Raw genomic sequence first — 46,761 nt, 5'->3', positions numbered from 1 at the left:
TGACCGACTCAGGCTCTAGTTACACGCTTGGCAACAAGACATTAACAGAGTGCGAATTAGTCCTTGACTATGTTTGAATACATTTTAAGGAACAGCAAATTGTGCAATCTTTGGAAGGTGGTATTTTAACTCAGCTGCACGTTCGTGAAGGTGAAATTGTCAAGCAAGGTCAAGTTTTAGCACAACTCGACCCAACGCGTTTTGCCTCGAATGTTGGTGAGTCCACATCATTATTGCTCGCAGCACAGGCCACAGCTGCACGCCTGCGCGCAGAAGTGAATGGCACCGCCTTGTCTTTCCCTGCCGAAGTATTAAAAGAGCCGCAACTGGTCAATGAAGAAACAGCATTGTATCGCTCACGCCGCGCCAATTTAGAAGAATCTTTGTCTGGACTAAAACAAGCTCTGACACTGGTAGAGCAAGAACTGGCCATGACCGAACCGTTGGTTGCCAAAGGTGCAGCCAGCGAGGTAGAAGTACTGCGTTTAAAACGTGAAGCCAATAATTTACGCAATCAAATGAGTGATGTGCGCAATCAGTATTATGTGAAATCACGTGAAGAACTGGCCAAAGCCAATACCGACATTGAAACTCAGGCACAAGTGGTAAAAGGCAAATCAGATAGCTTGAGCCGCACGCTGTTTAAATCACCTGTACATGGCATTGTCAAAGAAATTGATGTGATGACTTTGGGCGGTGTCGTTCCGCAAAACGGCAAGCTGATGACCATTGTACCGCTAGATGAACAACTGCTGGTCGAAGCACGAATTTTGCCGCGTGATATTGCATTTATTCGCCCTGATCAAGACGCTTTGGTGAAAATTAGCGCCTATGATTATTCAATTTATGGTGGCTTAAAAGGCAAAGTAACCGTGATTTCGCCCGATACCTTACGAGATGAAGTCAAACAAGATCAATTTTATTATCGGGTCTATATTCGTACTGATTCCGACCAACTGAGCAATAAAGCAGGTCAAAATTTTAGCATCACCCCGGGTATGGTTGCGACCGTGGATATTAAAACTGGAGAAAAAACGGTATTGGATTATCTCATCAAGCCATTTAACAAAGCCAAAGAAGCCTTACGTGAGCGTTAAAACAATCTGGCTTCATCAAAATTTGGTTTTACCCTAACAGCAACAGCGCTTTAGACGGGATTGGTCACATCCTGTCTAAAGCGAGTACCTATTTTTGGAATAACCTCCAGTAACGCCCCTCATCCTAAAGGCTTGATTTACTGGATGCGCTCAGTTGCTGGTTTTTCTAATTCCAGCCGCACTCCAATTGCCTAAATAATCTACACCAAACAGTAAAATAACAATTTACGCCCCTTTGCAAGCCTTGCAGCACTGTGTATAACCATAAGTCATGCAATGAAAATGATAAGCATAGGCAAAACAGGGCAAAAAGCGTTAGACTATGCGTCTATGTCAGTAAAATGTCGTTCCAGACAAATCAGAAGGTGAAGGTAGATGCCGCTCAATACTGTTGAAGAGCTCGTAGCAGATATCCGTGCAGGAAAAATGGTCATCCTGATGGATGATGAAGACCGTGAAAATGAAGGCGATTTAGTCATTGCCGCAACTCACGTTCGCCCTGAAGATATCAACTTCATGATTACTCATGCACGTGGTCTTGTGTGTCTGACCTTAAGTCGTGACCGTTGCCAGCAATTGAACCTACCTTTAATGGTCGATGCCAACGGTGCGCAACATGGCACAAACTTTACCTTATCCATTGAAGCTGCTGAAGGCATTACGACCGGTATTTCTGCCGCAGAACGTGCGCATACCATTCAAACTGCAGTCGCTGCACATGCCAAGCCTGCCGATATTGTTCAGCCCGGGCATATTTTCCCACTCATGGCACAGCCAGGTGGCGTTTTGCACCGTGCCGGTCATACCGAAGCAGGTTGTGACCTTTCTCGTTTGGCAGGTTTAGAACCAGCATCGGTAATTTGTGAAATTATCAATGAAGACGGCACCATGGCGCGTCGTCCAGATTTAGAAGTTTTTGCTGAAAAACATGGCCTCAAAATTGGCACCATTGCAGATTTAATCCACTACCGTATGACCAATGAGCAAACTGTAGAGCGTCTAGATCAGCAAAGCATTGACACCGAATATGGCACGTTTGACTTGTATCGCTACCGTGAATTGGGTAACCCAGATATTCACTTAGCATTAGTCAAAGGCGAGCCTAAAGAAGGCGTGACCACAGTCCGTGTGCATGGTTTTAATCCAACACGTGACTTGCTCAAACTAAACAAAGCAGACGGTTCCGCAACTTGGAATTTAGACCGTTCGCTTAAAGAAATTGCAGACAGCGAACGTGGTGTTTTGGTGTGGATTGGTCAGGGGCAGTTACAGGACTTGGGCCCAGCCCTAGATAGCCTAAAAACCCCGAAACAGGGCAAAGCCAATGCTGCATTGTCTCAGCAATATCAAACCATTGGCGTGGGTGCACAAATTTTACGTGATTTAGGCGTTGAAAAAATGAAGCTGCTCAGCTCACCATTACGTTTCAATGCTTTATCAGGCTTTAACTTAGAAGTGGTGGAATATATCACCGCAGATCCAACATCAGAGAAATAATCGAGGTTGCTATGGCAATTCGCCGTATTGAAGGTTTATTACATCTCGCTAGCGAAGGCCGTTATGCGATTTTAGTCGGTCGTTTTAATAGTTTTGTGGTTGAGCATTTGCTTGATGGCGCAATTGACACATTGAAACGTCATGGCGTATCAGAGGATAATATCACTGTTGTTCATGCACCAGGCGCATGGGAACTTCCTGTAGTCGCTAAAAAATTGGCTGCATCGAATGGTTATGATGCCATTATTGCGCTAGGCGCAGTCATCCGTGGCAGCACGCCACACTTTGACTTTGTGGCAGGCGAATGTGCCAAAGGTTTAGGCGTGGTCGGTCTAGACACAGGCTTACCAGTGATTAACGGTGTATTGACTACGGACAGTATTGAACAAGCGATTGAACGCTCTGGAACAAAAGCAGGTAATAAAGGAAGTGAAGCTGCCTTAACTGCAATTGAAATGGTTAACTTGTTAAAGGCTATTTAACGCTATGTCGCAAACACTTCAAGCAACTTATGCAGCAAAACGTAAAGCACGTCGTTTTGCTGTGCAAGGTATTTATGAATGGCAGATGAGCCACAATCCAGTACATGAGATTGAAGCACGTACCCGTGTGGAAAATGCCATGCACAAAGTGGATCTCGGCTATTATCATGAATTGTTGACTCAAGTGGTTGCCAATCATGAAGCATTGGATGCATTACTGGTGCCTGTTCTTGATCGTGATATTCAAGCCCTAGATGGTGTTGAACTCGCTACCTTACGTTTAGGTGCGTATGAGTTAGAACAACATCTAGAAATTCCATACCGTGTCGTACTGGATGAAGCGATTGAACTGGCCAAACACTTTGGCGGTGCAGACAGCCATAAATACATCAATGGTGTATTAGACCGTCTTGCCAACAGCTTGCGTGCAGAAGAAAAGCAACAAAGCAACTAATTCAAATTATTGAGTCGATTGTTGTATGGCTGAGTTTTCTATTATTGATACCTATTTCAACAGACCGCATCCCGATGCTGTCGATTTAGGTGTCGGTGATGACTCAGCCTTGCTTACACCTCCCCCCCAACAACAGTTGGTGATTTGTGCCGACACGCTCATCGCAGGACGACACTTCCCCCTCGACACCTCCCCGCATGCCATTGGCTGGAAAGCCGTTGCAGTAAATTTATCGGATATTGCAGCGATGGGTGCAACTCCGCACAGTATTTTATTGGCCTTGAGCCTACCCCAAATTGATCACGACTGGCTAAAAGGCTTTAGTCAGGGTTTACATGATTGTTGCGATCAATTTGGCGTGCGCTTAATTGGTGGCGACACGACTCAGAGTCCACATCTCACCATTTCCGTTACTGCCTTAGGCTGGATTGAACACGGACAAGCCATTACCCGTTCAGGCGCGCAAGTCGACGATTATATTTGCGTCAGCGGACAAGTCGGTGATGCCGCTTTTGGTTTAGATCATCTCGATCACCCCTTAAAACAACGCCTCGACTACCCAACACCACGTTGTCAACTTGGACAACAACTCAAAGGCTTGGCTTCAAGCATGATTGATGTTTCAGATGGCTTAGCTCAAGATTTGGGACATATTCTCAAAGCCTCTCAGGTCGGTGCTTGTATTGAACTCAGCCAACTGCCTATAGATGCTGCATTAACCGAATTACCACAACAAAAGCAGTGGCAATATGCCTTGGCAGGTGGCGATGACTATGAGTTATGCTTTACAATAAGCCCACAAAATTATCAGCAGCTTTTGCAAAAACCGCTGAATACCTCTATTCATATTATTGGCAAAATTAACAACCAAAACCGCTTAAGCTTTGAACAGAATGGCGTAGATCGTTCACTTCATTTTCATGGATACCAACACTTTGCACAAACCCGCGATTAATTTCAAAGCCATGTCTTGGACTGACCGACTGATTGTCTGCTGTGGTGTTGGCTTCGGTTCAGGTCTACTGCCCAAAGCACCTGGTACCTTTGGTTCGGCCTTTGCCCTACTCTTCATTCCCATTTGGTTCGCACTTGGTTTCATTCCAAGCCTTTTTGCCATTGCTATGATGTCCCTGGTTGGCATATATATCTGTGGGCGCACTGCACAAGTTATGGGCGTACATGATGATGGTCGTATTGTTTGGGATGAGTTTGCAGGACAATCGATTACTTTTTTACCCCTGATTTTTATCAATCAAATCAGCTGGGTCTGGGTAATAGTAGGTTTTGCCTTATTCCGACTATTTGATGTGTGGAAACCTTGGCCAATTCGTGTCATTGATCGTCAGGTCGAAGGTGGTTTTGGCATCATGCTGGACGATATTATTGCGGGTCTTTGGGCCGCATTATGTATTTATATTTATTTATCTTTTACTTTGGTTTAGCCATCACTAGGATTCAACATGTCTACCACCGTGATTATTCTTGCTGCAGGTAAAGGCACGCGCATGCGTTCAAATTTACCAAAAGTATTACAACCTCTTGCAGGACGACCTCTTTTGGGTCACGTGATTGATACCGCAAAAAAATTACAAGCCGATCATATTATTACCATTTACGGTCATGGCGGTGCTTTGGTTCAAAATGCTTTTACGCATGAACAGATACAGTGGGTCGAACAGGCTGAACAGCTGGGCACAGGTCACGCAGTCAAAGTAACTTTGCCTGTTTTACCACGTGAAGGTGTATCACTGATTTTATCGGGAGATGTACCTTGCATTACAGAGCAAACCCTACAAAAGCTGCTCGATGTTTCACGTGAAACCCAAATTGGATTGGTGACACTCACCCTTGCCGATGCCACGGGTTATGGTCGTATTGTGCGTAAAAACGGTAAAATTCAAGCGATTATTGAACATAAAGATGCATCTGAAGCACAGCGCCAAATTCAAGAAATTAACACGGGTATTTACTGCGTCAGTAATGCCAAATTACATGAATGGCTGCCAAAACTAAGCAATAACAATGCGCAGGGTGAATATTACCTGACCGATATTGTGGCGATGGCAATTGCCGATGGTTTAGAAGTTGCATCGGTAAAACCCGAACTGGCTTTTGAAGTAGAAGGCGTGAATGACCGTGTACAATTGGCTGCCTTAGAACGTGAATTCCAGAACTTCCAAGCCAAGCAACTTATGCAACAAGGTGTGCATTTAATTGACCCAACCCGTTTTGATTTACGTGGCAATCTCCATGCAGGTAAAGACGTTCGCATTGACATTAACGTGATTATTGAAGGTAATTGCGAACTAGGTGATGGCGTAGAGATTGGTGCAGGTTGTATCCTCAAAAACACCAAAATTGCTGCGGGCACTAAAGTTCAGCCGTATAGCGTATTTGACCAAGCGGTTGTAGGTGAAGATGCGCAAATTGGCCCGTTCTCACGTTTACGCCCGGGTACAATATTGGCCAATGAAGTGCATATTGGCAACTTTGTTGAAGTGAAAAACAGTCAAATTGGTTTAGGCTCCAAAGCCAACCACTTTACCTACTTAGGGGATGCCGAGGTAGGTGCAGGCAGCAATATTGGTGCAGGTACGATTACTTGCAATTATGATGGTGCCAATAAATTTAAAACGACTATCGGCGATCAAGTCTTTATTGGTTCAAATAGTTCATTGGTTGCACCTGTCACCATTGCCAATGGTGCAACGGTAGGCGCAGGTTCGACCATTACCCGTGATGTTGCAGAACAGTGTTTAGCTGTGGAACGTTCTAAACAGTTCACTAAAGAAAATTATCAACGTCCACAAAAATTGAAAAAATAAGAGGAAGTTCCTATGTGCGGTATTGTCGGTGGCGTTGCAGAACGTAGTATTACCAATATCCTCATTGAAGGTTTAAAGCGTTTAGAATATCGCGGTTATGATTCCGCAGGTTTGGCATTGATTAGTCAAGGTCAGGTCTTGCGTGAGCGTCGTGTCGGTAAAGTAGCAAATCTTGAGCAAGCAGTACTAGATTCTCAAATAACAGGTTCACTCGGTATTGCGCACACGCGTTGGGCAACACATGGTAAACCGACTGAAAACAATGCACATCCGCATATTTCTGGCAATGTTGCTGTCGTACACAACGGTATTATCGAAAATTATCAAGAACTGAAAGACGAGCTGGAAACTTTAGGCTACGTTTTCAACTCTCAAACCGATACCGAAGTGGTTGCACATTTGGTCAATCATGCCTTAAAAACTGCAGCAGATTTACTGACTGCGGTTCAACAAGTGGTACCACAACTTAAGGGTGCCTATGCATTAGGTATTATCCATACCGATTACCCTGATGAATTGATCACCGTGCGTGAAGGTTCTCCTTTGGTGATTGGTGTGGGTATTGGCGAAAACTTTATCAGTTCAGACCAATTGGCATTATTGCCGATCACCAACCGTTTCATGTACTTGGAAGAAGGTGATATTGCACGCTTAACCCGTGACAGAATTGAAGTATTTGTGAATGGTGCAGCGGTTGAACGTCCTGTAAAAGAGCTGGATGCCACTGTAAGTAATGCATCCAAGGGTGAATATAAACACTATATGCTCAAAGAAATTTATGAGCAGCCTGAAGCCATTCAACAAACCATTTCACAAGCCTTAAATGGCAATGCTTTACGTGAAGATTTCCTGAAAGATGCAGAAGGTGATTTTGCCAAGATTCAACAGGTACAGATTATTGCCTGTGGTACCAGCTACCATGCGGGGATGATTGCAAAATATTGGTTTGAACAGCTGATTAACTTGCCATGTCATGTAGAAATTGCCAGCGAGTACCGTTACCGTACGCCAGTCATTGTGAATAACACCTTGTATGTGTGCATTTCACAATCAGGTGAAACTGCAGACACTTTAGCTGCTTTGCGCGATACCCAGAAACGTGCTGCGGCAAAAGACTTAGACATCACCACCATGACTATTTGTAACGTGGCGACTTCATCTATGGTACGCGAAACCAACCATAGCTTGTTGACACTTGCAGGACCTGAGATTGGCGTGGCATCGACCAAAGCCTTTACGACACAGTTGGCAGCGCTGATGTTATTAGTCTTAAAAGTAGGTCTGGTGAAAAACGCAATGAGTGCAACAGCAGCTGCGGAAATTATTGCAGACCTGTGGCACACACCTAAAGTGATTTTAGACACTTTGCAAAATGATCCTGCAATTTTACGTTTGTCTGAGTTGTTTGTAGAGAAAAATCACTGCCTGTTCTTAGGTCGTGGCACACAATTTCCAATTGCTTTGGAAGGTGCACTGAAATTAAAAGAAATTTCATATATTCACGCAGAAGGTTATGCCGCAGGTGAGTTAAAGCACGGCCCATTGGCTTTGGTGGACAATGATATGCCTGTGGTGATTTTGGCACCACAAGATGACATGCTGGACAAACTGAAGTCGAATATGGAAGAAGTACAGGCACGTGGTGGTGAATTATTTGTCTTTGCAGATGAGCACAGCGGGATTCCTGCAGACAAAGAGCGTCAGCATGTAGTGTATGTTCCACAAGTAAGCTCATTACTTGCGCCAATTGTGTATAGTATTCCTGTGCAGTTGCTGTCTTACCACGTTGCAGTGTTACGTGGTACAGATGTCGACCAGCCTAGAAACCTAGCAAAAAGTGTAACTGTAGAATAATATTCATATTATTTAATGATTTAAATTTAATTTATTAATTTTAAATTAATCGCAATCCGCAGCCTGCTTGTTAAAAAAACAGCCTGCGGATTTTTTATGTCTCCATCTTTTCTAAACAGGTGCATTTAGCGCAAGACTCAGAACCTATCTGATTCAGACCGTTTGCTCGATCCCCAAAATACAAGTTTAAAGTCTATAGCAGGATGAATTTTTAAAAATGTTGCTTATTTATGCAAACAATACAGACGAATGCAAAAAATGATTGACCCTATTTTTGCATCATGTATTATACACCGCATGCGGGAATAGCTCAGTTGGTAGAGCACAACCTTGCCAAGGTTGGGGTCGCGAGTTCGAGTCTCGTTTCCCGCTCCAGATTTTAAAAGCCTCAATCGAAAGATTGAGGCTTTTTTTAATGATCTCAATTTATTAAAAATACTCCCTCACCTCTCCCCATACACCGTAGTAATCAAATGTTCAACCACTTGCGGCTCAGCCAAGGTGGAAGTGTCTCCCAAACTATCCAATTCATTTGCAGCGATTTTTCGTAAAATACGGCGCATAATTTTACCTGAACGGGTTTTAGGCAAAGCAGGTGCCCAATGCAAAGCATCTGGTGTTGCCACTGGCCCTAAAATTTTACGCACCCAATGCACCAGCTCGTCACGTAACTGTTCCGACTCTGCTATTCCTGCTTGTAAGGTCACAAAGGTACAAATTCCCTGCCCCTTAATGTCATGTGGCATTCCCACCACTGCTGCCTCAGCCACCGCTTCATGTGCCACCAAAGCACTTTCAATTTCTGCCGTTCCTAAACGGTGCCCTGATATATTCAAGACATCATCCACACGTCCTGTGATCCAGTAATATCCATCTTCATCACGGCGTGCGCCATCTCCTGTGAAATACGCACCGGGATAGGTCGAAAAATATGCTTCAATAAAACGTGCAGGATCACCCCAAATACTGCGCATTTGCCCTGGCCATGAATCTTTAATAATTAAATTACCTTCTGTTGCACCTTCTAGTTCATTGCCGTCTGCATCCACAATTGCGGGTTGTACCCCAAATAATGGTCGGGTTGCCGAACCCGGTTTAAGCGGGGTTGCACCAGGCAATGCTGAAATTAAAATACCGCCTGTTTCGGTTTGCCACCATGTATCTACAATTGGGCAACGACCTTCACCCACCACGTTGTAATACCAGTTCCAAGCTTCAGGATTAATCGGCTCACCAACGGAACCCAATAAACGCAAACTGCTGCGGTCACTTTCACGTACAAAACGGTCTCCCTCCCGCATCATGGCTCGAATGGCAGTCGGTGCTGTATATAAAATGGTGATGTTGTGCTTATCGACAATATGTCCTGTACGCGCCCAACTTGGGTATTGGGGTACCCCTTCAAACATCACAGTGGATGTCCCATTCGATAAGGGGCCATACAAAACATAAGAATGTCCTGTAATCCAGCCCACGTCTGCGGTACACCAGAACACATCATCCTGTTTCAGATCAAATACTTCTCTGAAGGTGCTGTTCACATAGGTTAAATAACCACCTGTGGTATGTAAAACTCCTTTGGGTTTTCCTGTGGAACCCGAGGTATATAAAATAAATAGCGGGTCTTCAGCATTCATCGGTTCTGGCGGGCAATTGTCATTCACCGACATAATTTCCATGTGATACCACAAGTCGCGTTCAGGCTGCATCTGAATCGGGTTGCCTGTACGATGCACCACAATCACATTCTGCACACATTCAGTACCTGCAATGTTCAGCGCTTCATCCACATTGGCTTTTAAATAAATCGGTTTGCCACCACGCATGGCGGAGTCTGCAGTCACAATTAACTTGGCCTGACAGTCTTCAATTCGGCTGGCTAAGGCATCGGGTGAAAAACCACCAAAAACCACACAATGCACCGCACCAATTCGTGCACAGGCCAGCATTGCAATCGCAGCTTCCGACACCATAGGCATATACAGCACCACTCGGTCACCTTTTTGTACACCATTCTTTTTCAGCACATTGGCAAAACGGCAGGTTTCATCATGCAGTGAAGCAAAAGAAATTACTTTATGACGAGATGGATGATCACCCTCCCAAATAATGGCAGGTTTATAAGGGTGCTCTTTTAAATGACGGTCTAAACAATTGGCACTGACATTGAGCTGTCCATCGGCAAACCATTCTATGTTGAAATGTTCGGGGTCAAAGTTGGTGTTTTTGACTTGCGTAAAAGGCTTGATCCAATCCAAACGTCGAGCTTGTTCAGCCCAGTAGGCATCTGGATCCTCTATAGATTGTTGATAGCGTTGGAAATATTCTGCCTCAGTGGTACGGGCAGTCTTTTTAAATTCATCTGGAACAGGATATACGTCTTTCATCTGCTACTTCCTTGATGTTCTTGCATCTCATCACGAGATGTATGCCACGTTATTGATTATTATTTCTGCACATTTACAGTATGAACTGACTGTTTTACAGCCTACTATTCGGCTTTAGTCGCATAAAATTTATACAAGATTTCAGAACTTCTGACTGTTCTGATTGATACCGAAAATGCTGCCTACATACTGCGGTGTTTTCATTCCACTCTACAGCGGATTGCATGATTTTTAAAGAAATTTACGCTCAACGACGCTACATCTTCACATTTTTTTACGCAGCATATTGCAAACATCAACACGCAAAAGGATCAATATTTTTTAGCGTAATCACGATAAAAAGTAAAAAACACAGCATGCAGTACATCTCAGCTAAAATGTCATCATCTTGTCTAAAAGATTGCCAAGTGCGTAACAGCGGATTAACCAAAGCCATTTTTTCAGGCAAAATAGCCTCTCTATTTTGAGTTCGGAATCACCGTGGCAGAATCCAAGCCCTCGTTAAGTGAAGTGTCTGAAAACACCAGTCAACTGTTGCATGAAGCCACTGAAAAAACCACGCAAACCGTGATTAATCATACGGCCAAGTACAACGACGCCTACTCCACTATCGACAAAATTATGGATGGCTTTTGGGAGCGGGCGCCGTATTTATGTATAGCTGCAGTGGTACTGATTTTGTTTTGGTTAATTGCCCGTGTATTTAAATGGTTTGTCCGTAAAACACTGTCTAATCGCTCCTATACCCGACAAAATTTGGTCTTGGTGTTAAATCGGGTCGGTAGCTCTGCCATTGTCTTTTTTGGTTTTTTAATTGCGATGGTGATTGCCATTCCTGGCTTTACCCCAAGTCAGCTCATGAGTGCTTTGGGATTAGGCTCTGTAGCGATTGGTTTTGCTTTTAAGGATATCTTTCAGAACTTATTGTCGGGTGTACTGATTTTGATTGGTGAGCCTTTTAAAATTGGCGATGACATCATCGTCAATAATATGGAAGGCACGGTGGAAGATATTCAGATTCGTGCAACCTTTTTGCGCTCTCCCGATGGCCGTCGCATCGTGATTCCAAATGCCACGGTCTATACCAGTGCCGTGACTGTAAATACTGCGTATACCCGTCGTCGTTGCGAGTTCGTGGTGGGTATTGGTTATGAAGATGACGTACAAAAAGCCAAACAGATTATTTTGGCCATTTTAGACCGCGACATCAAAATTTTAAGTCAGCCTGCCTTTAGTGTGAATGTCACTGCATTGGCCGATTTTTCCATCAATTTAAATGTGCGCTGGTGGGTCAATACCACCGAAACCACCACATCGGCTTCCATTAGTGAGGTGCAGGAGCGTGTCATTGCGGCCTTTGCCGAGCATCACATTTCCATTCCTTACCCAGTACAGGAAGTGAAAGTGTATCGAGGTGAAACGGCATTGCTTGAAGAAGATTCAAACCGAGCCAAACAAACGCCCTAATACATAGGCAATCACGGTTTCAGTCCGAATAATACGGTTGCCCAAGTGTCGTGCTTGGCAGCCGTTTTTTTCGAGTAAATCAATTTCATAAGGAATAAAGCCGCCTTCTGGGCCAATCACAATACTACAAGGATGTTGAATGGTGTTCGGCATTGCCAGTTCAGTATAAGGATGCGCCACGTATGCAGGACAATCTGCAGAGATCAAATTAGGCAAAACATCTTCCACAAAGGGTTTAAAGCGTTTATAGCACTGAATGTCAGGCGCAATGGTATCGCCCGCTTGTTCTAAACCTAAAGTGATATATTGATCCAACTGCTGTAAAAATGGCGTTTGCCAATAGCTTTTATCAACCCGATAGCTGTGCAGTAAAATGATTTTTTCCACACCTAATGTCACGCTGTCCATAATTAAACGGCGCAGCACTTTTGGTCGTGGTAAGGCCACAATCAGGGTCACGGGTAATTTTTGAGGTACAGCTTCTTCATGTAAGGCTTTGACCTGAATCCGCTGCTCACTGACTTCCACCACTTCAGTCAAATAACGCTTGCCACCACGAATCCCGACTTTTAAGGTGTCACCGACTTGTACACCGACATGCGTATGCAAATGCTGCAGCTGTCGCTGTGCTGTAATTGACCATATTTCATTGGTAGTCTGTCGCGGGCCAAGTAATACAATATTCATGCTTACAAATACTGATCCATGACCTGAATATGCTCACGTAGTGCACCACGATTTTTATACATAATCACTTGGGCATTCTGATTCAATTGTGCACGTAATGCTGGTTCAAATAACAGTTGAGTCAAGGTTTTCACAGCTTGTGCTGCATCATCAACCACGTACACCGCTTCTGCCGCAACAAACTCATCCACCATACTTTGGAAGTTAAAATAATTTTTACCCAATACGGTGGCTACATTTAAAGCCAAAGGCTCTAAAATATTATGACCACCGCCAGGTTCATTCAATGAACCGCCCACATAGCAAGCCTGACTCATGGCATACCACAGCCACATTTCACCCATACTGTCGGCTAAATATAGCTGTGTATTTGCTTGGATACCTTCACCCAAACTACGACGCTGCATATTAAGTTGCAGCCTTTGTCCCAATTGTGCAACTTCATCAAAACGCTCTGGATGACGTGGTGCAACAATGCACAATAATTCGGGATGTTGCTCAAAGTACGGTTTTAAAGCAGTCAATAATTGTTGTTCTTCGGGTGCATGGGTACTGGCCAGCACCACAATTTTACGCTGTGCCAATTGCCATTCTTGCTGTAGCTGTGCTGCCTGCTGCACAAAATGCTCAGGTGCAGTAATGTCAAATTTAAGATTACCCAACACCTGCGTACGTGCTTCGGGCATACCCAAAGCCACAAAACGTTGTTGTGTAGCAAGGTCTTGTGCCAAAAGTTGTTGCAACCCCTGCAACATGCCACGTGTCAGGCCTTTAACTTTGGCATAGCCTTTGGCCGATTTTTCTGAAAGTCGTGCATTAATCAGTAAACATGGCACTTGAAAATGCTGCGCCTGATCAATCAAATTTGGCCATAATTCTGTTTCGACCAAGGCCAATAATTTAGGCTGATATTTTTGATAAAACTCACGAATTAAATGCACCTGATCGGCAGGTAAATACACGGCCTGAAATAAATTTAAATAGGGTGCTTTTAAAAATAAAGACTTGGCACGAGCCTGTCCCGTTTTGGTGGTATTGGTGACTAAAACAGGGTGACCTGCTTTTAAATAATATTCAATTAAAGGTTGTGCAGCATTGGTTTCACCTACCGACACCACATGAAACCAAATGGCATGTAAATTTTTAGCGGGCTGAAATGGGCCAAAACGCTCAAGTAGTTCTTGTTGTAATTGCTCAGGATGTTCGGCACGTTTACGAATACGTGACTGATAAATCGGTTTTAGCAGGGTTAAAGCTGCGTTATACCAAAATGGAGTAGCCAAAAGATGCGCCCCAAAAGAAAGACTGTCGGCAAAATATAACAGAGCCACACACGCATGTTAATCGTATGTGGCGCTGTACGGGCTTTTATTCTACAGATTGTTGTGTTTCAGCCAAAGTTGGATAATCGATATAGCCTTCTGCAACAGCAGTGCCAATCATGTTTTCCAGTTTGAGTTCATTTAAGGGAGCATCTGCCAGTAAACGCTCATATAAGTCTGGGTTAGCAATATAAGCCTTACCAAACGACACTGCATCGGCCTTGCCTGATACCAATAATTCCACCGCATCGGCACGGCTTAGGCGCATGTTGGCAATGTACGGCACACCGCCTGAACGTGCTTTCATTTCTTCAGAAATACTGTCTTCAGCCAAATATTCACGGGTAAAGAAAAAGGCGATTTTGCGCTGACCCAATTGCTGCATCACATAGCCAAAGGTTTCACGTGGATCATCATCCCCCATGTCATGCTCATCACCACGTGGTGCTAAATGTACACCGACACGACCTGCGCCCCAAACTTCTATCAAGGCATCTACAACTTCCAACAAGAAACGTGCACGATTTTCCACAACACCGCCATATTCATCTTCACGTTGGTTGGTTTTACTTTGTAGGAATTGGTCAATTAGATAACCATTGGCCGCATGCAGCTCAACACCATCAAAACCTGCCTCTTTGGCACGGATCGCGGCTTGTTTATATTGCTCGGTAATGGCATGAATTTCTGAGATTTCCAAAGCACGTGGTAATACATAAGGACGCTTTGGACGTAACAAACTGACATGACCCGCTTGTTGCACCGCACTTGCCGAAACAGGTGTTTCACCCTTCAGCAAATCAGGATGGGATACCCGCCCCACATGCCACAATTGCGCGACAATCAGACCATCTTTGGCATGCACCGCATCGGTCACCAATTTCCAGCCTTGTACTTGTGCATCTGTAAATAGACCTGGAGTATTAAAATAACCATTGGCTTCTTCAGAAATCACCGTTGCTTCTGAAATAATTAAGCCTGCGCTGGCTCGCTGTGCATAATATTCCGCCATCATTGGCGTAGGTACACGGTCATCGCTGGCACGACTGCGGGTTAAAGGTGCCATCACTACACGGTTTTTAAGATGAAGATCACCCAAAACCAAAGGAGAGTTTAATTCAGCCATCATTGCCTCATGACTCACTGCAACATGCGACTGTTTAGAGTGAGTGTTTTAAATATTCGATGTATTGCTGAATCAGTGCTTCATTACGAGAAAAATACGACCATTGCCCATACTTTTCTGCACGAATAAGGCCTGCCTGTTGCAGTACCGATAAATGATTTGACATGGTCGATTGCGACACCTTGCCCAAACGCTCAATGTGTCCCGCACATACGCCACGCTTAAAGTCGCCACACTCTTCTACCGACAAAAATTGGTCTGGTGCTTTTAACCATTCTAAAATTTGCCGACGGGTAGGATTGGCTAAGGCTTTAAATATTAAATCGACATCCATCATTCAGACACATATTCGTAAATATAAGCCCAATTCAGCAGCTGCCTTTAATATATCGTATTTTTTCGATATTAATATCGCTTTTTTACGATTTATACAAATTGTTTAAACAATTTAAGCAGATCAACCGAATTGGGCAGGCTTATTGGGTACTGTGAATTTAAACTTACAGGCCTTGTTTCAAACTGGCTTCAATAAATTTGTCTAAATCACCATCTAAAACTGCACCCGTATTTGAGGTTTCCACCCCTGTACGCAAGTCTTTAATCCGCGAGTCATCCAATACATAAGAACGAATTTGGCTGCCCCAACCAATATCTGACTTCGAGTCTTCCAGTGCTTGAGCCGCCTCATTACGTTTGCTCATTTCCAGTTCGTATAACTTGGCACGTAACTGTTTCCATGCGTGGTCACGGTTGGCGTGTTGCGAACGCTGGTTCTGACAAGCCACCACAATACCTGTTGGTGCGTGGGTTAAACGTACCGCAGAGTCAGTTTTGTTAATGTGCTGACCACCCGCACCTGAAGCACGGTAAGTATCAGTACGAACATCGGCAGGGTTAATATCAATTTCAATGTTGTCATCCACTTCTGGCGAAACAAACACTGCCGAGAATGACGTATGACGACGGTTACCCGAATCAAATGGTGACTTACGCACTAAACGATGTACGCCCGATTCAGTACGTAACCAACCATAGGCATACTCGCCTTCTACACGAATAGTTGCAGATTTAATCCCTGCCACATCGCCATCTGACTCTTCCATCAATTCTGCTTTAAAGCCATGGCGTTCAATCCAGCGCATATACATACGTAGCAACATAGATGCCCAATCCTGCGCTTCTGTACCGCCCGAACCTGCCTGAATTTCGACATAACACGGATTTGGATCCATTGGGTTGCTGAACATACGACGGAATTCTAATTTGGCCAGCTCTTCTTCAGCAGAGGTCAACTCTGACTGCACATCAACCAATAAGTCTTCATCATCTGCTTCAACCGCCAAATCCAGCATGGCTTGTGCATCTTCCAACTGGGTTGCCAAACCTTCCAGAACATTAATCACATTCTCAAGTTCGCCTTTTTCTTTGGCCATCGCTTGAGCACGACTTTGATCATTCCAAATGGCAGGGTCTTCTAACTCGCGGAGAACCTCTTCTAAACGCTCTTTTTTCAGATCGTAGTCAAAGATACCCCCGTAGTGTTTGACCACGTTCGTTCAAGTCTTTTAATTGGTTTAGATAAGGATTAATTTCCACGCAAATTCTCTCAATTAACAATGAAGCTCAATAACCAATAATTGTAGCACAGACCTGTTCAGGCATTGCCACCCTGCTGCTATTTCCCATACAACTTTTCTAGACATAAATAGCCAGCCAATGCCTACACATATTCAGCTTAAATTTGCCTGAAATATTTAGATCTGCAATTTCCATTTGCTCTAGCGTTGAAGGAGAACTGACACATATTTGATGGTTTTATAGTCAATATTTAGAAAATTCACAAAATCCACATAGTTTTAATAAAACAAAACATTTAATTATTTCATTTTTATTTCAATCACTTAAACTCAAAAAATTACACAAATTAACGCTTGTAACAAAGCGGTAACTCTCCTGTGATTGACGCTGATTTTTTTTCGCCTAGACTGAAAGTTGTAACAAAAAGTTTAACTGTTAACCAGATTCAGAGGGGTACTTTCCATGAAAAAATTAGCAATCGCATCAGCCCTACTTTCAGCTTTGGCTATCACTGGTACTGCGAACGCATACCAAGCTGAAATTGGTGCATCAGCAGCTTATGTCGATCCAGACAACGGTAGTTCAGGCAACGCTTTTGGTGTAGATGGTACTTATTACTTTAACCCTGTACAAACCCGTAATGCGCCTTTAGCTGAAGCAGCCTATCTTGACCGTGCTAGTAATGTTGGTGCATATGCAACATTTGCAGACCGTGGTAATACCGACAGTAATACTTACGGTGCTAATGTAGAAGTATTTGTACCGAATTCTGATTTTTATTTATCGGGTGGTGTAAGCCAAAATGAGCGCGAATCTGTAAATCAATTTGGTCAAAAATATGATTGGGATACAACTTATTATCAAGCAGAAGTCGGTTATTTACCAGCACCAGGCTTGCTAATTGCCGCAGGTCTTAAAGGCTATGACGATGACAACGACGATGGCGTAGACCCAACATTACGTGCCAAATATGTAACTACACTTTCAAATGGTAAAGACATCAACCTTGAAGCAGGTGCTGCATTTGGTGATCTCGATGAATACAATTTGGCAGCAGACTACTACATTGATAAAACCCTAAGTGTAGGTGTGGATTATTACGACAATGATCTTCAAAATACTAACGAGTTTGGTATCAATGCACGTAAATTCTTTACCCCACAAGTGAGCTTAGAAGGCCGTGTAGGCTTTGGTGAAGCTGGTAATGCTGACTACAATAGTTTTGGTGTCGCTGCGAAATATCGCTTCTAAGCTTAAGTCTTATTACTTACTCAAACAGCACTCTTCTTCGGAAGGGTGCTTTTTTATGCACTAAAATAAAGCAGTGAGGCAGAAATTGTGCATTCAAGCAAAAAAATCCGCTCAAATTGAGCGGATTTTTTATTTGGATTACTGCTCCAAGTGCACAATATGCAACTGCAAACTCACATTGCCATTAAACACATTGCGCTCTAATTCATAAACCAAACGCACATTATCCCGCATCGGGTTAAATTCAAATTTATCTTTGGCACCAAACGCAATCGCATCAACCACTTGCCCATTGTCCAATGCCAAACGTAATTTTAAATGGGTGTCCTTCAACCATCTAAAATCGACCACTTTAAACCGTCCTTCAAACACAGGCTGCGGAAATTTCTGCCCCCACGGCGCCAAATGCTGTAATAAATCCACCGTGTGTAAATGAAAAGCCTCTTGTGGCAATTCACCATCTGTCCACAGCACGGCCTGAAATAAATCCGCATCCATTTGCGCAATGATCTGTTCAAAAACCTGTTTAAATTCTGCAAAGTGCGCCTTTTTAATGGTCAAACCTGCCGCCACCGCATGCCCACCAAAATGACTAACCAAGTGTGGATATTGTTCTGCAACCAATTCTATAGTGTCACGTATGTGAATCCCCTCAATTGAACGGGCAGAACCTTTGATATGCTCACCATCTTCATCGGCAGCAAATACAATTGCAGGACGATGAAACTGTTCCTTTAAGCGTCCTGCAACAATCCCAATCACACCTTGGTGCCAATGTTCTTCAAACATAATCAACGCATGCGGTAAATCGCTTTGATCTAACTGCAGCTTTTCCAATTCTGCCAGCGCATCCTGTTTAATTTGCCCTTCAACCTGACGGCGTTCCTGATTCAAAGCATTTAACTGACGCGCCAAAGCATAGGCACTTTGCATATCCGCTGCCAATAAACACTCAATTCCAATGTCCATGGTTTCCATGCGTCCCGCAGCATTAATACGTGGCCCCAAGACAAAACCTAAATCCTGCGCTTTGAGCTGTGCGGGTTCACGTCCTGCCAAGTCCAGCAATGCGCTAATCCCTGGACGACATAAATTCTGCTGTATCCGTTTTAAGCCTGCATCCACCAAAATACGGTTGTTATAATCCAGACTGGCGACATCGGCATAGGTACCCAAAGCCACTAAATCTAAATATTGAGTCAAATTTGCAGCAGGTTTGCCCTGTTTTTTACGCTGACTGGATAAGTTCGCCAAAACGTAAAATGCCACGCCCACTCCCGCCAAAGCTTTACTTGGAAAATCACAGCCCAGTTGATTTGGATTGACCACGGCTTCTGCATTGGGCGTGGCTTTCGTGGTGAGATGATGATCGGTAATGATGACCTGCATCCCCAAAGCTTGAGCACGCTCAACTCCCGTGTGACTGGAAATGCCATTATCTACAGTAATTAATAAATCAGGGGCATAACGCTCAAAAGCCAAATCGGCAATGGCGGGAGTTAAGCCATAACCATATTTAAAGCGGTCAGGCACCAAATACTGTACCTGCGCCCCCATGTCGCGTAAGGCCAACATCATCAATGCGGTACTGGTAGCACCATCGGCATCGTAATCGCCCACAATCACTATTTTTTTCTGCTGATCAATCGCCTGATCCATCAACTGAATTGCCTCAGGCAAACCTTTCATACTTGGGGCAAGCAGATGTTTGAGCTTGAGCTCAAGTTCCTGTTCAGACGTCACCCCACGGCGCGCTAAAATCTGGGCAACAAATGTGGAGACGCCCTGAAAACTTTCAGGGCGTGTTAGTAAAGGTCTTTGTTTTATTTGAATTTTTGACATAGTTTCCAGTAATTTAAGGCATCAAGCGTTGTAACGACCATTCGCCCTCAATTTTTTCATAACGTAAACGGTCATGCAAACGGTTCGGACGACCTTGCCAAAACTCATAATAATCTGGCTGTAAGCGGTAACCGCCCCAGAATACAGGTTTTTGTAATTCTGACTGATCCCCCACTTGAACATGCAAGTCCTGAAAACGTGCCTGTAATTCCTCACGGCTAGCAATCACACCACTTTGCGGGGTACTAATATGCGCAGCAATCTGACTGTCACGTGGGCGTTTGTGATAGTACGCGGTCGACTCTTGCTCATCAATTTTTTCAACATAGCCACTCACCCGAATTTGACGTTCTAGCTCAGGCCAGTAAAACAATAATTCCGCATAAGGATTCGCTGCTAAATCTAGCCCTTTTTGACTGTCATAATTGGTATAAAAGTCATAGCCTGACTCGGTTGCTCCGCGCAGTAATACTGTACGCACATGCGGGCGACCTTGGGCATTGGCGGTGGCCAATGACATGGCATAGGGTTCATGTAATTTAGCCTCTAAAGCATGGTTAAACCAATTCAAAAACTGAATATGCGGATTGGCACTCACCTGCGCTTCCAACAATTCACCTTTTTGGTAACTTAAACGTAATTCACTTAAATCCTTGATTAAATCACTCACGATTTATACCCCTTTAGATTGCATGACGACGTACAGCATCTGCCAAATGTTTTGCCAATGCACTTACTTCTGCCAAATCATCGCCTTCCACCATCACGCGAATCACAGGTTCAGTACCCGATTTACGAATCAATAGACGGCCACGACCTTTGAGCTGCTCAGTTGCACGATCAAATTCTGCAACCAATGCTGGCACCGCATACGGGTCAAACATATTCTCTAAACGTACATTTTCTAGCACATTTGGCAACAGTTTAAAGTCTGCAACCAATTCATCTAGGGCTTTGTTTTGTTCTACCATCACCGTTAATACTTGCAGTGCCGCAATAATGGCATCACCTGTGGTGCTCTTGTCCAAGGTTAGAATATGACCCGATGGTTCGCCACCAATAACCCAGCCATTTTCTTCCAAACCTTGCAGCACATAACGGTCACCGACATTGGCACGCAATAAAGGTACTTGAGCTTTTTCTAAAGCCAACTCCAAGGCCATATTGCTCATCAATGTACCCACAATTCCTGCAGGCTTTTTCGAGCCTTGCGTGGCAAGAATATATAAAATGTGGTCACCATCAATCAGCTTACCATGACGGTCTACCAAAATTACACGGTCTGCATCGCCATCAAAAGCAATCCCCAAATCGGCTTGATGATCCAACACTGCCTTTTGTAAATGCTCAGGATGAGTCGAACCACAATGTTCATTAATATTTAAACCATTCGGTTCATTGTGAATAGCAAAGACTTTGGCACCCAGTTCACGGAATACTGCAGGGCCGACGTTATAGGCTGCACCGTTGGCACAATCGACCACAATGGTCAGGTCATTTAAATCTAAATGATACGGGAAAGTCGATTTACAGAACTCGATATAACGCCCATTGGCATCTTTTACACGAACACTTTTACCCAAGTTGGCTGTGTCTTCAATTTTTAACTCTTGTTGTAATTCTTGGTTAATTTCTTCTTGTAACGTATCTGGAAGTTTTTTCCCTTCGCCTGAGAAAAATTTAATTCCGTTATCAAAATACGGGTTATGTGATGCTGAAATCACAATGCCTAAACTGGCATGCAAAGCACGAGTTAAGTGTGCAATGGCTGGGGTGGGTAATGGGCCCAACAAGTGTACATATACACCTGCGGCATTCAGACCCGCCTGTAATGCTGCTTCTAAAATATAGCCTGAAAGACGTGTATCTTTACCCAATACCACAATTGGTTTATTTTTTTTGGTGTGCTTTTTTAAAACTTTACCTGCTGCAAAACCCAGTTTTAATGCAAATTCAGGTGTAATAGGTAACTCTCCGAACTTCCCTCGAATGCCGTCTGTACCAAAATAACTCATATTGTTCTCACTTCTTAGAGGTGATCTTTATCATCACTTTTTTACTGCAAGTTACTTTACACCAAAAATGAAAAAGCCGTCATATAGATGACGGCTTTTATTTGAAAACGATACTAAAAATTAACCAACACGATAGTTCGGCGCTTCTTTAGTAATCGTCACATCATGCACGTGAGATTCCTGCATACCTGCTGCAGTAATTTTCACGAATTTTGCATTCTGACGTAGGTCTTCAATGGTTGAAGAACCGGTATAACCCATAGATGAACGTAGACCGCCCATCATTTGATGCACAATGTTGCCCATTGGACCTTTATACGGCACACGACCTTCAATACCTTCTGGTACAAGTTTTTCTGCACCTGCTTTAGAGTCTTGGAAATAACGGTCTGCAGAACCTGTTGCACCCGCCATTGCACCCAATGAACCCATGCCACGGTAAGCTTTGTAGTAACGGCCTTGGAAGAATTCAACTTCGCCCGGTGCTTCTTCAGTACCCGCAAGCAATGAACCAACCATAATGGTACTTGCACCTGCGCCAATAGCTTTCGCCATATCGCCAGAGAAGCGAATACCACCATCGGCAATTAATGGAATCTGTTCTTTTAATGCATTGGCAACAGAGTCAATTGCAGAAATTTGCGGCATACCAATACCCGCCACAATACGTGTGGTACAGATTGAACCTGGGCCAATCCCGACTTTTACTGCGTCTGCACCTGCATCTAACAATGCCAAAGCAGCATCACCCGTTGCGATATTACCGCCAATGACTTGAACTTGTGGATAGTTAGCTTTTACCCAACGTACACGTTCAATTACACCTGCAGAGTGACCGTGAGCAGTATCCACCACAATTGCATCAACACCTGCTTCAACCAACGCTTCTACACGGCTTGGTGTTTCTGCACCTGTACCGACTGCAGCACCCACACGTAAACGACCTAAATCATCTTTACAGCTGTTTGGATACAATTCTGCTTTACGGAAATCGGTCACCGTAATTAAGCCCTTAAGCTCTTGATTTTCATTAACAACCAACACTTTTTCAATGCGGTGTTGTTGCAATAAAGCTTGAATATTTTCTTTAGATTCGTCTTCGCGTACAGTCACTAAACGATCTTGGCCAGTCATGATGTTGCTGACAGGTTGTTCAAGGTTTGTTTCAAAACGTGTGTCACGTCCTGTCACAATACCCACTACTTTGCCATCTTTGACCACAGGCACACCGCTGATGTTGTTGGCTTGGGTCAGCGCAATCAATTCACGTACTGTGGTTTCTGGGGTTACGGTAATTGGATCTTTCACCATACCCGCTTCGAATTTTTTCACACGGCGCACTTCGGCAGCTTGCGCTACGATGTCCATGTTTTTATGTAGAATACCAATACCACCGTTTTGCGCCATCGCAATTGCCATACGTGATTCAGTCACTGTATCCATTGCCGCTGAAACAAGCGGAATATTCAGGTCAATGCCGCGCGTAAAACGTGTCTTTAAGGAGACATCTTTTGGGAGAACAGTAGAATAGGCAGGGAGTAATAAGACATCATCGAAGGTTAACGCTTCTTGAACGATGGTCAGCATAACAGTCTCACTGGTAATTTCCGTGAGCCATTATAAACAAATCTGGGCACAAATTTCATTTGTTCTCTAAGAAATATTTTTTATTCTGCCTAACTGGGGTTGTCTGACGGCAAAAAACAGTATTTTTCATCTAAAAATCTGCTCACCCACGCTCAAGCCTTTTTTCTAGCCGCTGTCTGGGTCAATGGAATAGCTTTGATCTTTCATATACCTCATTAAAGCCTCAATAAAAAATGATTAAACGATCCCAACAAAATTTAGTCATTAAAAAAGCAAAGCCGAAGCTTTGCTTATTCAATCTGTTTACTCTAGGCCTTAAACCACTTGATCAAAGTCATCATCATTGACTGGAATCGCAGGTTCAATTTGCACAAATGGAATCATATTATGTGCAAGGCGGGCTTTGTTGCATTGGTCATCGGCAATTTGTACTTCTTTGCAAGAGCTGCTGCGCAATTCATAAATCCCGCAACTGACCTGCTGTCCAACCTCACCTTGTAAAGCAATACAACGTGGCTGACTCTGATTGGTTCCGCACATACATGAATACACTGCTGTCACTGGTTCCGTGTAGTGCTCAGGCATATTCATGCCTTCTGCCCAATAAAATGAAACACGGAAATAAGCGCAACATGCGCCACAGCTTAAGCAGGCATCCTGTGTAGGTACTTGAGACAACATTCGTTAAGTTCTCGCCATCAAAAAAATCGTTTTTGGGCGAAAATCTTAAAAAAAGTTGTTTTTGCACTCAAGTTTTTTTTACGGTTTTTTAGCTTTTTTTGTCACTTATTCAGGACAGCTAAATACGTGCTCATCCATCAAATCGATACCACATTCCAGTGTTTCAATCCAATCAAGGAATTGATTCACCTGCTCTTTGCCCACAAAAGGCGTACCGTGTTGCGGCACAATCATTTCTACGTCCATGCTGCGTACCATATTCACCCAGAGGCGAATCACTTTATTGGAACACATATAGCGCTGATGAAAGCCTTTCATAGTAGGAATATGCGCAGCAAAATCAGTCAATGGAATTGAAGCGTCTTCTACCATCGATGCACCCATATCGCCAGAAAATAAAATTTTAGCAATAGGATCATAAAACTGGAAATTACCGACAGAGTGCAAGAAGTGCGCAGGCACAGCAATAATTTTAGACTCACCCAAATGAATCGCCTGTCCTTCATCTGGTAGCTCCACCAAACGATCTAGCCAGTCGCCTTTCATACGATCACTCATAAAAGATGAGCTTAGGTGCGGCAAGAAACGCGCCCATAATTTTGATGCTACAATTTTTGCTTCAGTATAGACCAACCAACGCGGCATTGAAGTGATGATGTCTGGGTCTTGGTGCGATGCCATGACATAATCAAGATTGGTCAAACGGGTATATTTGTTTAATTCCATGGTCAGTGGCACATAGGTCAGGTCGCCACCTGGGTCTAGCACCGCAGCACGATTATTATCAATAATCAAAAATTGGTTGGCCTGAACACCTTCACCTTTGACCAAACTGGTAAAACTAATACATTTGTGTGTCCCATTATCAAATAAGACCTGCGATGTTGTACGGTCAAATGCCATAACCAAACCCCAATTTTTTCATTTTAAAAATACATTTTCTATGACTGAATAACATATAGCTATTTATGGAAAGTTACAATAAATAAAATAGCTTGGATTATCTGAAATATCAGTGAATTGCATCACAACTTACAAAAATAAATCCCAAGCATTTTGCTCAGGATTTATACACATCCACTGATTCTCTAGAAGAAATAATGCTGTGCCAAGGTCGATACACCAATAATTAAGAAAATCAGTGCGCCAATTTTATGAATTAAAGCAATTGGCAAGCGGGTTGCCAGTTTATTACCAATAAATACCGCAGGCGCATTGGCGAGCATCATACCCAATGTCGTACCCAGCATAACCCAGAAAATGCTGTCATAACGTGCCGCTAAAGCCACCGTGGCAATTTGGGTTTTGTCGCCAATTTCTGCCAAAAAGAACAGCACAAAGGTTGCACCAAACACACCATATTTTTGCCATTTGTTGATACTTTCGGTTTCATCGTCCAACTGGTCTGGAATCAGCATCCAGATGGCCATTGCAATAAAGCCTAAAGATAAAATCCACAACAAGACTTCTGGACTCAGCACAGTGGTAATCCACTGCCCTAACACTGCAGAAAGACCATGGTTAATCAGCGTTGCCAATAAAATGGCAACTAAAATAGGGGCAGGTTTACGAAAGCGGGCTGCGAGTAATAACGCCAGTAACTGGGTTTTATCACCCATTTCAGCTAAAGCGACAATGGCAGTCGAGATGAGGAATTCATACATGATGTTTTTCTCTGGCTAGCACACATACCAATGACCTATCCCTCCTGCTAGCCAAAATCTGCAGAGTGATAAATCAAAGGTCTTGCCAACAAAAGAAAGCTTGAAAAAGCAGACTTGGTTCTTTGCTATGATGACCATGTTCTGTGGAACAAATATGTTGACCATCACCTTTTTACTTGATGCGGTTTAAACCCCGTAAGTAAAAAGCGGCTACTCCCCAATGAAGTAAGCCTATTCTAAACGGAATAGTGTGCTTAAGCAAATGCTGTGCTGACATCAAAGCGAATAAAAATAAGTCACAAAAAACCCTGCCGTAGCAGGGTTTTAAGTAAATTTTTTGACTTGATTTAGAGCAGTAAACTCCGAATATCAGCCAACAACTGAGTCAGTTTATGGGTAAAACGTGCTGCATCGGCACCGTTGATGACACGATGGTCATACGACAATGACAATGGCAACATCAAGCGTGGATCAAAACCTTCACCATTCCAGACAGGCTGCATGGTCGCTGGGGAAATACCCAAAATTGCGACCTGCGGCCAGTTCACCAACGGGGTAAATGCTGTCCCGCCAATCGAACCTAAACTGGTAATGGTAAAGTTTGCACCTTGTAAGTCTTTTGGTGACAATTTTTTATCACGCGCTTTTTGACTAAGTTCACCCAGTTCAATTGCAATTTGTTTAATCGATTTTTGATCTGGATGACGCAGTACAGGTACAGTCAGGCCATCAGGTGTTGCAACCGCAATACCCATATGAATTTCTTTACGCAACAGTACCGACTTTTGATCATCTGCCAAATGCGCAGCGAAATATGGTTCAGCCTTAAGTAAGTGCGCCACAGCTTTGGCAATAAACGCCAAAATGGTCAGGCTGACACCTTCTTTTTTAAAGTTGCCTTTCAATTCACCACGCCATGCTTCCAGCTCGGTAATGTCGGCTAAATCAAATTGTGTGACTTGTGGAATGTAATTGTTTAATGACAGTTGCGGAATTGACACTTGTTGCAAACGTGTCAATGCATGTTCTTCCACACCACCAAAGGCGCTAAAGTCTGGCAGTTTTGGTAGACCTGCCACTTGCGCAGTAGTGGCAACTGGCGCAGCTTGCGGCGCAGTGAGGCGCGCTTTGACATAAGCTTTCAAGTCTTCTTTCATAACCCGCGCATGTGGGCCAGTGGCTTTGACATCGGCCAAAACCACCCCTAACTCACGCGCCAGTTTACGTACCGCAGGGCCTGCATAGACTTTTGCATTGGCTTCGTTTTGTGCTTTGCTGAGCTTGTCCACATTAACAGGTTCAGCTGCCAGCTCTACTTGAGCCGTTGTTACTGTAGCAGGTGTTGGACTTGCTGCAGTCACAGAGGCTGTAGGTGCCTGACGTGCAGAAGCGGTTGCTGTGCTTTGCGTGGTGATACTCACCAAGGCATTGCCCTGTGTAACACTTTGTCCCAATTCCACATGAATGGCTTGAATGACCCCTGCAGTTGTACTAGGGACTTCCACTGTGGCTTTATCTGACTCCACCACAATCAGACTTTGATCTGCACTAACCGTATCACCGACTTGTACCAAAATTTCTGCAACCGTGGCTTTATCTACACCTAAATCAGGTACAGATACATCTACCTGAGCAGATGCTGCTTGTGATGGCGTAGATGCTGTTGAAGCTTCTTCTGCCACCATTTCTGCTTTTGGCGCTTGAGCTGGCTGTGCTTGTGTCGCTGCAGTAGTAGCTACTGTTTTCACAGTGAGAATCACCACACCTTCTTTTACAGTATCCCCAGTAGTCACAGCAATGGCAGTCACTGTACCCGACACAGTACTTGGCACTTCTACTGTGGCTTTATCTGATTCCACCACAATCAGGCTTTGATCTACCTCAATGGCATCGCCCACTTGTACCAAAATTTCACCAACCACCGCTTTTTCCACGCCAATGTCAGGCACTTGCACATCAACTTCTTGCGTGGTTGCAGATGCAGCTGTGCTTGGCGCTTCAGTAGCAACTTGTTCCGTTAGTTCCTCAGCAGTCTGTACTTCAGCTTGTGGGGCAGGTTCTGCAACTACAGAGCTTTGTGCATCGGCTTCGAGTTCAACCAAAACTGCACCTTCGGCAACTTCATCACCCTGCTGCACTAAAATACTTTTGACTACCCCTGCGGCAGTGCTAGGTACTTCCACTGAGGCTTTGTCAGATTCCAGTAAAACAATGCTGTCATCAACTGCAATTGTGTCGCCAACTTTGACCATAATTTCAGCAACTGTGGCTTTATCGACACCAATATCAGGTGTTTGAATTTGCATGATCAGTGCTCCTCTTTGTAGTCAGCAACAGCTTGTACTTCAGGAACCGCTTGCGGTGCCCACGCTACAGGACGGTCGGTATCCAACTCAAAGGTCGAAATCGCATCTTTGACTAAACGCGCATCGACTTCGCCCTCATCTGCTAACTTTTTCAAGGTTGCTACCACAATGTGTGCTGCATCCACACCAAAGTAGCTACGCAAGTTGCCACGGGTATCTGAGCGGCCATATCCATCTGTACCTAAAGCAACGAATGGACGGTTGTCTGGCAAGTAACCACGAATCTGTTCGCTATACGCACGTACATGGTCGGTTGCAGAAACTACAATACCATCTGTACCTCGCAGTTGTTGCGACACCCATGGCTCTTTGCTTTCTTCTGCCAGTGGATGCAAGCGGTTGTATTCTTCACACGCCATACCATCACGTGCCAATTCGTTAAAACTGGTCACACTGTAGACGTTGGCATGAATTTGATACTCTTCACGCAAGATTTTCGCAGCTTTGATCACTTCACGTAAAATCACGCCCGAACCTAGCAATTGAACAGTGGCTTTTTCATCTTCCTGCAGTAAATACATACCACGTTTAATACCTTCTTCAACACCTTGTGGCATTTCAGGATGCTCGTAGTTTTCGTTCATAACGGTTAAGTAATAGAACACACGCTCCTGATTCACATACATACGCTGCAAACCATCATGCACAATCACCGCAAGCTCATAGCCAAAACATGGGTCATAAGACACACAGTTTGGAATGGTGTTGGCTAAAATATGTGAATGACCATCTTGGTGTTGCAAGCCTTCACCATTCAGTGTGGTACGCCCTGCAGTCGCTCCTAACAAGAAGCCTTGAGCCTGTGCATCGCCCGCAGCCCATGCAATATCACCAATACGCTGGAAACCAAACATAGAGTAATACATATACATTGGAATCATAGGCAGGTTATTGGTTGAATAACTGGTGCCTAACGCCGCCCAAGCACTCATCGCACCCGCTTCGTTAATCCCTTCTTGCAGCATGTGACCGTCTTTGGCTTCACGATAATGCATTAACTGTTCTTGGTCTTCAGGGGTATATTTTTGCCCATGTGCGGCATAAATACCCAACTGGCGGAACATCCCTTCTAAACCGAAAGTACGTGCTTCATCAGGAACGATTGGCACCACACGGTCTTTAATGGCTTTTTCTTTCAGCAAAGCAGAAATTAAACGCACCATCACCATCGTCGTAGATTGTTCTTTGCCACCTGAACCCGCCAAGACTGAATCAAAAACGGATAGTGCGGGAATTTCCAAGGCCTCGCTGTCTTTGCGACGTGCAGGCAAATAACCACCTAAAGCCTCACGACGCGCTTTCATGTATTTTAATTCAGGCGAGTTTTCACTTGGACGATAGAACGGCACTTCTTCGAGTTGCTCATCACTAAATGGCAAGTTAAAGCGGTCACGTACATATTTTAAAGAGTCCAACTGCATTTTTTTGATTTGGTGAGTTTTGTTCACCGCTTCAATTTCATCAGACAAGCCATAACCTTTTACCGTTTTGGCTAAAATTACCGTTGGCTGACCTTTGGCCTTACATGCTTCCGCATAAGCCGCAAACACTTTATACGGATCGTGACCACCACGGTTCAGGTTATCAATATCTTCATCGCTTAAATCTTTAACCAGTTCTTTGGCTTCAGGATACTTGCCAAAGAATTTCTCACGTGCGTAGGCACCACCTTTAACTTGTAAGCGCTGATAATCACCATCCACCGCTTCTTCCATAATGGCTCTTAGTGCACCTGAGTCATCTTTATCTAATAAGGCATCCCAATGACGGCCCCAAACCACTTTAATCACGCGCCAGCCCGCACCACGGAATAACGATTCCAACTCTTGAATGATTTTACCGTTACCACGTACAGGGCCATCTAGACGTTGTAAGTTACAGTTCACCACCCAAATCAGGTTATCTAGCTTTTCACGGCCTGCCAGTGAAATTGCGCCCAGACTTTCTGGCTCATCCATTTCACCATCGCCCAAATACGCCCACACCTTACGGTCTTCTTCTTTAATCAAACCACGGTTCATTAAATATTTTTGGATGTGTGCCTGATAAATCGACATGATCGGGCCCAGACCCATCGACACCGTTGGGAACTGCCAATAATCTGGCATTAAATAAGGATGTGGATAGCTCGGTAAACCGTTACCACCCACTTCACGGCGGAAATTATTCAATTGATCTTCGGTTAAACGCCCTTCCAAGAATGAACGTGCATAAATCCCGGGTGCACAGTGACCTTGATAGTAGATCATGTCACCGCCAAAATGGTCGCTGTTAGCACGGAAGAAATGGTTAAAACCGACATCATATAAGGTTGCTGAAGAAGCAAAGCTGGCCAAGTGACCACCTAAATCATCACCTGTTTTATTGGCACGTAACACCATGGCCAACGCATTCCAGCGAATTAACGCACGAATACGGCGTTCCATATCCTGATCGCCTGGCATGGCAGGTTGTTCTTCAACTGAAATGGTATTCAGGTAGGGAGTATTTAATCGCTGAATGGGAACATGCTTTGCAATTGCACGTTGATACAGCTTTTCTAGTAAAAATGCTGCTCGTTCTGTTCCCATGTGTTGTAACACAGCATCAAAGGCGTCTTGCCATTCTTGGGTTTCTTGTGCGTCCGTATCACCATAAAACGCCATAGTTCACTATTCCTAAGCCTAATCGTATGCGTTTATATGTAACATATTTTAGACTTTAGTAGATATGGCTAAACTTAAATGCGCATCTGCCACACTATTTAGCAAATAAATACTGATTGACATTTACTTACACGAGATAACAAAAAGCCGCCAATATAGGCGGTTTTTTATACAATAGTTGCTGCACTGGCTGTTATTATTTTTCTAAGTGATAAGTGAATGGCTAATATTAAATTACTCAGGGCGTAAATACAGCAAAGCATTTTGATTTGTTTTAATAACTCATGCAATGCAGATATTGTTAACTATTTAAACTCTGACTAAACACCAGACCAAATAAAAGCGACTGACGCCGCTTTAATTTAATCCAATTCTGTGTTGGTCTTAGTAATTACTACAAGCCAATCGCTTAAATTAGCGTACCAATTACGGCAACATCGCTAAATAAGTTGAAGGATTTTTGCGCTTGCCATCTTTCACAACTTCATAATGAAGGTGTGGGCCTGTACAACGACCTGTACAGCCAACATTGGCAATATGTTCACCCGCTTCAACACGGTCGCCCACACGTGCAATCAAACGTGAAGCGTGTGCATAACGTGTAAGATAGCCATTGCCATGGTTAATTTCTACATATTGACCATAGCCTGTGCCCCAGCCTGATTTAGTCACAACACCAGGGCCAGTCGCATAAATTGGTGTACCGCTTGGTGCAGCAAGGTCTAAGCCAGAATGGTTTTCAGCACGACCACTCATCACGCGACCGCCATAGTTCGAGCTAACACGTGCATTCGGTAAAGGATGTGACACTAACCACGAATAAGGATTTGAAGAAGCAAAACGGGTGCTGGTATTAGAACCATATTTTTTGGCTAAAGACGCGTTATTTAATTCTGTAGTTTTTTCACGCAGTTTAACCGTCATCTGCGTTTGTGCAGGAACGTCAATATCTTGTGATTCAGTATAAGAACCTTGAGACAAGGTACGTGTTAATTGTTCAATACGGTCAGTTGATGAATTTTGTGAATCTAACTCAACCAAGTCTGCAAATGCAACAGATGCAGCAGAAGCTGCCAGTGAAAACGCTAATAAAATACGGCGTGAATGCATAAAAAAACCTCTTAACTGTTCTTACTTGAAGTTCCTTGTGATCTCTTCCTTGATATCTACTGAAAGGAGCGCATAAGATTAGGGCATAAACATGAAGGAATGATGTATGTCCGAACCTGTGAATCTCTTTCAACAAACAAGAAAACACATAAAAACAGGAAACCTAACGTTTCTCTCAACCCAAGTTGCTGCATGGCAGAAACTTAGCAAACTTATTCAACCTTTACTGCCGCAACCAGAGCAATGGCAGGTGGTTTGTTATCAGCAAGGTGTCTTAACCATTACCGGAACCAATCAGGCAATGGTGAGCCAACTTGGCTATTTGCAAAAGCAATACATTACTCAACTGTCACAACTGCATGAACTTAAAGACTTGCAAAAAATTCAGGTTCGATTGAGAGTTGAATCTCAAACACCCCAAAAGAGTGAAAAGCCTTTAAAAACACTTAGTCCAGAAACTCAAGATATGTTACGAGGTGCTGCTGACTTTGTGAGCGACCCTAAGCTTAGCCAAGCTTTGTTACGTTTGGCAAGCAATAAAAAATAATTGTTTGCAGAAAACTCCAAAAACTCGAATGCAAACTTGTGATTTGTGTCACACTTTCTATTGTTACATTATAACGTTAGCAAGAAAAGACAATGACTTATGTCACTTGGACATAACTGATCGGGCAAGAATTTATGTCATCAAATGTTACAATTTCATAACTACTTGGATCACTCTGAACATTGCGTAATAACTGATTATTTAACGCATGTCCTGATTTATAGCCATCAAACTTGGCAATAATTTGATGCCCAAGCAAATATAAATCCCCTACTGCATCTAAAATTTTATGACGCACAAACTCATCAGAGAAGCGCAAACCTTCTTCATTGACCACGCCAGTATCATCCACCCCAATGGCATTATCTAAACTTGCACCCAAAGCCAAATTATTGGCTTTTAAATAGTCCAAATCTTTCATAAAGCCAAAAGTGCGTGCGCCACTGACTTCATAGACAAAAGTTTCTGTCGAAAAGTCGATGGTGGCTGACTGATATTCTTTTTTAAAGGCAGGGTGATCAAAGTCGATGGTGAAATTGAGCTGAAAACCTTCATGCGGACTAAATACCGCACGTTTATCATCAATTAATGCTTCTACAGGTTTTAAAATTTTGATGAACTTTTTTGCAGCGTCTTGTTCTTTCAAGCCACCCTGCATCAATAAATAGATAAAAGGCCCAGCACTGCCGTCCATAATTGGCACTTCAGAAGCAGAAACTTCAATAATCAGGTTATCAATACCTAAACCCGCAATCGCACTCATCACATGCTCAATGGTGCCGACTTTGGCATCTTCTTGAACCAAATTCGAGCACATGAATGCTTCCTGAATCAGCATGGCATTGGCTGGAATATCCACAGGTGGGTTTAAATCGATACGACGAAACACAATTCCCCCATCGGCATGATGCGGCACAAAGTTGATCAAAACTTTTTGACCACTGTGCAGACCAATACCGCTCGCCTTGACGACACGTTGTAGGGTACGTTGTTTCAGCATGTTCTCAATTCATCTAAATTTTAAAACCGCTATACGTTAGCATATTTAGCCATTGATAAAAAACAAAAAAGGCAGTTTAAAACTGCCTTTTCCCGATCATACAATTAAATTGATGATCTTGGCTTATTTACGCTGCTGATTTTTCAAATAGTCTTGAATACTCATTGGCGTTGGGCGTGCAGCACCCGAAGTACTGGTTGCGCTGATCGGCGCAGCATCTGCTTGTTGGCGCTGAATGGCAGGCACATCATCTTCTTCTACTGCTGCGGCAGGAGCTGCAGCTGCAGTTTGAGTCACAGTGCGTTTCGCTGGCTCTGGCGTATCGCCTGTATTACGAGCCAAACCTGTAGCAATCACAGTCACGCTAATTTCGTCACGTGCATCTGGATCAAACACAGTGCCATAGAACACTTGAGTTTGCTCAGTATCTGAAAGCTGATGAATCACATCCATGATCTCTTCGATTTCACCGAAGGTCACGTCTTCACCACCTGTGACGTTAATTAACAAGCCTTTGGCATTGGCAATCGTCACGCTGTCTAACAATGGACTGCGAATCGCTTGTTCAGCTGCTTGACGAGCACGGTTTTCACCACGACCAGAACCCACACCCATCATGGCATAACCACGTGTACTCATTGCAGTTTTCAAGTCTGCAAAGTCAAGGTTGATGTGACCAGGACGTACCACCAAATCAAAAATACTGCGCACACCGTTCAGTAAAACGTCATCGGCTTTTTTATACGCATCTTTCATGGAAATGTCGCGATAAACTTTCATTAAACGCTGGTTTGGAATAATGATTAACGAGTCGACATATTGTTCTAAAGCGGCAATACCCTTTTCGGCAGACAGCAAACGGCGTTTACCTTCAAAATTGAACGGTGTTGTGACCACACCAACAGTCAAAATACCCATTTCTTTCGCAATTTCAGCCACGACAGGGGCAGCACCTGTACCTGTACCGCCACCCATACCTGCGGTCACAAATACCATATCTGTGCCTTCAAGTTGTTGGCAGATCAGTTCACGGCTTTCTTCTGCTGCAGTTTGCCCCACTTGAGGATCGCCGCCCGCACCTAAACCACGCGTGCTTTGCTCACCCAACTGGATTTTAAACTGCGAATTCATACGATCTAGTGCTTGTTTGTCAGTGTTAGCACAAACAAATTTTACACCCTGAATATCGGACTCCAGCATGTGTTGCACAGCATTACCGCCTGCACCACCTACACCAAACACAGTGAAACGGGCTTGACCGTTGCTATCGGTTTGATCATCTTCAAAAAATTCAAATGAGGCCATGACCTTTAGATTTCCTAATACATAATAATTGGCAGTCACTTAAGCCCGTATACTGCCTTGATCTTCATAAAAAATTATTTTTAAGAATGCTGTTCAACTTCTGGCTTGTCAAGTACAAGCGATGATCCGTACAACTTCCTAACAATATTCCCAAAAAACTCAACTTAAAAAATCGATTTTAACTTTTCGTTTAACCCTGACCACGCACGTCCCACACGCCCCCACACCGATAAGGTTTCAGGGTCTTCATGTTCAACAATCGTGTCATGGGTATAATTTTGACTATAAAGCAACAACCCTGCTGCAGTCGCATATTGCGAACGACGTAAAGCGGCTTGATGCGGTTCATCTGCATACACTTGTGCAGGATGGTTACCCAAATGTGCAGACACGCCCAACATACGGCGTACCAAACTGATCATGCCTTCAATTTGTGCAGCATCACCTGCCAATACCACACCATGATATAAACCATGGATAGCACCACTTTTTTCCAGTTCCTGACGAATTTGTGTAAAAATTTCTTCGTAACGCGCAATAATAATTTCGGTCAGTTCAATCCGACTAATGGTTTGAGGCCCATCAATACCCTGAATCTGAATCATGTGATCAGGCTTGACCACTTTCATATCAACACAGCCGTGCAATAATTTGATACGTTCAGCTTCTTCTGTCGTGGTTTGCAATACAGCCGCAATATCACGAGTCACGTGTTCACCACCACGCTGCAAAGTGTGTGCCAACGCTAGACGACCATCTAAATAAACCGCCATGCTGGTGGTACCTGCGCCTAAATCGACCAGACACACACCATATTCTTTTTCATCTTTCAGCAAACTGGCTTCTGCGGTTGCCAAATTAGACACCACCATTTTTTCGACACCAATATTGGCCCCTTTTAAGGCACGGTCTAAATTCTGCATGGTGCTAATAGGCAACATCATTAACTGATAATGCCCCGTCATGCTATGTGCCGACATACGAATCGGGTTTTGTACCCATTCGCCAGAATCGTCTAAATCGAAACCAAGCGGCACTGCGCTCACCAAATAATGGTCTGAGGTGAGATGACTGGCTTTGGCTAAATCTAAAGCACGCACCACTTCACTGGTGGTAATCATGTGCTCACTGTTTTCAATTGAAGTGCGACCAGAGGCATAAAAGCTTTTGAGTTCTGCACTTGGAATAGAAATCCATGCCGAATGCACACGACATTCAGCCATATCTTCTGCTTCCTGCACAGCATTTTTAATAGCCGTGATGACTTTATCAAGACTGACAATTTTGCCTTTATTCATGCCGCGGTTACGCGCAGTCGCCATACCAATCACTTGGATATTGTCTGGCGCATGAACCTTACCAATCAAAACTGAAACTTTGTGCGTCCCAATGTCAATCGCAACAACCGAGGGAACAGCTTCACTCATTTATTTACTACCATTACCAGTATGTTTAATTTATGGCTTAATGCCTCTATTTTTTTAAAGCCCAATATTATGGCTTTGCTCTTATTCCCTCTGCAATACTTGTGTCATCAATCGTTACAACAAAGTGACCATTTGCAATTTTAGGTGCAATGGAGTTTTTCCACTGAATGGCTAAACCATTGCGATAACGCAAGTCAATAGCCGAGATTTTAGACCATACAGGTTTTAAATCACTTTGTGCAAGATGCCCCAAACGTTGCAGCTTACTCATGGTTTGATCTTTATCTACAATAACACGTAGACCTGAATCAAACTGCATAAACCACGTCATACGCTCTGTTAAATATAGTTCTTTTAAACGATCGTTAACGGGTAAGAATAATTGGTTAATTTCATTATAACGGCGCATCATCATTTGAGACTGATGCGCTGGGCCGTGTAATAACGGCAAATGTTGATTATTTTGTGGTGTGACTTCGCTAAACACCTCACCACTGTCACTTAGTAAACGCCCTGTACCCCAACGTGCAATGGCGTGACGAGGCATCACCCGCACCCGAATTGCATTTGGCCAAGCACGGGAAACCACCACCCGATCTACCCAAGACAACTCTAAAGTGGTGTCACGAATTTGCTCTAGGTCAGAGGTAAAGTAGTTCTTTTTCATGACAGGGTTAACATGGGTCATGACCTGACGATGTTCTGCATCTGAACGCGTACCCACCACATCCAGCTTGGCAATTTGAGCATCGGTCATCACCGTGTATAACGCATAAGCGCCAACAGCCAATACCAGCATCGCCACAAACAGCATTACCCAGCCACCAAAATTGATCAGCTTTTCTTTGGCTGTCGGTGGCTTATCATGAATTGAGGTAATTGCTGCCCGTTTACGGCGCAAAGATGCTGGAAGTTGAGCCATACTTAGTGCGCTTCACCTGTAAGGGTTTGTGCCAAAATCGCCACACAGAGCTCATCAAAACTATAGCCCACTGCATTTGCAGCTTTTGGCACTAAAGAATGACTGGTCATGCCTGGCACAGTATTGACTTCCAATAACCAGAAATTGCCCTGCTCATCTTGCATGGCATCAATACGGCCCCAGCCGCTTGCACCCACAGCCTGAAAAGCACGTAAAGCCAATGCCTGTAACTGTTGTTCTTCTGCGGCACTTAAACCACATGGAATACCATATTGCACATCGTTACGCTGATATTTAGCTTCATAGTCGTAGAACGCCACATCTTTCGGTGGCTCTAAACGAATAATTGGCAAGGCCTGACCATTCAGTAACACAATGGTAAATTCACGCCCTGTAATCCATTTTTCTGCCATGACCACGGCATCGTGTGCAGTCGCTTTGGCTACCGCTTCGGCAAAGTCTTCCATTTTTTCAACTTTGCTCATGCCAATGCTTGAACCTTCATGCACAGGCTTAATAATCAGTGGCAAACCTAGAGCTGCGACCACCTCTTCAATATTAGAATCTTTGCTAACAATACGATAAGGTGCCGTTGGCAAGTCCGAACCTTGCCAAATTTGCTTGGTTTTGACTTTGTCCATGCCAATGGCTGAACCTTGCACACCTGTGCCCGTGTATGGAATATTCAACCACTCCAGTACACCCTGAATTTGACCATCTTCACCACCACGCCCATGTAACACAATAAAGGCACGGTCATAATTGACCAATTCCGTCACACTACGTGACTGAGGATCAAAGGCTTCTGCTTGAACCCCTGAACGTAGCAGTGCTTCGAGTACCGCTTGCCCGCTGTCTAGAGAAACCTCACGTTCAGCAGATTTTCCACCCAATAACACGGCAACTTTGCCGAACTTTGAAGCATTTGACACGTTTATATCCTTAAACTTTAAAACTGGTCGATCAAATTCAAAATCACACGCTGTGATTATTTTAAATACAGATGATTTTGTGCAAGTTCGATTGAAATTGCCCCAACATTACCTGCACCCTGAGTCAATAACAAGTCATTGGCTTGTAACACTTGTTTCACAATATTCGGTAAATTGCCATCGTGTGGATCGACCAAAATTGGCTCGACCTGACCACGTAAACGAATGCTGCGCGCCAAAGTACGGCTATCTGCACCTACAATTGGTTTTTCACCCGCAGGATAAACATCCAGCAACAATAATTGATCGACTTGCGACAACACTTCTACAAAGTCATCAAAACAGTCACGGGTACGGCTAAAACGGTGTGGCTGGAATAACATCACCAAACGACGGTCAGGATGACTTTGACGTGCCGCTTTAATGGTTGCTTCAACCTCTTTCGGGTGGTGTCCATAGTCATCCACCAATTTCACATTGCCGCCTTCTACGGCAAATTCACCTTGAACTTGGAAGCGACGACCTACACCGCTAAAGCCTTCTAAGGCGCGGCAAATTGCACCATCAGAAACGCCTTCATCGGTCGCGATCCCAATTGCTGCCAAGGCATTCAGTACGTTGTGTAAACCAGGCTGATTCACCGTTACACGTAATGGCTCACGGTCTTTACGCAAAACAGTAAAGTGAGTGCGCATACCGTCCTGATCAACATCAATGGCACGAATGTCGTTGTCTTCGTTAAAACCATAGGTCAATACTGGGCGGCCAATACGCGGCATAATTTCGCGAATGTTGGCATCATCACCACACACCACTGCCAAGCCGTAGAATGGCAGTTTATGTAAGAATTGAATAAAAGTATCTTTTAAAGTATCAAAACTACCGCCATAGGTGTCCATGTGGTCAGCATCAATATTGGTCACCACAGCCGCCATAGGTTCTAGGAATAAGAATGAGGCATCTGATTCGTCAGCTTCAGCCACGATATAACGGCTAGCACCAAGTGCCGCATTCACACCCGTACGGTTCAGCAAACCACCAATCACATAAGTTGGATCCATATTTTCTTCGGCCAACATACAGGTAATTAAACTGGTCGTGGTGGTTTTACCATGCGTTCCCGCAACAGCGATACCATGACGATAGCGCATCAACTCACCCAGCATTTCGGCACGACGCACCACAGGAATACGGGTATCAATTGCGGCTTTAATTTCAGGGTTTTCTGGGTCAATTGCAGTAGAAACCACCAAAACATTGGCACCTTTAATATTTTCTGCCGCATGCCCAATATAGACCTTGATACCATTTTCTTCTAATTGTGCTGTGGTTTTGGATGCCTTGATGTCTGAACCCGACACTTTATAGCCTTGGTTCTTCAAGACTTCGGCAATACCACACATCCCCGCGCCACCAATACCCACAAAATGAATGTGTTTGATACGGCGCATTTCAGGCACTTTAATTAATTTTTTCGCTTGGTCAGCGGGTGTAGATGGAGACATATTTTACTCGAACAATGCTTGAATTAAATGAACCACCTGTTGGGTTGCATCAGGTTGTGCCTGCTGACGGGCTTTGACCGCCATTTCAGATAACAATTGACGATTCATCAACGGGGTTAATAAGGCAGTTAAACTTTCAGGCGTCATACTGGCCTGCGGACAAATTTTGGCAGCACCAAGATCGGCTAAAAACTTGGCGTTTGCAGTTTGGTGGTCATCCACTGCGCTTGGCAAAGGTACAAATACAGCCGCAACACCCGCAGTCGCAACCTCAGTCACGGTCAACGCACCAGCACGACAAATAATTAAATCGGCATCACTGTAGGCTTGTGCCATATCTTCAATAAAGGGCTGTACATTGACCTGCAAGCTGTCTGGCTTATGCGCATAACGCGCCTGCGTCGCTTCGGCATGGTTTTGACCACACTGATGATACACATCTAAAGGTAGATTCAGCTGTTTTAAAGCTTCAGGCACACACTCATTTAAGGCTTGTGCACCGAGTGAACCGCCCACAATTAAAATACGAATAGGCAAGCCTGCTTTTTCACGTTCCTGATAACGCCATGCAGGGCTTAGCGTTGCCGTAATTTCTGCTCGTACAGGGTTACCTGTAGTGACAATTTTTTCACTGCTCGGGAACGTATTTGGGAAAGCCTGACATACGGTTTTTGCCACACGTGCTAACTGAGTATTGGTAAAACCTGCGACCGCATTTTGCTCATGGATAATCACAGGAATACCCAAGGCACGAGCAGCCAAGCCACCTGGCCCTGCCACGTAGCCACCAAAGCCTGCAACAGCATCGACATTTAATTGTTTCATGTAACGCATGGCGCTCAATGTTGCACCTAAAATTTTAAATGGTGCGGCCAGTTTACGAATCAGACCATTACCACGCACACCCTGAATATTAATTTGGTAAATTGGAATATTGTGGTTTTGAAGCAGGCGATTTTCCATGCCCGTTGGCGTTGCCAACCATGACACTTGAATCCCTTGTTGCTGTAATTGTTTTGCGACGGCCAGCGCTGGAAAAACATGTCCACCTGTACCTGCGGCCATCATCATGACATGTTTAGGCTGTTGTTGCTGTGCGTCAGTCACGGTTTAATTCTTCAACTCAAAATAAGGCAAATAAAAATCTTGTATAAGGCCTCAATTGTAATCACAAACGCATAGGCTTGAAAGGATATTTACTTTTTTTCACCAAGTGCTTGATTGTTTTTTTCTACAGTTTTTCAAGTTTAAACTAGTTTTATTATTAATCTACGGAAAATGTTAAATTTTATTCAGTTTCAGATGATTTATTTGACCTATTTTACAAAGTATAAGTGTGCGTTTTTGTATCTTTCATTCTAAAAACAAAGCGCCCTAAAATTAGAGCGCTATTGTCTGAACTTTCTTAGCCTGATTTGACTCACACTTTTTTATAGCCTCATTCGGCACATGAACCTGCAATGTAATCAGTCAAAGCATAGACTCTCGTTTAACTGTTACGACCTGCTTCGAGTACGGCAAATAAATCATCGGCTATAGATGTGCCAAACTGTGCGTCAATTTCACGAATACAGGTTGGACTGGTCACGTTAATTTCAGTGACATAGTTGCCAATCACATCTAGTCCGACAAAAACCAGACCTTTTTCGCATAAGTATGGCCCGACTTTGGCTGCAATGGCCTTATCATTTTCAGTCAATGGACGTGCTTCACCTAAACCGCCTGCAGCTAAATTGCCACGCACTTCACCATTTTGCGGGATACGCGCCAAGCAATAAGGCACAGGTTCGCCATTGATCATGAGGATGCGTTTATCACCATCCACAATTTCAGGAATATAACGCTGCGCCATGATCGGCTGTGTGCCATTGTTAGTTAAAATTTCAATGGTTGAGCCAATATTGACCCCATCTTGGTATAAACGGAAAATCCCCATGCCGCCCATGCCGTCTAGCGGTTTGACAATTACATCGCCATGTTGCTGAATAAATTCACGAATCAGGCTTTGTTGTGAAGTGACCAAGGTCGGAACTTGTAGCTCAGGGAATTGGGTCGCAAACAGTTTTTCGTTACAGTCACGCAGGCTTTGTGGCTTGTTGATGATCCATGCGCCCTCTCGCTCGGCTTGCTCTAAAATATACGTGGTGTAGACGAAATTCATGTCAAAAGGTGGGTCTTTACGCATAAGAATCACATCATAATCTGCCAAGGATTCTTTGCGTTTTTCGCCCAATTCGTAATAATGGTTATAGTCTTCAAAGACTTTGAGCGGTGCAATGAGGCCAAATGCCTTGCCCTGATCAATATATAAGTCTTGCTGTAATGCATAGCCCAAGGTATGCCCACGACGTGAAGCAGCCCATAGCATTGCCATAGTGGAATCTTTTTTCAGATTAACTGTTTCAATGGGATCCATCACCACAAGTACGCGCATATTTCGGTGCTCTTTTGAAGAATTGAATAAGCAAAAGTATAGCGGAGTTTGGCTTTGGTTTTGCTGCAATTTTCGTAACGCTTTATCTAGCCCCATCACACACTTAGGAGTTTGCGATGCAACAAGCGATTATTGGTTTTCATTTAGATGAAGAAAATGATTGGGTCGCAGATTTAGCCTGCGGTCATGGGCAGCATGTGCGGCATAATCCGCCTTGGCAAAACCGCCCATGGGTCATTACAGAGCAAGGTCGTCAAGAAAAGCTTGGGGTGATGCTGGAGTGTAAGAAGTGTGAGGAGCAGGCTAAGTAGGATCTTTAGCATACCCAGTTTGTGATCCCAAATAAAAATGCTGGCTTATTGAGTCGACTGATATCATTTTACTTAGCAATAGCCCTGAGAGATGCAATTATGGCGCTCAAGACCTTGTGATGTATTAATCACTGATTTTTCACCAACAACGTTGGCTTAAATTCTATTATTTGGAGAGAATTCCCCGAGCACAATCATAAGAACGAGGGTTACTTATAACTTGCCACCTGTTCAATAGCCAATTCATAAGAGCTTTCAAATTGATATTTCATTGTTTCATCTTGAGTAGAATGAATAAACTCTTCCATTTTTTGTTTATATTCTTCATGCCCTGCCTTATACATTGCGAGTAAATATCCCCACTCACCATATAAATATTCAGGGTCATTTTTAGGAGTGTCATTCAATGTCTGTTGCAATAATAATGCTAATTCCGCATAACATTTTTCATATTCGTTTTGGGGTCTTTTTGCATAATAGCTTAACTCACATTGGGTGAGCAAACGTGCTTCACTAAACACATCTTTTAACATTTTACCATTTAAATCATGAGCTTCTTTATACATAGCTGTAGCTAAGTAAATCTGCATTTGCAACTTTTCTCGCTCATGATCATTCTTAATCTTGCTTATTTCAGGCAAACTATCTTTCATTACTTGATTCGCATGCTCTCTTTCTCTGAAATTCAAATTATGAATCGTATCTTTATATGTTTTTATAATAGTCTGATCTTCTATGGAAAGATTTAATGTAGCATCACTGTCTCTAATGGGCTTAGCTTCAGTATGACGAGTATTATGATCATTAGATGAGCAGGCAGTATTTCCGAATATAAAAAAAACTGCTAAAAAAGTAAGGAAAAACTTCATCTAACTTCTCTTGCTGCGGAGTTTAAAGTAAATGTGTAGGTTGTAAAACTCGGTATTGGTGTAACGGTGCCGCCATTAAACATCAATACATATCCAAGATCTAATTCAACTTTCAATGGTAGTAAATCTGGATCAGGCAAGGCGACATTACAGAAACCTACAGGCTCTTTTCCTCGTTCAGTACTCCAAACCCCGCCATCTGACTTCAATTCTTGTCTTATTAATAATTCAGATTTTCTATTTTTTTCTTTATAGAGTCTTAGAGTCGCATAAGGAATGATTTTATTTGCCTCATGTTTTACCACTGGAGGAAGATAGGAAACCGTTATAAAAAGGTTTTTATCCTTTAAAATATATGTAACGAAAAAATCACATGTTCCTGAAACAATTTGCAGAATAGTTCCTAGTAATCCTTTGTTATCTTCATCGTATGGAGGTATTCCTGTTTTAAATTTCACATAATCGGTTTTATTACACTCAATATAATAGTTTTCATATTGCCTCTTATTTGCAGAATGATTGATTAAGTTCTGTTGAGCATTCACCAACTGATCTTGACTGGCTTGAGGATTAGAAACAACATGGCAACTAGCACTACTGCTATCTCCAACAACGTGTGATTGTTGCGGTTGAATGATAGCACCACAGCTGAGTTTATCACCCACATAAGCAACTGGCTTACCATCAAAGATAATATGGTCATGACTTTTAATCACTGTAGACCAAGATTTGCATTTAGGACAAAAATGTCCATCACCAGCTCTAATAAAAGAATTTCCCATTTGAGAATCTCTTATCTGAGTAGCGAAAATACGACCACCATGAGTTGTTGGTGCATTATGAATAGCAAAACCTTTCATAATCTTAATCCTTATAATTTAATCCAGACTAAGAAAATTCTGAGGCATTTTTGAAGAAATTTGCTGTAGTTTTTCGATAAATAATTCGTGTAAAAAGCCGATCTTGTCATTTTTAAGTTCATATATGTTTTTATTATTTAATAAGTATAACAAACTTTGAGATGAGTAAAAAATCGCAGTATATTTCTCATATTATAATCAAATTTAGTCCAACTGCTTCAGTTAGACTTTATATCATTATTTATCACATCCCATAATGTTATTAAAATAAATAAAAGTGAAAAAGGAAGCTCTCGCTTCCTTCCTCAATAAACTTAAACCCCATACTTCACACGGTACGCTTCCATTTTTGCCAAGGCCTCTTTTTCACCTTTGGCATCTAAATAGTTCATTAAATCTTTCATGGTAATTAGAGCATGCACAGGAATTTCCAGCTCTTTTTGCACTTCCTGAATGGCAGACAAATCGCCCTGACCTTTTTCCTGACGGTCTAAAGCCACCAATACACCTGCAATTTGTGCGCCTGCATTTTTCAAAATAGTGACCACTTCGCGAATAGCTGTACCCGCAGTGATCACATCATCAATAATCCAAACCTTTTTGCCCTCAACCGCAGCACCGACAAGCACACCACCTTCGCCATGATCTTTAGCTTCTTTACGATTAAAGCCCCACGGCACACTCACGCCATGATTCTGAGATAAAGCCACAGCAGTAGCCGCAACAAATGGAATCCCCTTATAGGCAGGCCCGAAAATCACATCTACATTTTTGCATTGCATAAGTTGGTCTGCATAGCCTGAAGCCAATAGCGATAAAGCTTCACCATCATTTAATAGACCTGCGTTAAAAAAATAAGGACTCACACGACCCGATTTTAAAGTAAACTCACCAAATTTAAGCACACCACGTGATAAGGCGAGTTCGATAAAAGCTTGCGGGTTAAATTGAGCTGGCGATGTCATGAGGTGCTCCGAATTAATACATTGAGGTAAGACCTGAGCATGATACCAAAGAGTAGCTATCCGAGTGATCAAAAAATTCTTCGAGTGGTTTCAATTAACGTCAATGGGTTGCGTTCATCGGTAAGCAAGGGCTTACTCGAATGGTTAGAACAATCTGAAGCAGATGTGATTTGCATGCAGGAAAGTCGCATCACCCATGCCCAATGGACCGATAAATTTAAACCTGAAGGCTGGTACACCCATCTTTTCCCTGCAGAGCGTGCTGGCTACGCAGGCACAGCCATTTATAGCCGCTTACCATTTGTATCTGTGCAAAATGGTTTGGGTTTTGAATTGGCAGACTCACAAGGCCGCTTTATCAGTGCCGAGTTCGATGTCGGGCTAGATCATCCAATTTACATCTGTTCACTGTATTTGCCTTCTGGCTCTTCGGGTGAAGAAGCACAAATGCGGAAAGATCACTTTTTAGAAGAGTATCAAAAGATTCTAAAACAGTGGCGTGAAGAAAATAAATCCATCATTGTCTGTGGCGACTACAACATCGTGCATAAACGCATTGATATTAAAAACTGGTCAGGCAACCGAAAATCTTCAGGCTGTTTGCCGCATGAACGTGCATGGTTAGATTATATTTATAATGATTTAGGCTATGTCGATACTTTCCGTGAAGTACGTCAGGAAGCAGAGCTGTATTCTTGGTGGTCCAATCGCGGGCAAGCACGTGCCAAGAACGTAGGTTGGCGGATTGATTATCATGCCTGCTCTCCTGACTGGAAAACACGTACAGTCAATGCGTGGGTATATAAAGAAGAATGGTTTAGCGACCACGCCCCAGTGATTATTGATTATAAAATTTAATCTTCACACAAATTTTACCGCCCAAATGAGTGAACAAGTGTTCACTTAATCGAGGTTCAATTCGCACATAATCTGTCGACTTTGTACATTTAACTTCAGGGCCATTCAGCGCATTATTGCATCACGGCAAAGGGACAGTCAGGACGACACAAAAGGATTGGAAGCCGATGGATGGAAAAAGTAAACTTGATTCAAGTTGCTTTTCAAGGATGTAACAATGGACGTTAAAATGAGACCCGCATAATCAGGATGATTAAATGCGGGTTTTCTCTTTTTATCATCTTATCTTGTGTTTGTTCTTTTCTGCGCTGTTACTATTATTCTTCACTTCATTCTTGTATTTATTTTGACTTGAATCTATTTTTATCAAGTTTTTCATGTTGTTCTGTTTATACGTCACATTTTAGAACCGCCAAGTGTCAATCTCGTGACATCGCTATGACGTATTGATGACAAATACACTTGTCGATATTCATGTTCATGGTGATTTCTAGCGCTTAACGCTGTTTTGGGCTAGGCTATAGCCAGCTTGATGATATTGATGTGAAAAATTATGTTCAAAATTTATGGTATTAAAAACTGTAACTCTATGAAAAAAGCCTTCGATTTACTCAATGAATTAGGGCTAAGTTATGAATTTCATGATTATAAAAAACAAGGAATTGATGCCGAAACCGTCAAAACTTGGTTAGATGCACTTGGGCAAGATATCATCTTAAATAAAAAAGGCACCACATGGCGCAAACTCAGTGAAGCAGAACAGCAAACAGCACTGGCCAGTGAAGCCAGTTTAATAGAGGCACTATGTACTCACACCAGTTTAATTAAACGCCCTGTCTTAAAAACCGAATCGGGTTTTATTGCAGGTTTTGATGAAGCTGCTTATCGT

Annotated in this window: 40 protein-coding genes, 1 tRNA gene, 1 pseudogene and 1 riboswitch (1 of these 43 running past the window's edge); of the genes and pseudogenes, 15 read left to right on the top strand and 27 right to left on the bottom strand. The window is 43.3% G+C overall.

Going from position 1 to position 46,761, the window contains the following annotated elements:
- Nucleotides 1-89: 89 nt before the first annotated feature.
- The 9 genes and pseudogenes from HHA42_RS02500 to HHA42_RS02460 all read left to right on the top strand — a co-directional run.
- A pseudogene (locus HHA42_RS02500) lies at nucleotides 90-1,097 on the top strand (HlyD family efflux transporter periplasmic adaptor subunit); the annotation flags it as partial.
- A gap of 375 nt (nucleotides 1,098-1,472) precedes the next feature.
- Nucleotides 1,473-2,594, top strand: coding sequence for a bifunctional 3,4-dihydroxy-2-butanone-4-phosphate synthase/GTP cyclohydrolase II (gene ribBA, locus HHA42_RS02495; RefSeq protein ID WP_168525342.1), 1,122 nt, complete (start codon nucleotides 1,473-1,475; stop codon nucleotides 2,592-2,594).
- Nucleotides 2,595-2,605: 11 nt separating this feature from the next.
- Nucleotides 2,606-3,076: a 6,7-dimethyl-8-ribityllumazine synthase gene (ribE, locus tag HHA42_RS02490; protein WP_004974350.1), complete on the top strand. Its 471-nt coding sequence runs from the start codon at nucleotides 2,606-2,608 to the stop codon at nucleotides 3,074-3,076.
- Nucleotides 3,077-3,080: 4 nt separating this feature from the next.
- Nucleotides 3,081-3,530, top strand: a complete 450-nt coding sequence (nusB, locus tag HHA42_RS02485) for a transcription antitermination factor NusB (protein ID WP_104852673.1) — start codon at nucleotides 3,081-3,083, stop codon at nucleotides 3,528-3,530.
- Between the two features lie 25 nt (nucleotides 3,531-3,555).
- A complete protein-coding gene (gene thiL, locus HHA42_RS02480) occupies nucleotides 3,556-4,485 on the top strand; it encodes a thiamine-phosphate kinase (RefSeq protein WP_168525341.1) in 930 nt (309 codons plus the stop codon).
- The gene (locus HHA42_RS02475) at nucleotides 4,451-4,972 is read left to right on the top strand and encodes a phosphatidylglycerophosphatase A (protein ID WP_168460537.1); all 522 of its coding nucleotides are present in this window, start codon (nucleotides 4,451-4,453) and stop codon (nucleotides 4,970-4,972) included. The genes thiL and HHA42_RS02475 overlap by 35 nt, the downstream gene beginning before the upstream one ends.
- Nucleotides 4,973-4,990: 18 nt before the next feature.
- On the top strand, nucleotides 4,991-6,355 hold the full coding sequence (gene glmU, locus HHA42_RS02470) for a bifunctional UDP-N-acetylglucosamine diphosphorylase/glucosamine-1-phosphate N-acetyltransferase GlmU (protein WP_168525339.1): 1,365 nt from the start codon (nucleotides 4,991-4,993) through the stop codon (nucleotides 6,353-6,355).
- A 12-nt stretch (nucleotides 6,356-6,367) separates the two neighbouring features.
- Complete coding sequence (glmS, locus tag HHA42_RS02465) at nucleotides 6,368-8,209, top strand: glutamine--fructose-6-phosphate transaminase (isomerizing) (RefSeq protein ID WP_168525337.1); 1,842 nt, start codon at nucleotides 6,368-6,370, stop codon at nucleotides 8,207-8,209.
- Between the two features lie 299 nt (nucleotides 8,210-8,508).
- Nucleotides 8,509-8,584 (top strand) — tRNA-Gly (locus tag HHA42_RS02460).
- Between the two features lie 68 nt (nucleotides 8,585-8,652).
- Here the strand turns inward: HHA42_RS02460 and acs are convergent.
- Nucleotides 8,653-10,596, bottom strand: a complete 1,944-nt coding sequence (gene acs / locus HHA42_RS02455) for an acetate--CoA ligase (protein ID WP_168460534.1) — start codon at nucleotides 10,594-10,596, stop codon at nucleotides 8,653-8,655.
- A gap of 480 nt (nucleotides 10,597-11,076) precedes the next feature.
- Between acs and HHA42_RS02450 the strand changes: the two genes are divergently transcribed.
- Nucleotides 11,077-12,063 (top strand): mechanosensitive ion channel family protein, encoded by a 987-nt coding sequence (locus HHA42_RS02450; RefSeq protein ID WP_168460532.1) that lies wholly within the window; start codon nucleotides 11,077-11,079, stop codon nucleotides 12,061-12,063.
- On the opposite strand, the gene HHA42_RS02445 is transcribed toward HHA42_RS02450, so the two are convergent.
- The 5 genes from HHA42_RS02445 to prfB form a co-directional block, all read right to left on the bottom strand.
- Entirely contained in the window at nucleotides 12,037-12,750 is a 714-nt protein-coding gene (locus HHA42_RS02445; protein WP_168417717.1) for a 16S rRNA (uracil(1498)-N(3))-methyltransferase, read from the bottom strand. The genes HHA42_RS02450 and HHA42_RS02445 overlap by 27 nt on opposite strands.
- 2 nt (nucleotides 12,751-12,752) lie before the next feature.
- The gene (locus tag HHA42_RS02440; protein WP_168460530.1) at nucleotides 12,753-14,033 is read right to left on the bottom strand and encodes a 3-deoxy-D-manno-octulosonic acid transferase; all 1,281 of its coding nucleotides are present in this window, start codon (nucleotides 14,031-14,033) and stop codon (nucleotides 12,753-12,755) included.
- A gap of 85 nt (nucleotides 14,034-14,118) precedes the next feature.
- Complete coding sequence (locus tag HHA42_RS02435; protein WP_168525335.1) at nucleotides 14,119-15,198, bottom strand: alkene reductase; 1,080 nt, start codon at nucleotides 15,196-15,198, stop codon at nucleotides 14,119-14,121.
- Between the two features lie 34 nt (nucleotides 15,199-15,232).
- The gene (locus tag HHA42_RS02430; RefSeq protein WP_168417728.1) at nucleotides 15,233-15,532 is read right to left on the bottom strand and encodes a metalloregulator ArsR/SmtB family transcription factor; all 300 of its coding nucleotides are present in this window, start codon (nucleotides 15,530-15,532) and stop codon (nucleotides 15,233-15,235) included.
- A 166-nt stretch (nucleotides 15,533-15,698) separates the two neighbouring features.
- Nucleotides 15,699-16,794 (bottom strand): peptide chain release factor 2 gene (prfB, locus tag HHA42_RS02425; RefSeq protein WP_168417714.1). Its coding sequence is split into 2 segments (ribosomal slippage): nucleotides 15,699-16,721 and nucleotides 16,723-16,794, totalling 1,095 coding nucleotides; the frame shifts between segments, so codons are not numbered across the junction.
- Between the two features lie 444 nt (nucleotides 16,795-17,238).
- Here prfB and HHA42_RS02420 point away from each other — a divergent pair.
- Nucleotides 17,239-18,027, top strand: coding sequence for a putative porin (locus HHA42_RS02420; protein ID WP_168369919.1), 789 nt, complete (start codon nucleotides 17,239-17,241; stop codon nucleotides 18,025-18,027).
- 138 nt (nucleotides 18,028-18,165) lie between these two features.
- Here HHA42_RS02420 and recJ read toward each other — a convergent pair whose 3' ends face one another.
- The 10 genes from recJ to HHA42_RS02370 all read right to left on the bottom strand — a co-directional run bounded on the left by recJ (nucleotide 18,166) and on the right by HHA42_RS02370 (nucleotide 31,937).
- Complete coding sequence (gene recJ, locus HHA42_RS02415; protein ID WP_168525333.1) at nucleotides 18,166-19,869, bottom strand: single-stranded-DNA-specific exonuclease RecJ; 1,704 nt, start codon at nucleotides 19,867-19,869, stop codon at nucleotides 18,166-18,168.
- A gap of 13 nt (nucleotides 19,870-19,882) precedes the next feature.
- Nucleotides 19,883-20,539 carry a pyridoxamine 5'-phosphate oxidase gene (gene pdxH / locus HHA42_RS02410; protein WP_168525331.1) on the bottom strand — a complete coding sequence of 219 codons (657 nt, stop codon included), beginning with the start codon at nucleotides 20,537-20,539 and terminating at the stop codon, nucleotides 19,883-19,885.
- Nucleotides 20,540-20,552: 13 nt separating this feature from the next.
- Nucleotides 20,553-21,884, bottom strand: a complete 1,332-nt coding sequence (gene glmM, locus HHA42_RS02405) for a phosphoglucosamine mutase (RefSeq protein WP_168525329.1) — start codon at nucleotides 21,882-21,884, stop codon at nucleotides 20,553-20,555.
- A gap of 120 nt (nucleotides 21,885-22,004) precedes the next feature.
- Entirely contained in the window at nucleotides 22,005-23,471 is a 1,467-nt protein-coding gene (gene guaB / locus HHA42_RS02400) for an IMP dehydrogenase (RefSeq protein WP_168417708.1), read from the bottom strand.
- Between the two features lie 315 nt (nucleotides 23,472-23,786).
- Nucleotides 23,787-24,152: a YkgJ family cysteine cluster protein gene (locus HHA42_RS02395; RefSeq protein WP_168417707.1), complete on the bottom strand. Its 366-nt coding sequence runs from the start codon at nucleotides 24,150-24,152 to the stop codon at nucleotides 23,787-23,789.
- A 105-nt stretch (nucleotides 24,153-24,257) separates the two neighbouring features.
- Nucleotides 24,258-25,055, bottom strand: coding sequence for an MBL fold metallo-hydrolase (locus HHA42_RS02390; RefSeq protein ID WP_168525327.1), 798 nt, complete (start codon nucleotides 25,053-25,055; stop codon nucleotides 24,258-24,260).
- Nucleotides 25,056-25,240: 185 nt separating this feature from the next.
- Complete coding sequence (locus HHA42_RS02385) at nucleotides 25,241-25,816, bottom strand: TMEM165/GDT1 family protein (protein ID WP_136144497.1); 576 nt, start codon at nucleotides 25,814-25,816, stop codon at nucleotides 25,241-25,243.
- Between the two features lie 72 nt (nucleotides 25,817-25,888).
- Nucleotides 25,889-26,047: riboswitch (yybP-ykoY riboswitch) on the bottom strand.
- Between the two features lie 116 nt (nucleotides 26,048-26,163).
- On the bottom strand, nucleotides 26,164-28,122 hold the full coding sequence (locus HHA42_RS02380) for a 2-oxo acid dehydrogenase subunit E2 (protein WP_168525325.1): 1,959 nt from the start codon (nucleotides 28,120-28,122) through the stop codon (nucleotides 26,164-26,166).
- A gap of 2 nt (nucleotides 28,123-28,124) precedes the next feature.
- The gene (gene aceE / locus HHA42_RS02375; protein ID WP_168417704.1) at nucleotides 28,125-30,827 is read right to left on the bottom strand and encodes a pyruvate dehydrogenase (acetyl-transferring), homodimeric type; all 2,703 of its coding nucleotides are present in this window, start codon (nucleotides 30,825-30,827) and stop codon (nucleotides 28,125-28,127) included.
- A gap of 426 nt (nucleotides 30,828-31,253) precedes the next feature.
- A complete protein-coding gene (locus tag HHA42_RS02370; RefSeq protein WP_168417703.1) occupies nucleotides 31,254-31,937 on the bottom strand; it encodes a M23 family metallopeptidase in 684 nt (227 codons plus the stop codon).
- A 106-nt stretch (nucleotides 31,938-32,043) separates the two neighbouring features.
- Between HHA42_RS02370 and HHA42_RS02365 the strand changes: the two genes are divergently transcribed.
- Nucleotides 32,044-32,484, top strand: a complete 441-nt coding sequence (locus tag HHA42_RS02365; protein ID WP_168417702.1) for a DciA family protein — start codon at nucleotides 32,044-32,046, stop codon at nucleotides 32,482-32,484.
- Between the two features lie 97 nt (nucleotides 32,485-32,581).
- Here the strand turns inward: HHA42_RS02365 and lpxC are convergent, their stop codons facing one another.
- The 8 genes from lpxC to gshB all read right to left on the bottom strand — a co-directional run bounded on the left by lpxC (nucleotide 32,582) and on the right by gshB (nucleotide 42,009).
- Nucleotides 32,582-33,484, bottom strand: a complete 903-nt coding sequence (lpxC, locus tag HHA42_RS02360; protein ID WP_168460517.1) for a UDP-3-O-acyl-N-acetylglucosamine deacetylase — start codon at nucleotides 33,482-33,484, stop codon at nucleotides 32,582-32,584.
- A gap of 123 nt (nucleotides 33,485-33,607) precedes the next feature.
- Nucleotides 33,608-34,789: a cell division protein FtsZ gene (gene ftsZ, locus HHA42_RS02355; protein ID WP_168417700.1), complete on the bottom strand. Its 1,182-nt coding sequence runs from the start codon at nucleotides 34,787-34,789 to the stop codon at nucleotides 33,608-33,610.
- A 164-nt stretch (nucleotides 34,790-34,953) separates the two neighbouring features.
- The gene (gene ftsA / locus HHA42_RS02350; protein WP_168460515.1) at nucleotides 34,954-36,216 is read right to left on the bottom strand and encodes a cell division protein FtsA; all 1,263 of its coding nucleotides are present in this window, start codon (nucleotides 36,214-36,216) and stop codon (nucleotides 34,954-34,956) included.
- Nucleotides 36,217-36,283: 67 nt separating this feature from the next.
- Complete coding sequence (locus tag HHA42_RS02345) at nucleotides 36,284-37,138, bottom strand: cell division protein FtsQ/DivIB (RefSeq protein WP_168417698.1); 855 nt, start codon at nucleotides 37,136-37,138, stop codon at nucleotides 36,284-36,286.
- Nucleotides 37,139-37,140: 2 nt separating this feature from the next.
- A complete protein-coding gene (locus tag HHA42_RS02340) occupies nucleotides 37,141-38,070 on the bottom strand; it encodes a D-alanine--D-alanine ligase (protein ID WP_168417697.1) in 930 nt (309 codons plus the stop codon).
- A gap of 56 nt (nucleotides 38,071-38,126) precedes the next feature.
- Nucleotides 38,127-39,575, bottom strand: coding sequence for a UDP-N-acetylmuramate--L-alanine ligase (gene murC / locus HHA42_RS02335; RefSeq protein ID WP_168525323.1), 1,449 nt, complete (start codon nucleotides 39,573-39,575; stop codon nucleotides 38,127-38,129).
- A 3-nt stretch (nucleotides 39,576-39,578) separates the two neighbouring features.
- On the bottom strand, nucleotides 39,579-40,682 hold the full coding sequence (gene murG, locus HHA42_RS02330; protein ID WP_168525321.1) for an undecaprenyldiphospho-muramoylpentapeptide beta-N-acetylglucosaminyltransferase: 1,104 nt from the start codon (nucleotides 40,680-40,682) through the stop codon (nucleotides 39,579-39,581).
- Between the two features lie 382 nt (nucleotides 40,683-41,064).
- The gene (gene gshB / locus HHA42_RS02325) at nucleotides 41,065-42,009 is read right to left on the bottom strand and encodes a glutathione synthase (RefSeq protein WP_168525319.1); all 945 of its coding nucleotides are present in this window, start codon (nucleotides 42,007-42,009) and stop codon (nucleotides 41,065-41,067) included.
- 116 nt (nucleotides 42,010-42,125) lie between these two features.
- Between gshB and HHA42_RS02320 the strand changes: the two genes are divergently transcribed.
- Nucleotides 42,126-42,320: a DUF3565 domain-containing protein gene (locus HHA42_RS02320; RefSeq protein ID WP_168525317.1), complete on the top strand. Its 195-nt coding sequence runs from the start codon at nucleotides 42,126-42,128 to the stop codon at nucleotides 42,318-42,320.
- A 209-nt stretch (nucleotides 42,321-42,529) separates the two neighbouring features.
- Here the strand turns inward: HHA42_RS02320 and HHA42_RS02315 are convergent, their stop codons facing one another.
- The 3 genes from HHA42_RS02315 to pyrE form a co-directional block, all read right to left on the bottom strand.
- Nucleotides 42,530-43,189, bottom strand: coding sequence for a hypothetical protein (locus tag HHA42_RS02315; RefSeq protein WP_168525315.1), 660 nt, complete (start codon nucleotides 43,187-43,189; stop codon nucleotides 42,530-42,532).
- On the bottom strand, nucleotides 43,186-44,049 hold the full coding sequence (locus tag HHA42_RS13465) for a PAAR domain-containing protein (protein ID WP_194559173.1): 864 nt from the start codon (nucleotides 44,047-44,049) through the stop codon (nucleotides 43,186-43,188). The genes HHA42_RS02315 and HHA42_RS13465 overlap by 4 nt, the downstream gene beginning before the upstream one ends.
- 314 nt (nucleotides 44,050-44,363) lie before the next feature.
- Complete coding sequence (gene pyrE, locus HHA42_RS02305; RefSeq protein ID WP_168417691.1) at nucleotides 44,364-45,014, bottom strand: orotate phosphoribosyltransferase; 651 nt, start codon at nucleotides 45,012-45,014, stop codon at nucleotides 44,364-44,366.
- Between the two features lie 39 nt (nucleotides 45,015-45,053).
- Between pyrE and HHA42_RS02300 the strand changes: the two genes are divergently transcribed.
- A complete protein-coding gene (locus tag HHA42_RS02300; RefSeq protein WP_168525313.1) occupies nucleotides 45,054-45,872 on the top strand; it encodes an exodeoxyribonuclease III in 819 nt (272 codons plus the stop codon).
- Between the two features lie 553 nt (nucleotides 45,873-46,425).
- Nucleotides 46,426-46,761, top strand: partial view of a Spx/MgsR family RNA polymerase-binding regulatory protein gene (locus HHA42_RS02295; RefSeq protein WP_168417689.1) — the 5' portion only. The gene runs 12 nt beyond the window's last position; only the first 336 of its 348 coding nucleotides appear in the window; it begins with the start codon at nucleotides 46,426-46,428; its stop codon lies beyond the right edge, outside the window.

This window comes from Acinetobacter sp. A3 (assembly GCF_012371415.1).
GTDB lineage: Bacteria > Pseudomonadota > Gammaproteobacteria > Pseudomonadales > Moraxellaceae > Acinetobacter.
The sequence above is the reverse complement of the archived record's forward strand: the minus strand, read 5'-3'. Positions and strand labels throughout refer to the sequence as shown.

Bases quoted from the DNA above. Each gene is read 5' to 3' on its own strand.
- HHA42_RS02395 (WP_168417707.1), bottom strand. From the start codon at position 24,152: ATGTTGTCTCAAGTACCTACACAGGATGCCTGCTTAAGCTGTGGCGCA.
- glmS (WP_168525337.1), top strand. From the start codon at position 6,368: ATGTGCGGTATTGTCGGTGGCGTTGCAGAACGTAGTATTACCAATATC.
- ribE (WP_004974350.1), top strand. From the start codon at position 2,606: ATGGCAATTCGCCGTATTGAAGGTTTATTACATCTCGCTAGCGAAGGC.
- ribBA (WP_168525342.1), top strand. From the start codon at position 1,473: ATGCCGCTCAATACTGTTGAAGAGCTCGTAGCAGATATCCGTGCAGGA.
- aceE (WP_168417704.1), bottom strand. From the start codon at position 30,827: ATGGCGTTTTATGGTGATACGGACGCACAAGAAACCCAAGAATGGCAA.
- pyrE (WP_168417691.1), bottom strand. From the start codon at position 45,014: ATGACATCGCCAGCTCAATTTAACCCGCAAGCTTTTATCGAACTCGCC.
- HHA42_RS02300 (WP_168525313.1), top strand. From the start codon at position 45,054: ATGATACCAAAGAGTAGCTATCCGAGTGATCAAAAAATTCTTCGAGTG.
- HHA42_RS02390 (WP_168525327.1), bottom strand. From the start codon at position 25,055: ATGGCATTTGACCGTACAACATCGCAGGTCTTATTTGATAATGGGACA.
- glmU (WP_168525339.1), top strand. From the start codon at position 4,991: ATGTCTACCACCGTGATTATTCTTGCTGCAGGTAAAGGCACGCGCATG.
- ftsZ (WP_168417700.1), bottom strand. From the start codon at position 34,789: ATGGCCTCATTTGAATTTTTTGAAGATGATCAAACCGATAGCAACGGT.
- HHA42_RS02445 (WP_168417717.1), bottom strand. From the start codon at position 12,750: ATGAATATTGTATTACTTGGCCCGCGACAGACTACCAATGAAATATGG.
- recJ (WP_168525333.1), bottom strand. From the start codon at position 19,869: ATGTCAAAAATTCAAATAAAACAAAGACCTTTACTAACACGCCCTGAA.
- HHA42_RS02315 (WP_168525315.1), bottom strand. From the start codon at position 43,189: ATGAAGTTTTTCCTTACTTTTTTAGCAGTTTTTTTTATATTCGGAAAT.
- HHA42_RS13465 (WP_194559173.1), bottom strand. From the start codon at position 44,049: ATGAAAGGTTTTGCTATTCATAATGCACCAACAACTCATGGTGGTCGT.
- acs (WP_168460534.1), bottom strand. From the start codon at position 10,596: ATGAAAGACGTATATCCTGTTCCAGATGAATTTAAAAAGACTGCCCGT.
- HHA42_RS02475 (WP_168460537.1), top strand. From the start codon at position 4,451: ATGGATACCAACACTTTGCACAAACCCGCGATTAATTTCAAAGCCATG.
- gshB (WP_168525319.1), bottom strand. From the start codon at position 42,009: ATGCGCGTACTTGTGGTGATGGATCCCATTGAAACAGTTAATCTGAAA.
- guaB (WP_168417708.1), bottom strand. From the start codon at position 23,471: ATGCTGACCATCGTTCAAGAAGCGTTAACCTTCGATGATGTCTTATTA.
- HHA42_RS02365 (WP_168417702.1), top strand. From the start codon at position 32,044: ATGTCCGAACCTGTGAATCTCTTTCAACAAACAAGAAAACACATAAAA.
- lpxC (WP_168460517.1), bottom strand. From the start codon at position 33,484: ATGCTGAAACAACGTACCCTACAACGTGTCGTCAAGGCGAGCGGTATT.
- glmM (WP_168525329.1), bottom strand. From the start codon at position 21,884: ATGAGTTATTTTGGTACAGACGGCATTCGAGGGAAGTTCGGAGAGTTA.
- HHA42_RS02380 (WP_168525325.1), bottom strand. From the start codon at position 28,122: ATGCAAATTCAAACACCTGATATTGGTGTCGATAAAGCCACAGTTGCT.
- HHA42_RS02430 (WP_168417728.1), bottom strand. From the start codon at position 15,532: ATGGATGTCGATTTAATATTTAAAGCCTTAGCCAATCCTACCCGTCGG.
- murC (WP_168525323.1), bottom strand. From the start codon at position 39,575: ATGTCTCCATCTACACCCGCTGACCAAGCGAAAAAATTAATTAAAGTG.
- HHA42_RS02420 (WP_168369919.1), top strand. From the start codon at position 17,239: ATGAAAAAATTAGCAATCGCATCAGCCCTACTTTCAGCTTTGGCTATC.
- HHA42_RS02435 (WP_168525335.1), bottom strand. From the start codon at position 15,198: ATGGCTGAATTAAACTCTCCTTTGGTTTTGGGTGATCTTCATCTTAAA.
- HHA42_RS02320 (WP_168525317.1), top strand. From the start codon at position 42,126: ATGCAACAAGCGATTATTGGTTTTCATTTAGATGAAGAAAATGATTGG.
- HHA42_RS02385 (WP_136144497.1), bottom strand. From the start codon at position 25,816: ATGTATGAATTCCTCATCTCGACTGCCATTGTCGCTTTAGCTGAAATG.
- ftsA (WP_168460515.1), bottom strand. From the start codon at position 36,216: ATGAGTGAAGCTGTTCCCTCGGTTGTTGCGATTGACATTGGGACGCAC.
- thiL (WP_168525341.1), top strand. From the start codon at position 3,556: ATGGCTGAGTTTTCTATTATTGATACCTATTTCAACAGACCGCATCCC.
- nusB (WP_104852673.1), top strand. From the start codon at position 3,081: ATGTCGCAAACACTTCAAGCAACTTATGCAGCAAAACGTAAAGCACGT.
- HHA42_RS02345 (WP_168417698.1), bottom strand. From the start codon at position 37,138: ATGGCTCAACTTCCAGCATCTTTGCGCCGTAAACGGGCAGCAATTACC.
- HHA42_RS02370 (WP_168417703.1), bottom strand. From the start codon at position 31,937: ATGCATTCACGCCGTATTTTATTAGCGTTTTCACTGGCAGCTTCTGCT.